Raw genomic sequence first — 55,672 nt, 5'->3', positions numbered from 1 at the left:
CAGTAGGATTAGCGCTAATTGTTCTACCGACAAGATCGGCAGTATTTGCGTCCCCGCTCCAAAAGAGGTCAATAAGGTCTTGAGTTGTAACTTTAGGCAATGTGACTGTTAAATTTGCGCCTGCAATCCCCGAAATTGTTCCCAAAATAAAAATAAAAACCATCAACCTCCAAAGAAATCTTTTAAAATCCATATAATCCATTCCTCCTTAAATATCTAAAACAATTCAAAATATTATTATTTTTTGGACAGCCCTTTTGCAAGATCTTTGATCCAAATTAATTTTCCAGTTTGTTTATACCAGAATCCGGCTGTATTCACTATACTAAAGTCGCCTAGCCATTTGCCGCCGGAATGCTTATATGCGCCAAGCCCCGTGCCGCTTTGAGGATATATATAATCGCTTTCAAGCCCTACCAAATTGGCGCCTAATATTGTATAAGGCAAAGGATTTCCAGTTAAGTCCAAGGCTTGAAGCTGTGTCTCTCCGTAAGTTTCAAGGGTTCCTACAAATGAGATCGTATGAGGATTTGCGGTAAGATTTTTGATCCAATACCCTATTCCGGGTGCGACCCCAAAAGGCTTTCCGGCAAGCGCATCATTTTCATATTTATATGCCCCAAGCCCCGTGCCGCTTTGCGGATAGAAATATATGCCATCGTTACCTAGCTGACCCTTTAGCGCCAAATCAACCGGGCCTCCATATATAGGGATAGATATGAGCATTAACCCGTTTCCTTTTAAAGGCAGGTCGATCTTTGCCACTGTTCGCGCATTATTTTCGAATTTAAAAATATCCGCGGATTGGGTATTGTTCGGAACAACGCGATAATAGGCATTGGTCCCGTCTCCAACTTTCGAAGCATCAGAGGAAATGTCTTTATATTCGTCTTGCCCTTTATTTGACGTTGTAAATATTTTCTTCCATTTTGCCGCATCGGCATTATAATCGCCGCCTATGGTCCCGGCAGTTCCTTTATATCTCCAAATATCAGCCAGTGATACACCGGATCCCACCTTAAACACCCACGTTAATTTCAAGTCACTGCCCGGATCATTTGTTTCCCTTAATATTTTTGTGCCTTGAATGATCCCATCGTCAGGCACGCTTGAAATAACGATAGGAATAACTTCCCCCGTCCCACCCGCATAATGTATCCATCCCCATTGGATCGTGTAATCGCCGGATTTTGATTCCCCTGCAACAGGCTGGCCTTTTACGTCCCAGAGGTTTAATGTTTTGCCTGCGTCTTGAAGGTCGAGAGCCCCGCCTCCGTGGGGAGCAGCAAGCTCAAGCGTATAATCTGCCGCGAAAGCGCTTGAGCTAATGACCAATGACCAATGACCAATGACCAATAATGTGGCTATTAAAATATATAATAATTTTTTCATGTTTTACGCCCGCGACAAATTATCGATCAAACGTTTTACGCCGTCAATAAAAGTTGCGCTCATTATCAAGATATCACTCGCTTCTTGTTTTGTAAATATCCTTTCGTCCATGTAATCCCCTTCTGAACGCGCGTCAAATAATTGATTAAGTATTTTCCCTAGATCCTTTGAGATTATCCCTTCTTTAACAAAATGCAAATTAAATAAAGAAATTACTCCCGAATGCTTGGGAGAATCTAATTGTTTTAATGCCAATAGGGCTCTGGCCGCATAAAAAGCCGCATAATAGCTCCTATTGATCGCGCCAAAATAAGACCCCGCGCTTAATAATATATCGGCATCTTTTGCCGCCTGATGCGCTTTCCCTAATCTAGCTTCGGATAATTTTTTTAACTCCCCGTTCAAACCGAAACTCCTTCATCCACCACATTCTTGATAAATGGCGTTATCTGCACCATAGGGTCGTTAAATCCTTTTTCATCGTACACGGCAACAGACAACAACACATCATATTTTAAATCAATTTCGTATGCATTGTTCAGGATAAAACCTTTCATTCCCGGATCTTTTTTATCCATCAGGACAAATATGTCAATATCTGAATACTTGTCTGAGTCTCCTCGAACTTTTGAGCCGTATAGTTTTAAAAACTTTACCCTGTTCCCATACTTATTCATTATGATCCCGCTAAATTCTTTTATGGCTTGTTCCTCATTTTGACGCAACCCTAGGTTCATGCGATCGCCCCGCCGCCGTGGGGAGCAGCAAGCTCAAGCGTATAATCTGCAGCATATGATGCGGCAGAAATGACCAATGACCCCTCCTTCGCTGAAGCTTCGGAGAGCAAGCAATTACCAATGACCAACAATGTGAATATTAAAATATATAATAATTTTTTCATATTTTATGCCGCGTGCGGGACCTTTTATTATTTTTTGTTTTTATAAAAATCTTCGGCCGAAAGCTTAGCTATTGTTTCAGCGTATTTTTTCACGACAAATAAAATTATCGATAAAATCGAAACAACCGCAAACGCTAATGAGCCAACCAAAATATCGGCGAATTGGGACACTTTATCTGCTCCTATGCGGACCTATCATCCAATAGATCAACCCGAGCCCCAGCATTATTCCTATTGACGCAACAATAATATATGCGAAAACCGTCGAAATATCCATTGTTATTTACCTCCTAATTCAAAAGCCGTGCGGGACTTTTATCAATAAGTATCCCAGTTCAACAGGTCTTTATTAAGCACGCCTTTAGCATACTCCGTCCTATACAATATTTCAACAGCTTCCGCCCGGGTAAGCGTCCTCTTGGGCTCAAACGCTTTGCCCTTAAGATATTCCAGAATGCCTGCTTTGAATGATCCCGCGATGATCGACGACGCCCAGTGCGTTGAAGCGATGTCCGGGAAATAAGAATATGAATACGGTTCAAGGCTTATATTTGCAAATCGCGCGATCATCGCAAGCCCTTCAGCCCTGGTTATATTCCCATTCGGCCTGAACGTCCTGTCGGTATATCCTTCAACAATTTTCACCGCGGCGGCATCAAGAATAAATTTTGAAGCCCAGTGGTTGCGCTTGACGTCTTTGAATTTAACAGGTGAACCGGTTAACTGGCTAACATCCGAACTCGATCGCATAAGCAGAGCCGCCATTTCAGCACGCGTAATATTCCCCTCGGGCTTGAAGCTCCCGTCTGGATAGCCTGTAACTATATTTAACATCGATATCAACGAAACTTGTTGTCTTGCCCAGTATCCTTCAGGGACATCAGGAAAAGCTGTAAGTTTCAGCACGCGAATAGATTCTTCAGTTGCTGGTTTTGATAACTTGCCCTTCTCGCCGAACAATTGGATGCCTATCTTATTTTTCCCGGGGCCCAAGGCGGCCTCCGCCTCGAAAGACCCGCTTTTTTTAAAATCAATTTTGTTGTTGTTTATTTGGAGAAGCGCCATGGAAAGGTCTTTTACCTGGCCTGATACTTTTACCGAGTCATCAAATACGACCGACTTATCCTTCGGGCCGCTAATAATGAGCTTGTCTTTTATTTCCGGTTTTTTGATTGCCGGCGAATATGCCAGTGAAAAATAAGAATTGTCTATCGGAAGTCCCGCGAATTGGTGGTATGCGTAATCAAATTTAAAGTTTGAATAATGGACCCCTACGCCAAACGTCATATTTGAAACTGCGACATATTTGGCATTGCCATCATCTGCAGGCGATTGGTCTATCCCTATCCTCACAGATAACAATGATAATGGCGACCATTCAACCCCAAGATGAAAAAGTCCCGGATACGAAGAAGTCGTTGGGTGCAGTTCGTAATCGGCGGCGGCCGATATTTCTTGCTTCTGCCAGCTTCGTAAAGCATTCTCCGCTCCGACTATCTTTAATGCGCCGCCAAGCTTTACCACAGCGGGATAATATTCGGTATGCCCTGAAACGTATGAAAGCTTGCCGCCCATTGAAGACGGGAGCAAATTAGAAAGCTCCGCTCCAAGCCTGGCGGCAGGATGAGGCCTGTACATTATACCCGCATCAAGCTCTTGTCCTGTCGCCGAGCCGTTTATGATATGGTCACCCGAAAGGCCGACAGAAAACAGCTTTAATGAAAGGCCAAAATCAATTTTGTCAACCCACGAAAAATATCTCCCGAGGAACTTATCAAGCTTCGAGCCGTAAGCGAGAGTAAAAACATTGTTGTAGTTGCTCATCTGCGGCTGGGTAGGGTCAGCGATATATGTCGGGTCTCTTGGATCCGAACCTGCCTCAATTGTGGTTGGGACTGCGCCTCCAATATTGTATCCGCCATAGCCTATGCCCACCACGCCAAAATTTGTAGGATAAGTCCCCATGAGAGACAAGTAATTATAATCATCAACGAATTTCCCGGACATCGAAGATAACTGCCAGAAGTTTTGGCCGGCAAGGCCCGCAGGATTAAAATAGATCGCCGCCGGATCATCGGCCAATGCAGTGAATGCGCGGCCGAGAGCCAAAACCCTAGCATTAGGAGAACGCCCTGACGGATCATTTGCGTCAAATGCGGCATTCGCTGCGCCAATGACAAATGATCCGCCTATGGCGGAACAAATGACAAATGCGATAACAAATATTTTATTTGTGTTTTTCATTTTGAATGCACGACCGCAAGCTTTAATTTGCCTGAAAGGAGTTTCCCTCCATTTATAATTCTCCATACATATATCCCGTTCGGAAATTGATATGCATCCTTGTCGATCGTGATGTAATTGACGCCGGCAACAAAAGTAAAAGACTTTTTGTATATATTGCTTGCAGGGCTTACGGCCGCGATCGTGTACGTTCCGGCTTCGGGAACGTATATTTTTATTTTAAGATTCCCGCCGACAGAAGGGTCCCATGGGCTCCTGCAAAAGAAAGCGGCAGTATTTGCGGCCGAGGCGACAACGGTGATCGCATTGGCAAGCGACCCCGTCCCCGTAGCCGTCCCCGAAGCGTCTTTTACTGTTAATACAAAATCATGGCTTCCTGTGACCGAACCTGCCGAACTGATCGTAATTGTCGCGACGATCTGGGCTGAGCTTAACACCGTATAACTTGCGACAGCGATCCCGCTTCCAAAATCAAAGCTCAATGTCTTGCCGCTCAAAGGGTACGGGAAATTACTGCCGTTGATCGTTACGTCAATGACACCGGGAGAGACATTTTTTTCAACCACGCTCGTAATTACCGGGTTGTCGGCAGTTGTTGCAGATACGACGGTCAGCGCAGAGGTTTTGACAGCCACTCCGCCATTAGTATTTGTTATAGTTAAATTTCTCAAGCCTATGCCGGAGGAGGGATCGCACGTCACCGGGACTTTTATTTCGGTTGTGCTCAATGAAGTTATTGTGCCGGCGACAACGCCGCTCCCGGAAAATGCAATGGACGCCCCGGCCAAAAACCCTGTCCCTATAATAGTAACGCTTTCACTTGATCCTCGGGTTATAGTTCCCGGGCTAATTGATGTTATGGTTGGAGCAATAACCCCCGCTGCCGTTAAAACAAAAGCGGCGTTTTTCGTATTACCCCCCCCGTCTGGATTTGTTACGGTTATCGCTACAGCTCCCGAAGTCGCAGTCGCCCCGACAGTTGTTAATAATGTTATCGTATTTGAACTGATCGATTTGACCGTCGATTGTATCCCAGTTGACGGGTTAAAAGCCACAGTTGCTCCAGACTGGAACCCTTCCCCGCTTATTGTCACATCATTTGTCGAAGTAATTGCCAAAACCTCCGGTGTTACTGTCAATATTGAAGGGTTGGTAATCCCAGAAATGGCTCCGGCGGCAGATATGATCGTAAAAATATCCGTACCCGTTCCCGTGGAACCATCAGGATTTGTTGCCGTGACCGATCTTGCTCCGGTTGTCGCAGAAGAAGAAATAGTTAAAGTTGCGGTAGCAGAAATTGAACTGACCACTGTTATAGACGATGCGGCCGCTCCTGTCCCGGAAATAGTAAAAGTTGTTTCCGGCTCAAAATTTGACCCTGTAAATGTAAATGTTCCGGATGTCCCGACCACAGCGCTCGTTGATACCTGTGTAACAACAGGAACGTTATTGTGGTAAATAACTTCTCCATCCCTCGATGTCCCGGCGATCCAGACATTGTTAGCGCTGGAACCGCTGACTCCCCCTAATATCGAAGATCCTCCCGGACCTATGGACGCCCAATTTGTCCCGCCGTCAACTGTTCGTAGAATTGTGCCATTATCGCCAGACGCCCAGCCAACGCTGGAATTTAAAAAGTAGACATCATTCAGAATTTGCGTACTCCCGCTTGTTTGCGCTGTCCAAGTAGCCCCGCCGTCCGTGGTTTTCAAAATAGCACCGCCATTACCCACAGCATAGCCTGTGGCCGTATCGATAAAATAGACCGAATTCAATCCTGTGCCCTCGCTGCTGCTGTCGTATACCTTAGACCAATTTGAGACGATGGTAATATCGACCGAAGCCCGGTATATCAAGCTGTTCCCGGAAGTATTGTCTTTCCCGACAATAACTCCGCTCGTACCGCTGAATATCCAAAGTCCGTTGAGCAGTTTGTCTGCCCCGCCGATCTGCCTATCAGACAAATATGTAAGCTCGCTCCCATCATTCAATGCTGCTGTCGAAAACAAAAAATTTGTACTAGACCCGTTGTTTGAAACAACAAAATATCCTTCCGAAGCGCTTAAAAGAAATGCCCTCGAAAAGCCCTCAATGCCTGAAAGAGAGGAGGCTTTTCTTGTATAGCTCGCTCCTCCATCCGTCGACATATATGCGGCATTGTTGGTAAGGACGCAAACGTTTGTCGCGTCGACCGCTTTTACATCTTTAACTGTTTCGCTTGTTGAAAGCGACCGGTTATGATATATTTGGCTTGGATAGTTGCCCCTTATGAATATCGCCTTTCCTGCGCCGCCCGCCATAAATGCGGCGGCCCCGCTTAAAACATGCGCCTTCGAAACGCCGACTCCTGTACTAATGCCGGAACTTACTGAGCTCCAGCCCCCGTGATAATTTGATGCGCCAAAACAAATCGAAGCAGAAAAAACAAGCAGGAAAACTGCAAAGAAGAAAACCCCAATTCTTTTGAGCTTCATAGAATAATTATACTGTTTTACAAAGCATTTGGCAAGCGGATTTTGGGGTGGTATAATTTTATTATGCTTAGATTTTTAACAGCGGGCGAGTCGCACGGAAAATCATTGGCCGCAATATTGGACGGGATGGTCGCGCATCTCCCCCTTTCTGAAAACGATATAATTCCCGAACTCCAAAGAAGGCAGGCAGGCTCCGGCCGCGGGGCGCGGATGAAGATCGAAACAGGCAAGATCGAAATATTATCCGGAATACGCGGCGGGCAAACTATCGGATCGCCGATCTCGATCATTATCCCAAACCTTGCGCGAGAAAAATGGGATGAGCCGTTCACGTGTTTGCGCCCCGGTCATGCAGACCTCGCCGGAGCCATGAAATTCAACCAAAAAGATCTAAGGGATGTGCTTGAACGATCATCTGCCCGTGAAACCGCCGCAAGAGTGGTTATCGGCGCAATATGCAAAAAGTTTTTGGCGGAATTTAATATTGTAATAACAAGCGCTATTGTGCAGATCGGCGGGAAATCCGAAAAATTCGAGATACAGAATCTCATTGAAAAGGCAAAAGAAGAAGGAGATTCCCTTGGAGGCGTGTTTGAGGTCAAGATAGAGAATGTGTCGTACGGCCTCGGGAGCTTTATGCAATGGGACAAACGATTGAGCGGAGTGCTCGCACAATCATTAATGAGCATCCCAGCTATCAAAGGCGTCGAGATCGGTCTTGGATTCGCGCAAACAAGGCTCCCGGGATCTAAAGTCCACGACGAAATATTTTATGAAAACAAAAAATTCGTAAGGCGCACAAATAATGCCGGCGGTTTAGAAGGTGGAATATCCAATAGTATGCCTATCGTGTTAAGGGCGGCCATGAAGCCCATATCCACAATGGTTAAACCTCTAAAATCTGTGGATCTTAAGACAAAAAAACAAACTTTGGCGCATGTTGAGAGGGCGGACGTTTGCGCCGTCGAAGCCGCAGCGGTTGTCGGCGAGGCCATGTCTGCATTTACGATAGCAAACGCTTTTTTGGAAAAATTCGGCGGCGATTCCCTCGAAGAAGTCAAAGATAATTTTGCTTCTTTCCAAAAAAGATCGTCTGTGTTATAATTGTTTTTTGACCCCCTCTCATTCTCCCCCTTGATAAGGGGGAGATGTCCCGAGTCCTGAGCGAAGTCGAAGGGTCGAGGGACAGAAGGGGTCGTTAAGGAGAGAGGTTAAATATAAATGGCGGTAAAGTTAAAACTACAAAGAGTAGGAACAAAAAGCAAACCAAAATATAGGCTGATAGCTCAAGAGACAAGGACAAAGCTCGGGGGGAATCTTGTTGAGATACTTGGCGAATACGATCCTAGACAAACGAACGCATTCATCAATTTCAAAAAAGAAAAAGTTGAAAAATGGCTCAAAGTTGGAGCACAAACAACCGATAAAGTAAGATATTTGCTTGGAAAAGCAGGCATCATGCCTCCAATGGATACGTCAAAACTCGTCCAGCGCAAACCAAAGAAAGAAGCCCCGGCGGTTGAAGCAAAGCCTGAAGCATCTGCAGCCCCCGCAGAAAAAGCTCCAGAGGCCGCGGCATGAAAGAGCTTGTCGAGTACATTGTAAGATCTCTGGTTGAATTTCCCGACCAAATTTCTATAACCGAAACCCCGGGAGATAAGCTGGCGATAATCGAGGTCAGAGTAGCGGAAGCCGATATGGGCAAAGTGATCGGAAAAGAAGGAAAGATAGCGAACGCGATAAGGACCGTGGCAAAAGCCGCCGCGGGAAAAGAACAAATTAGAGTAAATGTCGAATTTATCTCAAAATCCGCCTGAGGCGGACAGGGAGGAGAAAAAATAATGGCAGATAAAAATTCGGTTGAGTTGAAAAGAGTCGTTATGGTAAAGGCGATCGTAACAGAGGCATTTAAAGACAATTTGATCAAAGAACTTGACAGGGCCGTAAAAAACCTTGAAGCGCAAGAATCACAAATGAACAATCAAAGCAAAAATTATCTTGAAGACCTCAAGAAAAAAGGATTAATGCAGAAAGCTGTAGCTTTCAAAAACCAGCTTGAGGAAGAAAAAACAAGGCAAGCGGCCGCGAAATCTGATCTTTTGATGAAGATCGAAGAAGCAAAAAGGCTAACAGTAGGATCAGAGTTCGTCCAAGGCCCGCTTGAAGGCCCGGTCAATGTTTCTGTCGGCGACAATTTGTACAAAAAAGTCGGCGGGGCCGAAATATTGGTCAAAGACGGGATCATTCAAGAAATTCGCGGCGTAGAATAGAACAAAACCCTCACCCATGAAGATTAACGTCCTAACTCTCTTCCCAGAGATGTTCGAGGGCCCCTTTTCATCGAGTCTCATTAAAAAAGCGATCGAAAAAAAGATCCTCGCATTAAATATCATTAATATCAGGGATTTTACAGAGGATAAGCACAAAACAGCGGATGATTCGCCATACGGCGGCGGCGCCGGAATGGTAATGAAACCCGAGCCGATCTACAATGCAATAAAAACTCTTTACCCCCTCTCTTTCTCCCCCTTATCAAGGGGGAGATGTCCCGAGCTCTGTCGAGGGACAGAGGGGGTCAAAATCATCTATATGTCCCCTACCGGCAAACAATTAACTAATGATAAAGCAAAAGAACTTTCAAAAGAAGAAAACTTAATTATTATTTGCGGCCATTATGAAGGTATAGATGAAAGAATAAGAAAAAATCTGGTTACAGATGAAATAAGCATTGGAGATTATGTATTAACTGGCGGAGAATTGCCTGCGATGGTCTTAATCGATAGCGTTTCTCGACACATTCCGGATGTCGTGAAAGAAGAAGATTCCCTAATTAATGATTCTTTTTATAACGGGTTGCTTGATCACCCGAGCTATACAAAGCCTGAAGTGTTTAACGGCGAAAATATTCCCGCGGTTTTAATGTCCGGCCACCACGAAGAAATCGCGCGCTACCGCAGAAAAGAAGCGCTCCGATCAACATTTTTTAAGAGGCCGGAACTGCTAGCGACCGCAAAGCTCAAAAAAGAAGACACTAAGCTCCTGGAGGACATAATAAATGGCTCCTAAAATCTACATTGCATTGCTCCATCATCCGGTGTATAATAAGAGAAAAGAGGTCGTTACAACCTGCATCACGGGGTTCGATCTCCACGATATAGCTCGCACAGCGCTGACTTACGGTGTTGCCAAATATTTTGTCATAAATCCGCTGCCTGCGCAAATAAAATTCGCACAGCGGATTTTAAATTGCTGGAAGAGCGAAAAGAGTTTTGTCAATAATTGGACCCGGGCAGAAGCTTTTAGCCGGATGGAGATCAAGAAAAGCCTGGATGAAGCGATAAAGAAGATCGGAAACCCGATAATTGTGGCGACATCCGCAAGACGCCTGAATAAGTCCGTATCTTTTGATGCTCTTAAAGCAAAAATTAAAAAGAGGGGAAGGCCTTATCTTTTCTTGTTCGGGACTGGATGGGGAATGACCGAAGAGTTATTGGATCGGGCGGACATGGTCCTGGCTCCGGTCAAAGGCCGAGGCAGTTATAACCATTTATCAGTCAGGGCTGCAGTTGCGATCATATTGGATAGATTGTTTGGGAGGTAAACAAGATGAAAAGAATAGCAGAAATTGAAACAGGACAGTTAAAAGAAAAGGTCGCGGCATTCAATGTCGGCGACACTGTCAAGGTTTTCTCAAAGATAGTTGAAGGCGACAAAGAGCGTCTGCAGGCGTTTGAGGGGATAGTGATCAAAAAACAAAGCGGAAGCAGCAGGAAGATGTTCACCGTCCGAAAGCTTGTACAGGGCATAGGCGTTGAAAAGTCGTTCCCGCTCCATTCGCCAAAAGTCGATCGCATCCAAGTTATCAAATCAGGAAAGGTCAGGCGCGCCAAGCTTTATTATTTGAGGAATAAAATCGGAGGCGCGGCCACAAGGGTCGAAGAGGCCTCCAAATAGTGCCGACTTTCGACGCTTTCAAGAAATGGCTCCGCGAATGGGCCGAAACATTGATCGTCGCCTTCTTGATGGCGATAGTTATTCGCGCATTTTTTATACAGGTTTTCTGGATCCCGTCTGGGTCCATGGAACCGACGCTCAATATAAATGATAGAATAATCGTCAACAAGTTAGCTTACGGCGTACAAAACCCACTATTCGAATCGTTCAAAGAAAGATCATTTCTATATATTATCCCAAACCCTCTTTTTAGTCGTCCTATATTTTTATCGGACAAACAGTATTTTCTCGATTTTCACAGGGGACCGAAACGTTTTGATATTGTCGTGTTCAAACTTTACGACAGAGAGCTCAACAGAAAAGATCTAATTAAAAGAGTGATCGGAATGCCGGGAGAAAAATGGGAAATAAAACAAGGGATCGTTTATATCAATGACAAGCCGCTCAAAGAAACCCACCAAATGTTCAATGACTATTATGATCTCAAAACTATGCCTGCAACTTTCGGGCCAAAGATCATCCCTAACGATTCCTATTTTGTAATGGGAGATAATAGGCCTAACTCGGCCGACTCAAGATATTGGGGATTCCTTCCAAAGAGCCAGCTTGTAGGCCCGGCCTTCCTTAGGATATGGCCTCTTTGGCAATTTGGTCTGATATAATTTCCCCATGCCCTCTTCCAAATGGGAAAATTTTCTTATAAAACAAGGATTCCAATATATAGCAGGCGTTGATGAAGTTGGCCGCGGACCGCTTGCAGGCCCCGTCGTTGCCGCCGCAGTAATTCTTCCTACAAAACACAAGTTCAAAGGCATTAACGATTCCAAGAAATTAAAAGACTCGGCAAGGCAGAAATTATTTATAAAAATAAAAAAGCATGCGGTCGCGATCGGCGTCGGGATAGTTGACGAAAAAACGATCGATCGTATAAATATTGCGCAGGCATCACTTCTTGCGATGGAATACGCAGTCGACAGCTTGATCCCCAAAGGGGAAGTTTTATTGGTCGATGGGAAGTGCGATATAAAATCATCCATCCCTCAACAGCATATAGTGAAGGGTGATTCAAAATGCGTATCGATCGCCGCGGCGTCTATTATCGCAAAAGTCATAAGGGATAAAATAATGGGCGAGTACGATATTTTATATCCGAATTATGGATTTAATAAGCATAAAGGATATGGGACTGAATTGCATATAAAAAATATTTTGGAATTCGGGCCATGCGCAATCCACCGCCGATCCTTCAACCCAATGGCTAGCTCCACGGTTTCCCCGAATCCGCTTGACTTTGAGCAGACCTCGCTGATACACTAATCGAAATGAGGGGGTGAAATCAATGAACAAACAAGAACTTTGTAATTATGTATCAGGAAAAACAAAGCTTTCAAAAACACAATGCTTAAACATGTTGGACAATACGATCGAAGCTATCTCTGGCGCGCTAAAAAAGGGCCAAGAAGTAAGGTTGGTAGGTTTTGGCACATGGAAAAAAGCAAAAAGAAAAGCTCGCATGGGCCGCAATCCTCAAACAGGGAAAGCGATCAAGATCTCGGCGCGCAATGTCGTAAAATTCAGCACAGGACAGCAACTTTTCGACATGATCAACTAATTTAAACTCCCGTTTTCTAAAGGATCGACTATTTAGAAGGCGGGAGTTTTCTTTTTAGACGAAACCTCGGCGAAATCCTCAAATAAACCTGGTATGAAAATTGCTGTCTTCTTGTTCAAAGGAGACAAAACAATGCCAAACATTATTCCAATAGAAACAATAGAGAATAAAATTTATCTGATACGCGGGCTTAAGGTTATGCTTGCTTCCGATCTGGCAAAACTCTATGGGGTTAAAACAAAAGCCCTTAATCAAGCCGTTAAAAGAAACTCGAGGCGCTTTCCCTCGGATTTTATGTTTAAGCTGACGGCAGAAGAAGCAAAAAGAATCATCCAGGCAAAAGAACCCAATTCAAGGTCACAAATTGTGACCTTGAACAGAGGATCAAACATAAAATATCTCCCCTACGCTTTCACCGAACAAGGGGTTTCAATGCTATCTTCCGTTTTAAGCAGTAATAACGCAATTGATGTGAATATTGCAATTATGCGAACTTTTGTAAAATTACGGAGATTTCTTTCTAATAATAAAGATTTAGCCCAAAAGCTCAAAGAACTTGAAAGAAAATACGAAAAACACGATATTGAAATTCAAACGGTATTTGAAGCAATTAGAGAACTAATGATGCCAAAAGAAAAACCGACAAAGAAATTTGGTTTCCAAAATGGGTAAACTTAGTTATCAACTTGGAATCGAGGGCGAAAATACTGCAGCGGCTTATCTCAAGCAACAAGGCTTCTCGATCATCGAAAGAAATTTCAGGTCGCAGCAAGGCGAGATAGATATTATAGCAAGAGATAAGAATTATTTGGTCTTCGTCGAAGTAAAATCGTATTCGTTCAGAAGCAATTCTCTCCCCATTCATGCCGTGCAAAAAAACAAGCGCGGATCGATTATCCACGCGGCAAGATTTTATCTCTATAAAAACAAACTACAAAACGAATACTGCAGATTCGATGTTGTCGCCATTTATAAAGATTTTTCCGGCAAAACGAATGTCGACCATATTAAAAATGCATTTGGGATCAAATAAGGAGATTAAAAAATGCTTGTAAAACTTGATAGCGCGTCATTGCAGGGGCTCGATGGACAGAGGGTTGAAGTTGAGATCGATTCAAGCCGAGGGCTTCCCGGACAAAGCATCGTAGGGCTTCCGGACGCGGCAGTTAAAGAGAGCCGCGATCGCGTCAAATGCGCGATAGTAAATTCCGGGTTTGAATTCCCTGCCCAATATTTTACGATCAATCTTGCGCCAGGCGATGTAAGAAAAGAAGGCCCATTATACGATCTTCCGATCGCCATTGGGCTTCTCTCTTCTTCTGAACAAATGGGCGCCAACGAATTTAAAAACACTTTCATGCTGGGAGAATTATCTTTAAACGGCGAAGTGCGAGGAGTGTCCGGAATGCTTCCTATCTGCCACTCAATGCAAAAGCTTGGGTCGCAAAATGTCATCGTCTCAAAAGAGAACGCCGATGAAGCGGCGCTTATTAAAGAATTAAATGTAGTTCCCGTTTCAACCCTTAAAGAAGCTGTGCAATATCTGAACGGGGAATTACAAATAAATTATCACAAAGTTGATCTTGAACAATTGTTCAATAAAAACATCGAATTCGATTTTGATTTTTCGGAAATAAAAGGACAATCGCACGCGAAACGCGCGCTAGAGATCGCGACTGCAGGCGGACACAACATATTACTCGTAGGCCCTCCGGGATCGGGAAAAACGATGCTCGCAAAAAGACTACCAAGCATTATGCCGCCCCTATCTCTTGATGAAGCGCTGGAAGTTACAAAACTTTATTCAATTACCGAAATGATCGATCGAAAAAATGTGCTAATTACAAAAAGGCCGTTTCGCTCGCCCCATCACACTACATCTGATATCGGAATAATCGGCGGGGGAAGAATGCCTCGACCAGGCGAAGTCTCGCTCGCGCATCTTGGCGTGCTATTCATGGATGAATTCCCGGAATTTCAGCGCGAAGTTTTGGAAGTGCTGCGGCAACCGCTTGAAGATCATCAAGTTACAGTATCAAGAGCTCTCGCATCAGTGACCTACCCTGCCGATTTTATGCTGGTAGCCGCGATGAACCCCTGCCCTTGCGGCAATTACATGGATCCCATGAAAAACTGTTCATGCCCGCCAAATAAAATACAAAAATATTGGGGAAAAATATCGGGGCCTTTGCTTGATCGAATAGATATACACATAGAAGTTCCGCGTCTTAAAAAAGAAGAACTCGTTTCCCTTCCTCAAGGCGAAACATCGGCACAGATCCGAGAAAGAGTCGTCTCCGCAAGAAAGATCCAGGAAAAAAGATTCGAAGGCCGTCGCATATATTCAAATTCCAGCATGGCGCCAAAACATATAAGAATATTTTGCGAACTGGACAAGGAAGCTTCCGATCTTCTTAAATCCGCGATAATTCATTTGAAAGTCAGCGGGAGGGCGTATGATCGGATATTGAAAGTTTCGAGGACGATCGCGGATCTTGAATCATCGGAAAATATTAACGCAAAACATATCGCTGAAGCATTGCAGTATAGGGCGTTATCAACGCCGAATTGAGGCTATTCAACTTTTTCGCCGTGGACTATCTTATTGATAACCATGCCGGTCGTCAGTTTTGGATAAAAGAATGTCGATTTTTGGGGCATTCTTTCATATTTGCAGGCTATTGTTATGACATCAGACAATTTTGTCGGGTTTAAGATCGCGGCCATCCCGAATTCCCCGTTCTTTACTCGGTCAAGAGCTTCGTTCTCATCGCGAGTGTAAGTATAATGGTCTTCACCGTGGAGATTTAATATATCATCTAGAATAAGGCTGTGGAGTATCGTAACATCCAATTTTTTCCAAGCGAGCGGCTTTTCCTCTTCGATAAGGTCCTGCATGACAGCTTCATCTTTTAGCGTTAAAAGATAATATTTATTGGGCTCTTCTTTGAAGTATATCCCGAACGCGTGCTCTTCCATATTTTTTTGAAGCAATGACAAAAGCTTTTTGCGCGCGCGGGTTTCGGATCTTTTTCCGAACGGGATCTCGGTAATATTAAAATGCACCCCAAGCTCCACCAAAATATTTGAAATTTCGGCTTGGGGCAGTTCCCTTATGATCCTGTGGATTGGCAGGACAAGAAGGCTGGGGTTTTCGATCGGAGTAAAATATGCCATGACATGGTTATAGATCTCTTCTTCGGTAAAGCGCGTATTGCGCATTTTCATTTCATTGCGATACCTTAAAGCCGCTTCATAGCGGTGGTGGCCATCGGCAATAAAAACGGCCTTGTCCTTGAATTCCTTTTGGAGCCTGGCTACCACGCTTTTCTGGTTGACGCGCCATAACCGGTTGTTAATGCCGTCCTTGTCCTTTGCCTCGATATCAGGTTTTTTCCTTGTGAATTTTTTCAGGAATTTGATGAATTTGCCTTTTTCATCCTGGAAGACAGAAAAAACACAGTCAAAATTCGCCGATGCCGCCCGCATGAGCTCGATCCTGTCAAGCTTAGGCCTAGACAGCGTATGCTCGTGGGGAAAAACCTTTCCTTTGCCAAATTCTTCCAGCCGAAGCAGAGCGACAACGCCTAGCCTTGAATATGTTTTCCTGCAGTACTTGAACTGCTGTTCATAAACATATATCCCCGGTTTTTCATCCTGGACCAATATCCCGTGCCGGACCCAGCCGTCGAAAGAGGCCGCGGCCCTGACGTATTTATTGTTGTATTCATTGTCCCCAGGGAATTCTTTGCCAAGGATAAGCCTGACCATCTTAAAATCGGATTCGTTGTAAAGCTCGTCTTGGAGTTCTTCGGATATGACATCATAGGGAGGCGATATCACCTTGGACAGTTTTTTTAATCTCTTTTTATTGTATAAAACGCCGCGAAAAGGATAAATCTTTGCCACTGTGCCGCTATTATAACATATTTGATGACGATATGCTATAATTTACTTATGACAAACCTAAATTTGAGGCTTACTGATGAAATTAACCGGTTTTTTGAGGTGTATTCGATACTTTCACCCGAAGGCAAAGCGACCTTCGAAGCCCAAATGGGCCCAACTCTTGCAAATTCTGACCCAAATACAAGAAAGCTCTACCAAATATTGCTAAAAGCGGTAAAAGACGGCTTAACAATTGAAACAGCTATCGAACAGATGAAAAAATCTTCAATCTAGCTTCCCGCCGCCTCCGGTGGAATAGTTGCCGCCAATTCATATTTTTCTGCGGTCTTATGGGTATTTTCAAGCGCTTCGCCTGTAATAATTGTTAGAATTCGTTCAAGATCGTCTTGCGAAAAATATTCGACCTCAATTCGTCCGCGCGAAGCCGTACCATGCATTCTTACCTTTGTAGCAAGATGGGTTGTTAATTTATCTTCCCAAGGCTTCAATTCATCATTAGCCTTTTTATGGCTATTAGAAGCCTTGCGAGCTTTAATGCTTTTAGGCGCCCCATAGACCAATACTTCAATATCCCTTACGCTAAGTTTACTTTTTACGACTTCATGAAATATTGATAACTGTTTATCTTTGTTCTCAATCGATAGCAAAGCGCGGGCGTGTCCTGTTGAAAGATCCCCCTTTCTCAAAGCTTTTTGGACATCTTTTGGCAATTCAAGAAGTCTTAACATATTAGCGACCGTTGATCGATTTTTGCTGACTTTTTTTGCGACTACTTCTTGGCTCAAATTGAATTCAGAGACCAATCTCCCATACGCTTCGGCTTCGTCCATAGGATTTAGGTCTTCGCGCTGCAGGTTTTCGATCAATGCCAATTGAACCGATTCTTCATCGGAAAAATCTTTTATGATAGCGGGAATTGCGGCTAAACCGGCAAGCTTCGCGGCGCGTAATCGCCTTTCACCCGCGACTAATTCGTAATTCCCTTTGCGCATCCTGACCAATACAGGCTGGGCGACGCCGGAAGTTTTAATGCTGTCGGCGAGTTCTTTTAGGCTTGATTCATTGAATATGGTGCGAGGCTGTCTGGGGTTTGGAATTACCTGATCAATGCTGATATTAACGATGGTCCGGCCGCCCGTAAATACGGAACCTTTTGGGATGAGCGCCCCCAATCCTTTACCTAGTCCTTTTTTATTCATCGCCGATCACCTCCCTGCTTAATTTCTCGTAAGCTAGCGCGCCTGTCGACCCCGGATCATAAAAAATAATCGGCTGGCCAAAGCTTGGAGCTTCCGCCAATCGAATATTTCGCGGAATTATCGTTTGGAAAACTTTTGTCCCAAAATGTTTCCGGGCTTCTTCGGCGACTTGGTTTGACAATACCGTTCTTTGGTCATACATCGTTAAAATTATCCCGCCGATTTTTAGCATTGGGTTCAAGCTTTCGCGGACGAGGTCTAGTGTTTTCATAAGCTGGCTTATTCCTTCAAGCGCGTAATACTCGCACTGGATCGGGATCATAACTTCGTCGGACGCGGCAAGCGCATTTACGGTCAGCAAATTGAGCGATGGCGGGCAATCGATCATTATATAATCGTACTGGTCTTTTATTTCGGCAATTGCAGTTTTTAATTTTAGTTCGCGGTCGGGGACAGGGACCAATTCTACTTCGGCTCCGGCAAGGTGCGCGGATGCAGGGACTACATCGAGATTGTTCAGGTTTGTTTTTTTGATGGCATCTTTAATGGGAGTGCCTTCTATTAATACATCATATATGTCGAGCTCAAGGTTTTCGCGGTCGATGCCGCAGCCGACAGTCGCATTGCCTTGGGCATCGATATCGATTATGAGTATTCTTTTCCCAAAAGCAGCAAGGTAAGCCGCTAGATTAATTGTTGTTGTGGTCTTGCCCACTCCGCCTTTTTGGTTGACGAAGGATGTGGTTGTCGCCATGGGGAAATTATACTACAATCCGCTTAATAATAACAAGAGAACGGACGATCCCATGGACATCGACTTTCTTGATCTCGACGAGCTTGCCTTGAAGTTTATTTAATTCGCCGATCGCAGTTTTTACTTCCTCTTCGACTTCGTTCTGCTTTTGTGCGATAAAAATCCCGCCGTATTTTAAGAATGGAAGAGCATATGCTGCAAGGGCGGGGAGTTTTGCGACCGCGCGGGCCAATGCGACATCGAATTGGTTGGAATATATTTTATTTCGATTGATCTCTTCAGCGCGGCCCCAAACCACCTCGACATCTTTTAGCTCTAATGTTTTTACAATATGGGTTAAGAATTCGGATTTTTTTCTGGTCCCTTCAACAAGTGTTAATTTTATATTTGGTCGTACGATTTTTAATGGGATACCCGGGAACCCGGCGCCCGGCCCGATGTCTACGACTTTTTCGTCTTTTAAGTCGATCGCCTGGAGAATTGAAAGCGAATCGTCGAAATGGCGTTTTTTAATTTCTTCAATTTCTGCTATGGCCGTTAAATTGAACTTTTTGTTCCATTCTATTAGTTCGCGCGCGTAGATGTCGAATTGTTCTTTTTCGGAAAGCATGCGCCTATTTTACCATTTTCTAGATGAAGAAAACTCGTTCTTATTTTGTGTCTTCAAGCAATCTCGTTAAAGAAAGGTAGAATATTGTTTGAAAGCTTTCTTTTGAACATACCCGCACAATACTACACGCCTTTGGATGGCCTAAGGAGGTGAAGATAGTATCTTTGGAGCAATGCCGTGATATCTATAATAGTGAGCGGGGCTTTGAAGCCTTTTCAAATTTAGATTGCGAAAATCTTCTGTTTAGAAAAATTGGCTATTAATTCATTAATTTCTTTGATCGCTTCGCTCAATGGAATTCTTTGTTCGACGTTATTTTCTGTCATTCTTTCAACAAGTATCTGTAATTCATGGTGTTCCCCTAAAGTTTTCGAAATTACAGGGAACGGATACGCTGTCCTGTTGCCAAAAGCCGATATTGTGCGGAGAAGGATTTGCAGGGATTGCAACGATTGCTCGTCTGCTTGCTCCCAAGCGCCGGATGATTGGTCGATCTGGGTTCCCTGATAAGGGCGCTTTCCCGTAAGCATTTCAAATAAAATAATTCCGAGCGCAAAAACGTCCGTTTTTGGGCCGATTCTCCTACTGCCTCCAGGAAGAATTTGCTCGGGCGCCATGTATTGCGGCGTTCCTATAATATTCCCGGACGCCGTCAGCTGCGTTCCTCCGGCGTTTTCTCCGTGTTCTTTAGCCGCTTTGGCAATGCCAAAATCGATCAATTTTGCAAATTTCAAGCCGCTGACCCTCACATTGTCAGGCTTAAGGTCCCGGTGGATAATGTTTTTTGCGTGCGTCGCGGCAACACCCTTTGCGATCTGTAAAAATAGGCTAAGGATATCGATCACCGGCCGCGGCCGCCCCTCGAGCGCATCCAAATATTTTGTAAGATCCATGCCTTCAATGTATTCCTGGTAAATAGTGTAAACAATATATGTTTGCCCGCCGCTGTCGGTCTTTGTCTCTTCGGAATATCCATAAATTTTTGCGACATTTGGGTCAAATATCTGCGATTGGGACAGGGCTTCTCTCTTAAACCGTTCCTTTGCTTCCCTTAATGCCTCTTTGTCAAGCTTATCCGAAAGCATTGTTTTTAGCACCACTTTTTTGCCGAGTTTCGGACAATATCCAACCTGAACCTGACCCATCCCGCCTTTTCCCAATTCTTCGATGTCTGTAATGAGAGCGCTTGGAAATAGCGACCTTTCCGTCTGCGCTTCGCTGATCTCAAGCCCTCTTAATTCATTTTCTTGCCCTTCTATTCTGCCCGGCAAAGTTTTGACATCGTGCTCAATACCTTCTCTGGCTGCGGCTCCGATTATTGCATCCTGGGTTTCGCCCATCTTGCTTTGCCGCGATACCTCTTTACGCCTGATTATCAGCAGACTTTGATTTTTCTCTATGCCGCTTTTCAGGTCAGCTATTTCTCTTCTTATCGATTTCAAACGCGCATCTACCGAGAGCCCAAGAACGTTCATCTCTTGCGTTCCCAGTAATGCAAGCCGGCTTGCCTGAAGCGCGGCTTCTGCGGCATCCGCACGCGCCAAATTTTCTTCAGCCGCTGCAGCTGCTTGCCCTTTTTGTGAAACAAGAGAACCGATCGCCGCTAAAAAGACGCCAACTCCAAAGCCAGCTCCCGCTGTCATCAGTGCATCAGGAATAAGCGCTGCGAATGTTAATAAATAATAGCTGAATGCGGAAAATCCGGCAGAAGCAATAGGAGTTCCAAACTTTGCAATATTTGCGAGCCGCGGATGCTCTACTGCGATCCTTGAAAATCCTCTATATCTTATTCCTAAAGTTTGAGCTCTAACTGTTGCAGCTACTGCCATTGTGTGAACCTCTCGGGATATAAATTGTTTGCCGGGTTTTCAGACCCTGCCCCAACAGACAAGCCTCCGCCAAATCCATTTTTATCTGCCGACACAAAAGGGGAAACTCTTAATTTCCAAATATTAAATGAAGCGAAAACGGTCGCTTGCGCACCGCTTACAGAACTAAAAGACACAACCGCCCCATATTTGTCGTACGCATATCTCCCCGCGGCAAAAATACCTCTTGACGAAGGATTGATAAGTAATGAAGCGGAATGCGCCTTTTTTGTAAAACTTCCCGAAGCAAATCCTCCAAATTCGAATTCGCGCGCAATGGCGTGATAATTAGTCTGCGGCCCGCCGGCAACCGCAAGATCTCCGAGAAGATAAGATGCGGCGGCGTAATACTTGTCGAAGGCCTCCTGCAAAAAGCCGTTGGAAAATCTTTCCTTATTAAGGTATCCAAGAGAGATCGAAAGTTTTCCAATTTTAACGTCGGCCCTTAACGAAAGCCCCGCTGCGGTTCCGCTCAAATATCCGCCGCCTATGCTTCCATTTGCATTAAAAACCCAAGATGGGGGAGATTCGATTTTTTTAGGCGGATCGATCGGCAGGACGAGCTTCGGTACCGCGGCAGATGGGATGCATTGCCTCCTAATGTATGCTTCAAATACTGAATAATTTGGTGTTTTATTATCTGTTATCCCAAGCGCGGCTCTTTCTTTCTGTGAAAATTTCCCGGCTATCCCTGCTGCGATGCGTTCAAGGGCATTCATGATATCGTCAGTGGTAATATTGCTTATAAGCGAGCGCGTTTTTTCATCGTATATCTTTTTTGATTCAGGGGAAAGGCTGCTTTTTATTTGCAAAAGCGCGTCCAAAACTGGTTTCAAGATCGCAAGCATTTGTTCAAATTTGATCTTATCATTCGCAAATTTTCTACTTTTAAGCTTTTCGATTACTGCCTCGAGCTTCTTTTGGATATAATTCTCAAACCGTACATCATCTAACCATTTGTCGGGTTTTGTTCCCGCAAAGATCTTGACCGCCGCAGATGAGATGCCGGAAATACTGCCGACTAGTACCTTCGCTTTGGACAACGCGTCTATTTCCTTCAGGATGCTTATAATATCTTCCGCCCTTGCCGCCGCTTCTTTATCGGAGGCCGGCATTAGTCTTGAGGGCGCAATAGAATATTTTGCGCAGACCGGGCTTGCAGAAAGATCGCTCATATTGTGACTTTGCCTCCATTATCTTTAGGCTTAGGCTTAGGCTTTGGCTTAGCCTTGGGAACAGGCGTAGACTTAGGCGCAGGAACTGGCTCGGGTTTTGGCTCTGGCTTTGGGGCAGGGACAGGCATAGGATCAGGCGCTGGAATAGGTTTAGGAGCTTCTTTGCAAGGTATTTCAACTTCTTTTACGATAATCTTTGGTTCATCTTTCTGGCAAAATTCGGCTGGAACAACGTATATCTCGACGCCTGGCCTTAATTTTGAAAAAAACCTATGGTCCGCGCCGGATGGGAGAGAAAGATTTATCCTGTATGCGCCTTCTCCTTTTAGATGCGCCTCATTCTGCGCTTTCAAAGCTTTTTCGGCGCCAGCCATATTGGCTGACGACGGATCTCGCCCACAAATATTTTTTAGCGCATAGGATGCCGCATTTTCCCAAGAAGATGCGTCATTGCCGCCTATTCTAAAGTGTACGCCTTCTGCCATACTCTTTTATCGTACCGTACTTCCCAAAATTTCAGTTGATTAAGAATTATTTAAGAATTATTTTGGCGCGTGCCGGCCTTTGGCAGGATCGAGTTCCTGTTAATCCTCGGCAAGGATGAAGCCAACAGGGTTAGAGTTTCCATCTTTATTAGTAGTAGGAAAGATAATTTTATGCTTTATCGCGACCTCCCATTCAGCTTGAGTTAATAATCTAAATTTCCTTCTGGTTATATAGCTCAACCAATCGCAATAAGCTGTTTTGTCAGTTTCGTTATCAACAAGCGCCGGCTTGTAATCGTCAGCAAGATAAGAATATTCCGAAGCAACCTTTTTCGATAACAGGGGGGGAAGGCATTGAATATCCTGCGTCTAAAAATGCCTGGAATTCTTTAACGATTACGTCTGCTTGCCCTATCGCTATTGGAAATACATCCTTCATCGCAGGCTTGCGTTCATGCATTGCAGGAATAGGTATTCTTTTGGTCATAGCAAAAGCAAGGCCAATATTTGAAATATCTTTAGGCGTAGGCCCGCCTTTTTCCGCTGCCGCGCACATTGCATTATATAACAAAAAATTATCAACAAATTGCATTGCAGCATCTATATCAGAAAGTCTACTCTCATTAAGAGATGCAAATTTCTTTTTATTTGGCACATAGATTTCTATGTTTGACAGCAAAATTCCAACGGGAGTACGGACTTCAAGCGAGTCTTCTTTTTCAAGCCGCAACCTCGTTACCATCTCAACGCACCTATCCTCATGTGGATTATTCCCTAGCCGATATGTGACATCCTGATATGTGGCATCTCTCAATCTTATTCTTGTTCCATCCGGCCTCCCGACTGTAAGAGCCAATCCTCTTTCTCGATCCGCAAAAGAACCGCATACCTGTTCGAAAGCTGTCATTCTGGATCTTACTACACCCACTATATTTGTCTTTGTCATTTTAAGCCTCCTTATTTCTTTGAAATTCTTTCCGTTGACTTTTTCAACCCCTCCTGCGAGACCTTTGAAAAATCAATCTATTTTTTCTATTGATTGCCTATTCTCCTTTGGCCTCACATATATATCTACAGCCCCCCGAAATTTCACTTTGGAGTAAACTATTTTTAATTGCCCGTAATACCTTGGCGCGCAAGGAATACAGAAAAATGAAAGCCCTGCCAACCGCAATCACATTGATCCCAAAATCCTCTTAATGGAATCCCCGCCCTAAAGTGCGGAGGACTCTGCAAAGTCATTAGAACCAAGCGAATGGGAGAAGAAAAGTTTAATGGAAATCCTATCTTGCAACGATGGCTTCTAAGCTCAAAAAATGGTTCAAAAAAATTATGGACGCACTTTAAGATGGCACGCTAAAAACGCTTAGCCTGCTGGCGGCCTTGGCGCCGCTTTGCCTCTCTGGACCTTTTCTTTATAACTACTCACATGAGCAGCCGCTTCTTCTTCTGGCCAGCCCAGTTCTTTGGCCATGATCTCTGCTACACGTTCCGAAGCGACGAGACCGTTTCCAACTTCTCTTTCGAGCCGGATTCGACGCGATAATACATCTGTTACCTTTAGCGCCATTTCGTGCCTCACCGCATAAACCACCTGCGCGCCAATATCAAATGCCCAAGGTTCCAGGGGCTCCAGTAAAGTTTTGTCTCCTTCCGCCGCCTCTAAAACTTCTCTGGCAAACTTTCCGTATTTTAACAAGAGATGCCGACAAAGCCTTTTATCAGCCAAAAACTTTTCAGACAAGGCCGGAAGTTCTTCCCTCATAAAAACATCAAAACTATCGGTTGCTCCATAGAGGAGGCCATCAATAGGAATCTTTTCAAAAGGACGGTTGCTCTTTTTGGCGGCCAATTTTGCGACTTGTTCGCCGATCAGCGGAGAAGCGGTAATTTTCCCTCCAATAATCGTAATCAATCCCTGCGGGGAAACAAATACCGCATGTTCACGGGAAAGCCCATCAGCATTTTTCGCCTTGGGGTCTTTGTAAAGCGCCCGGTGCGCGGAATAAGCAAAAATAATATCCGCGGGGACAAGGTTGGCAAACGGAAAAAGCCCATTTACGCCGTCCAGCAAGTATTGGTTGTGCTCCGGTAAGGGAAAAACATTTGCTAAGGATTCTCTTTTCCCTTCAGAGGTAGTCCCGATAAGGAGATTCTCCCCGTGCGGGAGGATAAATACCAGTCGGCCATCCTTGAATTCGGCAAAAAATCCGCTCTTCAACTGCTGTTCAAAAAAGTTTCTAACTATTAAATGCGAGCCTGCATCCAGCGTTTGTAATTGGCGCGCATGAGGGTCCTGCAGCCCAACCACATTCTGCGCCCACGAGCCAGCGGCATTGACAACCGCATTGGCTCGGACTTCAAAAGTCTCCGTACCCAATTGATCCTTCATTTCCAGGCCGATAATTTGAGCTTTTCCCCCGTCAGAATAAATGAAACCGCAGCACTCCATGCGGCTGATTACATGCGCCCGGTATTGAGCCGCTGTCGTCAACATGGTCAAAGCCAAACGGTGATCATCGGTTTGCCCGTCCCAAAAAAAAGATCCTCCTTTGATGCTTCCATACGCAAAGGGAATATCTTCCAACCTGAGTTCTCTGGCATTCGCTGTTCTGCCCCGGGGAAACGAACTAAAACCCATCCATTCGGTTGCGTCATATAACCAACGGCCAACCTGCATTTTTCGATAACTATGCTTCCCTTCCGAGAAAGCAGGAACCAAGTACTGCACTTCCCTGACCAAATGGGGAGCCGCTCTTTTGAAAGCTTCCCTGCCGCGGATGGCAGAAAGCACCATGCCAAATTCTAATTTTTCTGCGTAACGCGCGCCTCCATGGAGAAGGCCGGTACTGTTGGCAGAGGTTTCTCCCGCCAAATCCCCTTTATCTACTACCAAAACCGACCATCCCTGGCGCGCGCAGGAAACCGCGATTGCCGCACCAATGATTCCCCCTCCAACTATCGCTACATCATAGCGTTTCCCTTGGTGTAGATTGGTTCGCAGTTTTAAAATGGAGCTAAGTCGGTTTAACATTTTTGCATATTCGGGGTTCTCGCCTCCGCATATACATCATATTCCTCCAAGAAAAATTTCACTTTATTTTAAATATTTTATATGCTACAATTTGGGCATCAAAAAGGGAGGATGAATTTATGTTAAGAAAACTATTCGCTATAATGTTGGTTTCATGTTTCATGGCATCGTTGTCGATTGCGCAAGCGGCGCAAACTTCAAATATAGGGCTTATTGATGTCCAAAAGGTGTTCAAAGAGTATAAAGAAACTTCTAAAGCCCAAAAACAGCTTAGCAAAGACGAGGAATCTTTCAAAAAAGACTTCGAAGAAAGCCAAAAAAAGCTCAAAGAAGCTGAAGAGAAAAGCAAAAGCAAAGAAGACCTTGAAAAACTTAGGAAAGAGCTCGAAGAAAAATTAAGTCCAAAAAGGAACCTTCTCCTCAAGCTCAATGAAGAGCTAACGATAAGGCTCCAAAAAGAGATCGTCAAATCGGTCCAAAAGGTTGCAGACAAAGTGGGCATTGACGTTGTCGTAGACAAACAGGTTGTGATTATCGGCGGAATGGACCTGACCGATCTTGTAATAACCGAACTAAATAAATAACGGCAAATGCCTAAATTAGGCGAACTTGCTAAGCTTATTTCCGGACAATTGTCGGGAAGCCCCACTATAAAGATTGCCGGGGTTTCCGATTTTTTGTCCGCAAAAACAAGCGACCTGGTCTTCGCTCTTGAAGAAAAATTTATAAATGACGCTGTTTCCTCTAATGCGGCGGCAGTTGTGGCGCCAGCCAATTCAATTATTAAAGAAAAGCCCGCGATCCTTGTAAAAAATACGCGATTGGCCCTGGCTAAAATCCTTGCACTTTTTGAAAATCCCCTCGAGCTCGAGGCCGGAATACACAAGACGGCAGTTGTTCACGCGACTGCAAAAATAGCCAAAGGAGCCGTTATCGGCGCCTTTTCGTACATTGGCCCTGGCGTTGAGATCGGGGAGAATACGATAATTTATCCGCAGGCAAGCGTTTACGCGAACACGAAAATAGGGAAAAGATGCGTAGTGCATTGCGGGGCACGGCTTGGGGTTGACGGGTACGGGTTTGTGCCCGAAGGCGGCAAATTTTTAAAAATCCCCCAGATAGGAAAACTAATAATCGGCAACGATGTGGAGATATTCGCTAATACATGCATTGCGCGAGGCACGATCGGCAACACTATTATCGGCAGCAGGAGCAAGATCGACAACTTGACCCATATCGCGCACAACTGCGAGATAGGCGAAGATTGCGCAATAACAGGATTGGTCGGCTTTGCCGGAAGCGTTAAGCTTGGGCGGCATGTAACGGTTGGCGGCCAGGCCGGCTTTTCAGGTCACCAGTCCGTCGGAGACAATACTATCATCATGGCGCGTGCGGGTGTCACAAAGGACATCCCGTCAAATTCAGTTGTTTCAGGGTTCCCTGCCGTCGACCATAAAAAAGAAATGGAAACATTGGCCGTCATGAGACGGCTTCCCCAAATATTAAAAAAGTTAAAATAGCAGATGCGCATCGCTTTTTTCACCGACTCTTATAAGCCCTATATTTCGGGAGTTACAATCTCCATTGTAACGCTTGCATCGGAGCTTAGGGCTCTTGGGCATAAGGTTTACATCGTTGCTCCAAGCTACCCCGGGGAGGTATGCGATGAGAAGGACGTTATCAGGCTTCCTTCTTCCCCAACTTGGTATCCCGGATTTCGCGTGGCGCTCCCGTTCGTAAAAGACTTGCCGCAAGTCGATTTGGTCCATGCCCATTCGCCTTTTTTCCAAGGCCTTTTGGCCAGGAGCATTGCGCGAAAAAGAAAAGTCCCGATCGCCTATACTTTCCATACGCTTTTCACGCGCTATTCCCATTATATACGGATACTGCCGGACCCAGTTGTAAAATTCATTGCGGCTAATTACTTGCGCTCATTCTGCAATTCGATCGATGCGACGATCGCGCCATCCGCAATGTCGAAAAGGGTTTTATTGAGCTGGGGTATAAAAAACCGCATCGAAGTCGTGCCGAGCGGGTTCGACCTACACCCTAACGCGGAAATTGACGCCATGCGGAGCCGCGGGAAAATAAGAGCCCTTCTTGGCATCCCAAAAGATGCAAAAGTGCTTGTGTGCCTGGGTAGGATCTCGCGCGAAAAAAATATCCCCTTCCTTGTTTCAGCTTTCCGGAAATTAAACCGTGAAAATTTATACCTGCTTTTGATAGGGGACGGACCGATGTTATGTGAGCTGAAAAGCAAGCCCGTAAAAAATGTTATCTTTTCCGGCGGCCTGAAGCATGAGGACGCGCTAGCCCATTGCGCGGCGGGCGATATTTTTGTCTTCGCTTCGCTTACCGAAACGCAGGGGCTTGTGCTTGCCGAAGCAAAAGCCTTATCTCTTCCTATAGTTGCGCTTTTTGCGGGCGGGCTTATCGATACCGTAAGGTCGGGCACCGACGGGTACCTGGTTGCGCGGAATATCGAAGCATTCACATCGCATATTGAAAGGCTATTAAACGACGACAAGCTTCGCAAAAAAATGGGAGAGCTAGCTCGCGTGGACGCCCATGAAAGATTTTCTTCAAAAGCGATTGCAAAACGCGTAGAAACTCTTTATAATTCACTCATCCGATAATCAAGGAGGATCTAAGGAGGATCTTATGAATTATTTTAGAAGCTTGTCTTTGACGATTGGGGTTTTATTTGTCATTTGTTATTTGTCATTTGTCATTTCTGCGCCAGCAGATGCGTATTTCCCGTTCCCATCGCTTACCGGTTCATCCGGGTTGACAAGGATCCCAGACGCAAATTCGCTTCCGTACAAAAACTGGAATATGTCCATTGACTACGGGGTTTCAAAAAGTCCGGATCAGCCTTCAATGTACTACAAAGCAAACATCGGCGCCTTCCACAATTTTGAGCTTGGAATGGTAGGCGGGTTGGACGCCGCAGGAAAGGAGATACGGGACGGAGTTTATGTAAATCTAAAATACAGCCCTGCTATTGGCGATGGCTCGGATCCCCTTTTGCTCGCGATCGGGATAGATAATCTCGCAAGCAAAACAATGACGGACGTATATATGGTAGCGACCAAGCCCTTTTCACAGGGTCCATCCCTATCGTTCGGCTTTATGGCGGATTTTCCACAGAATAAATTCAGGCCGATGGGCATGGCTGGAATAGATGTTCCTTTCGGCACAATGTCCGTTTTGGCTGATATGTTCGCGGGTGAAACTGTTTTCCAGCTTAACGGAGGCTTAAGAGTTCGGCTTCTACCGACTTTTGCCGTCGATGTACGCGCGATCAACATCGCGGGAAACCAGCAGAATGCGCTTGCGACCAAAGACGCCCAGCAATATCTGCTGGGAATGAGCTGGATCAATCCTTTCTAAATGAACGGGGATATCTTCCGCCCGTTCGTATCAGGGCTCACCGAATATAATGCGGGCAAGAATCCTGACAAGCCAGGCATTATTAAGCTCGCATCAAACGAAAACCCGTTCGGGCCTTCTCCCCTCGCGCTTGAAGCAATAAAGAAAGAGCTAAGCTCGCTCCAAATATATCCGGACCAGAAAGCAAGCCGCTTGCGCGAAGCATTATCCAAAAAATTCTTGGTCGAAGCTGATTCTATAATTTGCGGCAATGGCTCTGACGATATTATGCAAATAATCGGCGCAACTTTTTTATCGCCTGGAGAAGAAGCCGTGATCCCGAATAATTCCTTCAGTATATACAGCCTCGTAACATTGATTTATCAAGGAATCCCCGTAATGGCCCAGCTGAAAGACTGCGCGATTAACTTAAGCGCCATGGCGGCCGCAGTAACCGGCAAAACAAAATTGATCTTTCTTACGAACCCGCATAATCCTTGCGGTACGATTTTTACCAAAGCCGAGCTGGTTGAATTCATCAGAAAGATCCCTGAAAATATTTTGTTGATCATCGATGAGGCATATGCCGAATTTGCGGAATCAAAAGATTTCCCCAACTGCATGGATCATATCCGCGAAGGGCAAAAGAATATTATCGTTCTTCGCACATTCTCAAAGTTTTATGGTTTGGCTGGTCTCCGCATAGGATACGGCATCTCGGCTCCCGAGAATATTGCCGCGATGATGAAAGTCAAAATGCCGTTCAACGTGAGCCGCGCAGCAATCGCCGCGGCCTCTGCCGCATTAGAAGACAGAGCCTTTCTTGATAAAACTTACAAGAACAATTCCGAAGTAAAGAAAGCCTTGTACGCCGGCCTCGACAAGCTTGGCCTCAAATACAATAAGACCGAAGCTAATTTTGTTCTTGTAGAAGTAGGACAAGCTGACCCGATATTTTTAAAATTAATGTCTGAAGGAATAATTATAAGGCCTTTGACTTCTTTTGGGCTCCCGAATGCAATAAGAATATCCATTGGAACTGAAGAACAAAACACAAAACTCCTTTCAGCCCTTAAGAAAGCAATTTAGCGTGAGCGCGCTAAAAAAAACGCCATTATACAATGAACATATTAAACTAGGGGCAAAGATCGTCCCATTTGCGGGATGGGAAATGCCTGTTTCGTATCCGCCTGGAATAATTCAAGAACACCTTTCGGTCAGAAATTCTTGCGGGATGTTCGATGTTTCCCACATGGGCATTATAGACATAAATTCGAAATCCGAAATCCGAAATCCGAACAATGAAGCATTAGATTTTATATTGAGGATAGCTACCAATAACGCTTCGTTGTTGGCAATAAACGAAGGGCAATACTCGGTTGTTTGCAACGAGCATGGCGGGACAGTTGACGACATATTCGTTTTCCGATTAGAAGATAGATATAGATTGGTTGTAAACGCGTCTAATACAGAAAAAGTCCTTGAATGGTTCACGCGCTATTCAAAGGATTTTGAAAATTTAACGATCACAAACAGGACAGATATTGGGATATTGTCGGTCCAAGGGCCAAAAACAAAAGACATCCTTGGAGTTCCTGTAATGCCCCCAAGAAATCATTGCTCAACATGGGGCGACCTGTTTTATTCGCATACAGGATACACCGGTGAAGACGGATTTGAATTTTTCATCGATTCCGACGCGCTTCCCAATGTCTTCGAAACCCTTTTGGGGCTCGGCATTCCGCCTTGCGGCCTTGGTGCGAGAGACACTCTGCGCCTTGAGGCAGGGCTTCCGCTTTACGGGCATGAATATGACGACAATACTTCAATTTTAGAAGTTGGCTATCCTTGGGCTGTAAAATTCGACCATGATTTTATCGGGAGGACCGCGCTTGAAAAGCAAAAAGAGGCGGGCGTCGGACAAAAGCTCGTCGGCCTAAAATTTTCGGACAAAGCGATACCAAGGCAAGGAACCGAGGTTTTTGCAGATGAAAAAAAGATAGGGGTTGTGACGTCGGGAACGTTTTCGCCGACGCTTAAAATACCGATCGCGCTGGCGCTTATTGCCCCCGATTTTTCAAGACAGGGATTAAATGTTTCAGCCAAGATCAGGGACAAGCTTTATCCCGCAGTTGTAAACGCGCGCAAAATGGTATAGAATATTCTGACGAAAAAGCCTCATAGAAAGGAATTTGTATGGAAAATCCAAACGATAGATTGTATTCTAAAGAACATGAATGGGCAAAAATCGACGGGAACAAAGTGGTGATCGGGATATCAGACCACGCCCAAGACGCCCTCGGCGATATTGTATATGTTGAAATGCCTAAGATCGGCGCGGAATTATCTCAAATGAAAGAATTTGGCGTGGTCGAATCGGTAAAGACGGTCTCAACCCTCTACTCCCCGCTTTCGGGCAAGGTCATCGAATTAAATGACGGCCTTTCATCCTCTCCCCAATCAATAAATGAAGATCCTTATGGAAAAGGATGGATCATAACGATCGAATTATCAAATCCGTCCGAGAAAGGCTCCCTTTTATCGTCTGACGCGTACGAGGCCTTTCTAAAAGAATCGAAATAAATGATCGGACTTTCACAGATCGAGCTTCTTGCCGAATTAAGAACTCTAAGCGAAAAGAACAATATTTCCAAAGATTTTCTTGGCGGCGGGATATACGATCATTTTATCCCGTCGGCATTAAAACAGCTAATCAGCCGGGGAGAATTTTACACGGCTTACACTCCATACCAGCCCGAAGCAAGCCAAGGCACGCTCCAAACAATTTATGAATATCAAAGTTTGGTGTGCGCGTTAACGGGCATGGATGCTGCAAATGCATCTATGTATGATGGCGCGACCGCTATGGCGGAAGCCGCCTTCCTTGCATGCCGCGCAACAGGCAGGAAAGAAATTGTCGTATCACAAACAGTGAATCCGATGTATAGACAAGTTTTGAAAACTTATGCAAATGGCGCCGATCTGATTGTCAGAGAAATACCATATGACCAAAAGTCCGGGCTTACGGCAAACAGCTTCCAGCTAACGGAAAAATCCGCATGCCTCATCATTCAGCAGCCGAATTTTTTTGGCTGTATCGAAGAAGTAGGCGGTCTCGCCCAAAAAATACATGATGCAGGAGCATTATTTATTGCAAGCGTCGATCCAATATCTCTCGGATTGCTTGCGCCTCCATCCGAATACGGGACCGATGTCGTTGTCGCCGAAGGGCAATCGCTTGGCATCCCGCAAAATTTCGGAGGGCCCCTTCTCGGCATTTTTGCCGCAAAAGAAAAATATTTAAGGCAAGTCCCGGGAAGGCTGGTCAGCCGAACGGTCGATAAGAATGGAAAACAATGCTTTGTATTAACTCTCCAAGCAAGAGAACAACATATACGCCGCGAGAGGGCGACTTCAAATATTTGCAGCAATGAAGCCCTCTGCGCGCTGTCCGCATGTATATATTTATCGCTGCTTGGAAAGAAAGGGTTGAAGGCGATAGCCGAAATTTGCCTGCAAAAAAGCAACTATTTAAAAAATAAATGCGGATCTTCTTTTTCAGGAAAGTCTTTTAAGGAATTTGCGGTCAAAACCAACGAAAAAATAGGCCTCGATCTCGCGCAATATTATCCGGAACTTTCAGGGTACAGGCTTATTTGTGTGACGGAGCTTTACTCGAAAGCGGACTTGGACAGATTCCCGCAACTACGCAAACAATAAGCCCGATGCCTGCTATATTATTTCTTCTTTTCTTCGGAAGCCGCGGCTTCTACGACCGCTTCTTCTTGTTCTTTTGTCAATACCCTTTGCAAATCAACAATATTATCGCCGTCGTCGAGCCTCTGGATGCGCACTCCCTTCGCGTACCTGCCCTGCATTGAAATCCCCGAAGCCGACTGCCTGCTCATCGTCCCTTGGGCCGTCACAAAAAGGAGCTCGTCATTTTTTTCAATTATCTTCATGGCGGCGACTTTGTCCTTGTCCCTCAATTTGATCGCGATATGCCCTTTGCCTCCGCGGTTTTGGACGCCGAACTCGTCGATCTTCATCTTCTTGCCGAACCCTCCGCGCGAAATTGCAAGAAGGTCTCCCTTTTCTGTTACGATATCCATTGAAACAATTACGTCGCCTTTGGAAAGCCTTAATCCGCGGACGCCGGATGCCGACCTTCCCATCGGGCGGACATTTTTTTCATTGAAGCGGATCATAAGGCCGTTTGCCGTTCCAAGAAGGACTTCCTGCTTTCCATCGGTTTCCGATACCCAATCAAGTTCATCGTCGCCTTTGAGCTTGATGCCGATTATTCCGCTCCTTCTGATATTTGCAAAATCCTCGACCGGCACTTTTTTGACTATGCCGCCCGTAGTTGCCATCATTAAGAAGCCTTTCTTGTCGAAAGAATCCACTTTGACTGCGGCGGTTACTTTTTCGCCCTCGCCTACTTGAAGGAAATTCGCAATGCTCTGCCCCTTGCCTGCCCTGCTCGCCTCGGGCAATTCAAAAACTTTGACCTTGTACACTTTCCCTTTATTTGTAAAAAATAAAAGATAGCTATGGGTTGAGGCTACAAATAGCTTATCGATCTGGTCTTCTTCGCGGGTCGCCATTCCGGTTATGCCGCGCCCGCCGCGGAGCTGCGCCCGGAAAGCGCTTACCGGCAAGCGTTTGACATAGCCGTCCCTAGTTATGAATACGGCTACTTCCATTTCCGGGATCAATTCTTCGATATTTATCTCTTCCGCCGCAGCGACAATCGATGTCCGCCTCTTGTCGCCGTATTTTTCTTTTATTTCCAAAAGCTCTTTTTTGATGATCTTTAATATTTCTTTCCTGTCAGCCAGTATCCGTTTTAATTCCGCTATCAATTTTTTTAGCCCCTTCAATTCTTCTTCGATCTTTTCCACTTCAAGCTGGGTCAGTTTTTGCAGGCGCATGTCGAGGATCGCCTGCGACTGGATCTGTGATAGGTCGAACTTTTTCATGAGCTCGGTGCGAGCCTCGTCGACGTTCTCGCTTTTTCTTATAAGCTTGATCACAGCATCGATATTATTCAGCGCGATGACTAAGCCTTCCAATATATGGGCTTGATCCTCGGCTTTTTTTAGGTCGAATTTTGTCCGGCGGACAACTACATTTTCGCGATGTTTGATATATTCATCGATAAAATCTTTTATTTGCAAAAGTTTCGGCTGGCCATTAACAAGGGCAACCATGTTCACGCCGAATGTCGTCGACATATTCGTGTGCTTATATAATTGGTTTAAAACAACCTCGGGGCTTACGCCTCGTTTTAATTCGATATAAATGCGCATCCCGTCCCTGTCGGATTCGTCCCTCAAGTCTGAAATGCCGACCATTTTTTTGTCTTTTACAAGGTCCGCAATGTGCTCGATAAGCTCGGCTTTGTTCACTTGATACGGAAGCTCTGTAACGATTATGGCTTCTTTGTCCCCGCGGACATCTTCGGTTGTTGTGCGCGCGCGAACAGTTATTAATCCGCGGCCTGTTTGATATCCATCTTTGATCCCTTGTTTCCCGCAAATGAGCCCGCCTGTCGGGAAGTCAGGGCCTTTAATATGCTGCATTATATGTTCGTTGTCGGTATCCGGCTCATCTATGACATGTACGACCCCGTCAACAACCTCCGATAAATTATGCGGAGGGATATTTGTCGCCATACCGACCGCTATGCCAGACGACCCGTTGACCAAAAGATTCGGGAATTTCGACGGAAGGACCAGCGGCTCTTTTAAGGATTCGTCAAAGTTCGGGCCAAAATCCACTGTTTCTTTTTCAAGGTCGGACAAAAGCTCCGTCGCAATTGACGCGAGGCGGACTTCGGTATATCGCATGGCCGCAGGAGAGTCGCCGTCAACAGACCCAAAGTTTCCTTGTCCGTCGACAAGCAAATATCTAAGAGAAAAATCCTGGGCCATCCTGACCATTGTGTCATAGACCGCGACGTCGCCGTGGGGATGGTATTTTCCCAAAACTTCACCGACGATCCTCGCCGATTTTTTATACGGCTTATTTGGCTGGACGCCGATCTCGTCCATCGCGTACAGCACCCTGCGGTGGACGGGCTTTAAGCCGTCCCTTACGTCCGGGAGAGCGCGGCCGACGATAACGCTCATCGCGTAATCTATATAGGAGCCTTTCATTTCGGCTTCTATCGTTGTTGGTATTATCTTTGCAAATAAATTATTTGATGGGGCAACTTCTTCGTATTTTTTCTTTTTTACCATGTTATACGTCCAACCTCTTTACATCTTTCGCGTGTTTTTCGATAAATGCCCTGCGCGGTTCGACCTCCGACCCCATAAGGACCGTGAATATTTCATCGGCAACCTCGGCGTCCTCAAGGGTTACTTGAAGCAAAGTGCGTGTATCAGGATTTAATGTTGTTTCCCAAAGCTGTTCCGGATTCATTTCTCCTAAACCTTTATATCTCTGGATAACGACGCCGTCGCTCCCCATTTCTTTCACGATCTTGGACATTTCGGCGTCAGAGTAGCAATACTTTTCGTTCTTTCCTTTTCTGACCAAATAAAGCGGCGGCTGTGCGATAAAAATATTTCCGTTCTCGACAATTTCTCTTGCGTACCTGTAATAGAAGGTCAAAAGAAGTGTGCGGATATGGCTTCCGTCGACGTCCGCGTCGGTCATGAGTATTATTTTATGGTAACGCAATTCCTTCAAGAGAGCCTCAATGGAACGGTCTGTTTCTTTTTCTTCGTCACCGTTCCCGGAAGCCTTAAGCCCCGTCACAACTCCAGGGCCTATAGCCGTTATCATCGTCCTTATTTCGTTGTTGGCTAAAATTTTATCAAGTCTGGCTTTTTCAACGTTCAGAATTTTTCCTTTTAAAGGGAGAATCGCCTGGAATTTCCTGTTGCGGCCTTGTTTTGCGCTATTGTGGACAAAAATTCCAGCCGACAATGCAAAATTGTGGGTGCACGGGACTTCAATGTCATATACATCGACTTTTTCTTTCAAGCGCTCTATTCTTTTTATTTTATGGTTATAATTTTGTGCTGCTTCCAATAACATGTTTTCGTCTCCGGCAAAAAATCTGTTTTTTAATTTTTGAAAACTTAAGAGGTTTGTGTTTTTTGGTTTTAGGGCGCTTCTGTCCCAATCATAATAAAATGCTTCTCCGCGCTTTTCCAATACTTGTTTGAAGAAATGCAGGCTATGGTCTAAGCCTGTATCAATTGAATAAGCCGCATTGTCAAGATTATATCTATCTGACAACAAATGGGTAAAAATCCATTTATGCGTCTTCGGATTTAATGCCATTTCATATCCTTCAATTGTTATCCTGCCCTCTTTCTTTGAATTTTTTATATAAAGCGGCATTAGGCTCATATCCGGAGCTAGGTTTTTTGCTTCAACATAAGTAAAATCTCTCAACATAAATTTATGGTCCGGGGTACAAACAATCTCTTCATTATTATCAAGTATCACCTTGATAACTTCCGCATTCTTCTTTGTTATTCTCGGATTTAAAATTCTTTCAATCCCAATATTTCCATCGTCTTTTATCGTATAACAATAATTTTGTTTCCCTTTTTCGTACTCTTTAACAAGATCAATAAAAGAAACACTGCTTCCATCTGTCAACGCAACTTTTGTTTCAGAAGAAAAACATCCCCCGGCACTGTCGCCTTCCACGATGAACAATTCGCATTTTGCCGCGTTCGATTCGGAACAATCGGCAAGTTTTCCGGGAAGCATGGCGGTGTCGAGCGCCGATTTTTTTCGTTCGAGCTCCTGCGCCTTCCTTGCGGCCATCCTTACCCTGAATGCGAGGATTGATTTTTCGATCATGGCCCTCGCCGCGGCCGGATTTTTATCCAAGTATGTTGATAGCCCGTCGACAACTATCGAATCGACTATCCCCTTGACTTCGCCGTTCCCCAATTTTGTTTTTGTCTGGCCTTCAAATTGCGGATCAGGAACGCGCGTATTGATGACGACCGTCAACCCTTCCCTGATATCTTCGCCTTGGACGGTTTCGGCCTCTTTTAATAACCCATTCTTATGCCCGAAGGTATTGACGACCCTTGTGAGCGCGGATTTGAAGCCGACAACATGTGTCCCGCCCTCTTTTGTCCTTATGCAATTGACATAAGAATAGAGGTTTTCGTCGTAATAATCTTTGCAGTGCTGGAGGCCGACCTCTACGAATACATTTTCTTTTTCGGCCGAAAACCCGGCGGCCGGCCGATAAAGGGCCTCTTTTCCTTTGTTTAAATGCTCTATAAACTCAATGACCCCGCCTTCGAATTCAAAAGTTTCCGCGACTTTTTCTTTTTCGCGCTCATCTATCAATCCGATCTTTAGCCCTTTGTTTAAAAAGGCCAATTCCTGCAATCTGTGTTTTACGGTGTCGTAATCGTAAACCAATTCAGAAAATATTTTTGGATCCGCCAAAAAGGTCACAACTGTCCCGGTTTCATCGCCCTTATATTTTTCTATTTTATGTTTTTCGGCATCCCCTCTTTCAAACCTTTGCCTGTAGATCTGCGAATCGCGCTTGATCTCAACTTCCATCCATTCGGAAAGCGCATTTACAACAGATACGCCGACGCCATGCAGGCCGCCAGATACCTTGTATCCGCCGCCGCCGAATTTTCCTCCGGCATGAAGGGTCGTCAATACGACCTCTGCCGCGGGTTTTTTTGCTTCTTTGTGCATATCTATCGGTATGCCGCGCCCGTTGTCTTCAACTGTCACGCTGTTGTCCTTATGGATTGTAACTCCGATCGTATCGCAATATCCCGCCAGCGCTTCGTCAATGCTGTTATCGACGACTTCATAAATCAAATGATGGAGCCCTGATTTTCCGGTCGAGCCGATATACATGGCAGGCCTTTTGCGTACAGCTTCTATCCCTCCTAATATCTTGATCTTAGACGCGTCATACTGCGAGGTGTCTTTTTGTTTCGCCATCATTCTTTTATTCCTCCAACTTTAAACATGATATTTCGCACGACCTTAGATCCCGCTTTGATATTTATCCGATCCATAATCTCTTTTTTGAAAAAATTAAGCTCCTGCGCCCAAACCGAATTTTCCGTCACTACAGAAAGCGTCCCCCTGTTCAGCTTTAGCGCTCTTGTATGCTTTTTGATCTTTGATTCGACGACATCGTCCCAAAGCAGTACCGCGTTTAGTCCTCGAAGGTCTTTATGCCCCTGTAGAATATTTTTCAGAAGCTCTGTCAAGCCGCAACCTCTTGCGTGCGTATCGGCATTACTATATATACAAATTCCGTCCCATCTTTTGGCCTGATAAGCCCCGGGCTTAATGCTTCGCCAAGCTCTAAAACCACTTTATCAGTATCCATTACCTTTAGCGCGTCGGCCAAAAGCCTCACATTGAACGCGACCAGCCCTTTTTCCTTGCCTTTTATCTCAACCTCGATTACTTCGTCAACGCTTCCAACGTCAGGCGCCTGCGCCATAATATGTAGCTGCCCTGCCTTGACCTCTATCTTTACGATGTTGGCGCTTTGCGAGGCTATTACTGCCGCTCTTTCAACCGATGACAGGAACGACTGCAGGTCTATTGTAATTTTTGTCTCGGTCGATTTTGGTATTACCTGTCTGTAATCCGGAAATTGCCCTTGGATGAGCCTTGAAACCAAAAATGTGTCTTTATATTTAAACGACATTTGGTCTGGGCCTATCGTTATCTTTGCCGTTCCGTCCGGGTCCTGTGACAATATCCTCAATATCTCGCCCATGGATTTTGAAGGAACTATTACGGATACAATATCAGCCAAGCCTTCTACTTTAACCCCGCTCTTGGACAGCCTGTATCCGTCTGTTGCTACCATCCTCAAATTCGTACTGTCATGCGCGCTTTTGCCGGTTTCAATAAGTATGCCGTTTAAGACATACTTATCCTCGGACGTTGACGCTGAAAATACGGTTTGGCCGATCATATCGATCAATACTTTTCCCTCAACGCTTATGGACTTTGTTTCCTTTACTTTCGGAAGCTGAGGGAATTCATCCGGCGGAAGCCCGTGGATATTAAAATTTGATTTCTTATAATTAATGCCTATTAAGCCTTTATCCTTCAACTTAAATGAAATATCATCATCTGGAAGTTTTGATACTATCCCGCTCAAAGTTTTTGCCGGTATCAATATAGAGCCCTCTTTTAAGACTTTTGCTTTAAGCGTTACTTCGATCCCCATTTCCAAATTATTAGCCGAAAGCTTCAATCCGCTTTTTGTAACTTCAAATAGAATATTTCCGATGATCGGGAGAGTGCTTCTTGTTGCAACAACTCTTTCGACAAGAGAAACCCCATAACTTAATTCTGATTTATTTATTATGAATTCCATGATTTTCTCCTTTTTATATGAAACATGTATATACTATATAATTATAATATATTTTAGTAGTAATAGGAAGCTGTTTATATGTGGAAAAGACATCTTTTGCATATTGGATATGTAAAATTTATTCTTTTATTGTCAACACCTAAAATCCCACATTGTATAACTTTGAAATTATCAACAGAAATCAACAGGTTATCAAGGGCTTGTTAACAGCCTTGTGTGGATAAACATTTTAAATTGGGGCGTATTTTTTTAGATTGGTTTGGATGTTCTTTACGGCTTCTATGATTTCTTTATCAGTCTTCATCGCGCCCTTGATCTTTTCAAACGCGTGAAGGACCGTTGTGTGATCGCGCCCCCCGAATTCCTCCCCTATTTTTGGGAGCGATGCTGACGTAAGCTCCCGCGCAATGAACATTGCAACCTGCCTGGCCGTTGCGATCTCTTTTGTACGGATCTTTGCCGACATGTCGTCTATTTTGACGCTGTAAAATTCCGCCGTAGCTTTTTTAATAAGGTCGATTGATACCATTGATTTGTCTTTTAGCGGGGCCGCAAGATCTTTTAATACTTTTTCAACCAAGGGAACGGTAACTTCAGCCCCGGACAGCGACGCAAAGGCTACAACTCGTATAAGGGCTCCTTCAAGTTCTCTGATATTGCTTGCAACGCGCGATGCTATCAGGTGAACGACTTCATTTGGCACTTCAAGGTCCACTAGTTCAGCCTTTTTATTTAAGATCGCAATTCTTGTTTCAAAATCAGGCGGCTGGATATCGGCGATCAGGCCCCACTCAAACCTTGATCTTAGCCTTTCCTCAAGTGTTGGGATCTCTTTTGGCGGCCGGTCGGAGCTTACAATAATTTGTTTGTTCGCTTCATGGAGCGTGTTGAATGTATGGAAGAATTCTTCTTGCGTCCTTTCTTTCCCCGCCAGGAACTGGATGTCATCAACCATTAATAGGTCTATATTCCTGTACCTATTCCTGAATTCCTGCATTTTTCCTTCTTGTATGGAAGTAATAAGATCATTTGTGAACATTTCGCAAGTTATATAATATACTTTTGCTTTTGGGTTGGTTCTCAATACTATATAACCCACAGCTTGCATTAAATGTGTTTTGCCAAGCCCCACCCCGCCGTATAAAAATAACGGATTATATGCCGTTGCCGGCGCTTCTGACACAGCAAGCGCTGCCGCATGGGCAAAGCGATTTCCGTTGCCAACGACGAAGGTATCAAATGTGTATCTTGGATTGAGATATGCAACTTGAATGCTTCTTGAAATATTTTCATGGAAATTTGAAACCCCTGGCTCATCAAGGCTTGGGGTTTGGAACAGGTCTTGCGACCCAACAACAAAAAATATCTTTTTCACATAAGGAGAAACAGATAATACTTCTTCTTCAAGAAGCGTCAGACAGTGTTTTGATAGCCACTCTTTTATTGTTTCATGTGGAACCGCAACCTCAAGGATGCCGTCCTTTAATTCAATTGGTTTCGTAGATGATAATAACGTTTCGTAGATAGGCTTGTTTAAGCTTCTCTCTACTGTTGGCAATAATGTTGCCCAAATATGGTTGATATCTGATAGGTCGTTCATTTTTTACCAAGTTATCCACAGACAAGATCATTATATCCACAGGTTTATCCACAGACCTAGCATTGAGTTTTGTGAATATCAGCGTATTAATATTTTATCACAAAAAAAATTAATATCAAGAAAAATTTGTTGACATCTATGTTTGCAATTTGTATAATTGTTCCATGACAAAGCAAACTTATCAACCACATAAGATCAGAAGAAAACGGACCCATGGTTTTTTGGTTCGCAAAACAACTCGCGGCGGGAAAGCCGTGTTGGCGGCTAGGCGCAGGAAGGGCCGCAAAAGACTCGCTGTTTGAAATCCTTGAAAAACGATCAGATCCAGGCCGTTCTTAAGAAGGGCAAAAGGGTATCAAGCAGGTTTTTTGATGTTATATATATTTTTGATGACGAGCTTGGGTTCGGGATCATTGTCAGTAAGAAGCATGGAAATGCGGTAGTTAGGAATAGGATAAGGCGACGAATCAAGGAAATTATTAAAAGCTATCAACCAATGTTATCCACAGGGCTTCACGCATCCATCATACCGAGACCTGGGATCAGTAAGCAAACATACTGGGAAATGCTTGATGATTTTGCTGTATGCTTAAAGAAGGCTAGACTTGTTAAATAGGTTGTTGATATTATTTATTGATCTATACAGAAAAATAACTATATTTAAACCCAAGGCTTGTAGATTCTATCCTACCTGTTCAGACTATGCCAGGCAATCTATTGATAAACACGGAATCCGTGGAATATATTACGCTCTTATGCGAATATTACGATGTAATCAGTTTTTTAAAGGAGGCTATGATCCTATAATATGAACTGGATAGTAGATATAATATTACAAGGCTTAAATTTCTTTTACACCTATACCGGAAATTATGGTTTATCTATAATATTTCTTACTATTATAATAAATATTGCGCTCTACCCTCTTACTCTTTCATCTATTGTTCAAATGGCCGCCATGCAGAAGATCCAGCCAAAGCTTCAGGCCATTCAAAAAAAACATAAGGATAACCCGCAGGAACTCCAAAAGGAATTGTCGGAACTATATAAATCTGAAAAGGTTAATCCTTTCGGCGGGTGTTTGCCTATGCTGCTTAAGATCCCGTTTTTCATAGGATTTTTCATGGCTCTACAGGATCCTAAATTTACTGCTCTCATCGCAAATCAAAAGATCAATTCGGCTTTTCTTTGGATGTCAAATTTGTCTAAACCCGATCACTTATATATCATGATTGCTTTGATCGCATTAACAACATATTTTGCCCAAAAGACAATGCCGGGTAGCGCCAATAATACCCAAATGGCTTCAATGAACTATATTATGCCGTTCTTTATCGCCTTTATTAGCGTTGGTTTCCCTGCCGGCGTACAGCTTTATTGGGTCGTTTCAAACTCGCTAAGCATCGCGCAACAGTGGTATATAGGCAAATACTTATTGAACAAGGAAGGCAATCTATAGGATTTGTGTTTCGCGCTTGCCCGCCGAAGTAATTGTTTCACGTGAAACAATTACGGAGGAGGGTGAAACAATTTTATAGTTTATAGGAGGGCATATTGTGAAAAAGATCAGAATTAAGGGGAAATCTATAGAAGAGGCCGCGGCAAATGGTTTAAAAATATTGGGGCTGGAAGAGGGGAATGCGCGGGTGGTTACAATTTCAGAAGGTAAAGCGGGGGTTTTGGGCATGTTTGGAGGAGAGGAGGCAGAGGTGGAGATCAGGCAGGTTATTTCGAAGGCTGAAGACGCCAAGGAGGTCTTGCAGGAGATCATTAATAAGCTTGGTCTTATGGCGGTTGCTGATATTGAATCAGAATCAAATGATGCAATAATGCTTGAGGTTAAAGGCGAGGATCTTGGAATGATAATAGGCAAGGAGGGGGCCATGCTAAGAGCTTTACAAATAATAGTTTCATCCATAGTTGGGCGAGATTTTTCAGAGAGGGTTAGGGTTTATGTAGATGCTGGGGGATATCGAAATAAGCAAGAGATGGCTATTGGACGGATCGCAGAAGATGCGGCAAAGGATGTTATTGAATCGGGTGTTGCAAAAGTGCTTCCTCCGATGTCGGCCGCCGATAGGAGGATCATACACATGGCGCTTAAAGACAACAAGAAGGTTGTAACGGTCAGTCGGGGAGAGGGCCCAAATCGTAGGCTTGTAATTTGTCCTAATACCGATAATGTTTCTGGATGATATAATTGCTGCAATTGCTACGCCAATAGGGCATAGCGGAATCGGTGTCGTTAGGGTTAGCGGTTCAGGGTCGTACGAGATCACTAAAAAACTGCTCGCGACAGATAAAATAACCCCAAATATGGCTTACCACGCTCGATTGAACGGCATTCGCGATGATGTTATTGTCATTTTCTTCAAATCCCCTACAAGCTACACTGGCGAGGACTCTCTGGAGATATCCTGCCATGGAAATCCGATCATTCTCAATAATGTTCTGTCGTTATTATTTGAAATGGGCGCTAGGCAGGCGCATGGCGGCGAATTCACTAAGAGATCATTCATGAATGGCAAGATCGACCTAGTGCAGGCGGAGGCGGTCCAGGGCTTAATTGAGGCGCAGTCGGCCGAAATGGTTAAAATAGCGTCATCCCATCTTTTTGGCGCATTGTCATTGGAGATCAATGGTATTAAGGCGGAGTGCCTTGGGCTAATTGCCCATATGCAGGCAGCTATTGACTTTCCAGATGATGTTTCAATGGTTGCGGGTCTTATTGAAGGAGCCGCGGAGATACTTCTGAAAATTGATTTCTTGTTATCCACAGCTCAATACGGGCGCCTTATGAGATCGGGAATTAAGGTTGCAATTCTTGGCAAGCCAAATGTTGGAAAATCTAGCTTGCTAAATGCCTTGATTGGGTCACAAAGGGCGATTGTAACTGATATTCCCGGTACTACTAGAGACAGTATTATTGAAGCTGTCAATGTCAACGGGCTTATCATTAATTTTATTGATACTGCTGGAATAAGGGACGCTGAAAATATGGCAGAGGAGCTAAGTATTGGCGAAACGAGGCGAGTTGCCGAATCTTCAGATATTATCCTTGCTGTTTTAGATGGATCATCTGAATTAAACAACCTGGATTTGGAAATCATGGCCTATATACAAGGCAAAAATAGCTTATTGGTGATCAATAAGTGCGATCTTCGCGTGTTGCTAGATGGTAAGGGATTACAAGTGTCGGCAAAAACCGGCTATGGCATTCAAGGGCTAAAAAATGCAATATATGATCGATTCATTGGAAAAAATAATGCGCCAGATTTTGCCTTGACATCAGAAAGGCAGATCAATTGTCTCCGCATGGCAAAATCGTCGTTGCAAAGAATTGTGCGTAGGGATAAAATAGATCATGATCTCGAAATGGTTTCAGCTGACATGCAGGAGGCATTGGCGGCCTTGGATGAAATGCTGGGCACAGGCCTTGGAGATGACTTGATCGATCGAATATTCGTTGATTTCTGTGTTGGAAAATAGAGAGTGAATTTTCTATTGAATGTTTCACGTGAAACAATTACTTCGGCGGGCAGGCGTGAAAAAAAATAAGCTGTGGATAAGGGGTGTGTATAACTTATGGTAAGAATTATTGATGGAAAGAGTGTTGCAGATGGCATTAAGGATGATTTGAGGGGTAGGGTGAGGCAACTAAAAGAATCTGGAGTCGTTCCTAACCTCTCGGTGATATTGGTCGGGGGCGATCCGGCTTCACAGGTTTATGTAAGGAATAAGGAAAAGGGATGCGAATCCATTGGAATGTTATCAAATATTGTTTGCCTTCCCGAATCCGCATCTGTGGATCAAATTATCGCTGAAATTAATCGCATCAACAGCGACATGTCTGTTCATGGGCTTCTAGTTCAACTGCCGCTCCCCAAAGGCTTGAATGAAAGAGCTATTTTGGACGTGATATCCCCCGAAAAGGATGTCGATGGACTGCATATTTCAAATATGGGGAGGCTTTTAAAGGGAGAAGCGGCATTATTTATGCCATGCACGCCCCAAGGCATAATGGAGCTGATAATGTCTACGGGTATAAGCATCTCCGGCAAGCATGCTGTTGTGGTTGGGCGTAGCAATATCGTCGGGAAGCCTATTTCGCTAATGTTATTGGCGGCAAATGCAACTGTTACGATATGCCATTCTAAAACGGAAGCAATAGATAATGTTATTCGATCTGGGGATATCGTTGTTGTGGCTGTTGGGCGGCCAAAGCTTATAAAGGGCAATTCTATTAAGGATGGCGCAGTTGTTATTGACGTTGGGATCAACCGCCAAGGCGGCAAGCTTGTTGGGGATGTTGATTTTGATTCCGCGAAAGATAAGGCCTCATATATTACACCTGTCCCTGGAGGGGTGGGGCCAATGACTATTGCAATGCTTTTAAAGAATACAATTATCTCGGCCGAAAGATCCTTAAAAAATCGTTCAGCGTAACTAGCGCCATTAGGGCGAGAAGGAATATTAGGCCCCATTGGTGAATCTTTTTTTGAAGATCCTCGCTTACCCTTTTTCTTGTGACCATTTCGATCAATGCGAATACAATGTGCCCCCCGTCTAATGCAGGCAATGGCAGCAGATTTAGTACCCCGATGTTTACGTTGAGGAAGGCGGTAAATTGAAGTAAGGCTAGAAGGCCAGAACTTGCGTACTTCCCTGTGATCTGGGCAATGCCCACGGGTCCCGCAAGATCGGACAAGGCTACGGAGCCAGTTACTAATTTGAACAGAATTATGAACATTAGGGCGATCATTGATAGTGTTTGTTGGAATCCAAAGAATATGGCCTCAAGCGGGTTTACCTTTGAATATATGGGCAGTGGAGTGAAGCCTAAAAGGTCAACTTTAAGTTTTGTGTTGTATATCGGGGTTGCGGTGATCCCAAATGTATGATTTCCACGTTTAATTGTAAATTTGACCTGCTTGCCATCACTTTTGTGTATAGATTCGATCACTTCTTCCATTTTTATGTCTTTTTTCCCGTTAAAAACAATTATCTGGTCACCGGATTTTAGCCCTGCTTTTTCTGCCGCCGATTTTGGCTGGACTTGATCTATCACATTTGATAGTGTTTTTGGTACGCCATAAATTCCAAAGACAAAAGCAAGTATTACGACAGAAAGAAAGATGTTCATCATTGGCCCAAACAATGCCATTAATAATCTTGATAGGGGAGGCTTTGAAAAATATTTTTGGTTCTCCAGGATCGGCGCGCTGTCTTTTCCCGCTTCATCCATTCCGGCAATGCTTACGTAGGCAAGTATTGGGATAAGATTTATCGAATAGGTTGTTTCGCTTTTTTTGAACGAGAAGATCCTTGGGCCGAACCCGATGCCGCATTCGGGAATATACATGCCGGCTTTTTTGGCCATTAGAAAATGTCCGCCTTCATGCACCAATGCGATCAGAGTAAAAATTATGATGAACGAGATCAATGAGATAAGCATTTTTGTTCAACCTCCTCGGCTAATTTTGCGACATAAATAGCTTGGTTTCCCGTGCATTTTGGCGGTCTATTTTTCCTGATTGCCGAATAGAAGTCTTTATGTTCGAGCCACAATTGGTCGGCGATAATTGTTACAATTTCTTCCTTATTCGACAGCGAGCCGTAATTCCTTTTGTACAGTTTCTTTTCCAGCAGGTCAACATCATAGATGGCATGGTCTGTTGTAATCACCATCTTGCGAACCTTTTCATTTATGCCTCTATTACACGAAATTCTAGCTATCAGCCCATCCTTGAAATAGAAGGTCGAGTCGACTTCATCGAGCAGTTCCGACTTGGTTTTTTTGCCCGATGCTTTAATGGAATCGAGCGGCGACTTGGCCATGGTCGATAGCAGGTCGATGTCGTGGATCATCATATCCCAAACGACGCTTGCGTCTGATATTCTCGCGGGGTAGGGGCTGAATCTTTTGATCTCAATGCCGAGGATCTTCTCGTTCTTTACGATCGAAAATGCTTTCGTGAATGCCGGATTGAATCGCTCTATCATCCCGACCGCGAGAATACAATTATTTCTTTCGGCTTCGTTTGTGATCGTTTCAGATGTTGTGCTGTCCAAGCTTAATGGTTTCTCTACTAATAAGTGTTTCTTTTTTGAAATAATAATAGACGCGATTTCTGGGTGGGTGGAGGTTGGGGTCGCGACAACAATGGCTTCAACTTTTTCTAATAATTGTTCGATCGAACTAAAGGATGTTGTGGAATATTTTGCGGCGATTTCCGAAGCCTTGCTTTGGTCGGCGTCAAAGGCTCCTATCAGTTTTGCATCGGGGTGAGATCCGGCGGTTTTTACATGAAAGGAACCCATGGCGCCGCAGCCAATAACCCCGACCTTAACTTTGGCCATAAAACTCCGCTATGGCCTTTGCTGTTTCTTCTATCTCGCCGTCAGTAAGCTCGGGAAAGATGGGCAGGGACAATACTTCGTCTTGAGCCTTTTCAGATTCAGGCAGATCTCCCGGATTGTAATTTAAATTTGAAAACGCTTTCTGTAAATGAAGAGATAGTGGGTAGTACACCATTGCCCCTATGCTCTTTGATCTTAAAAAACTGATCAAGGCATCTCTTTTTGGTGCTCTTATAGTAAATTGGTTGTATGCATGGTAGGAATTGGCCTGTTCGACAGGAAGATTGATAGCTGTAACTTTTGACAGAAGCTTTCTATATTTCTCGGATGTTTCTCTTCTTTTATTAATCCAATCATCTAAATATCTGAATCTTATAAGCAAAATTGCGGCTTGAATAGAATCCAGTCTGCTATTGTACCCGATGTAATCGTAATAATATGTAACTTTGCTGCCATGTCCGCGTAGAACTCCAATCATTTCCGCCAATTCGTCAGAATTTGTAGTTACAAGCCCTCCGTCGCCAAAGCAGCCTAGATTTTTTGTTGGGAAGAACGAGAAGCATCCAATATTGCCAATTGTCCCAACATATTTATTTTCATATTTTGACCCGATCGCCTGTGCGCAATCTTCGATCACTTTCAAATTATGTTTTTTTGCTATCTTCAATATTTCATGCATGTTAGACGGCTGGCCGTATAAGTGAACGGGCAGGATGGCTTTTGTTTTATTTGTTAATTTTTCCTCGATCAATTTTGGATCGATATTAAATGTACCAGGATCAATATCTACAAAGACCGGCTTTGCCCCGCAATAGCTTATGGCTTCTGCAGTTGCGACGAACGTGAACGGGGTAGTTATAATTTCATCATGAGGCTTTAGGTCCAAGGCTTTTAGGGAAAGCATGAGCGCATCAGTCCCGGATGCAACGCCTATGGCGTGTTTGGCATTTAAATATTTTGCAGAATAAGATTCAAGCTCGCTTACTTTTGGGCCCAGAATAAAGGCGCAGCTATCTAGTGTTTCCGCGACAGCCTTGTCGATCTCGGGTCTTATTGATGATAATTGTCTTTTAAGATCAAAAAATGGAACTGCCATGAAGTAAAATTATATCATTTTATATGGGAGCCGTAAAGTTTAGTATGGCTTGAGCCGCTTTAGATATGACAGGCCTTTGGCCAAGCAGCCGCAGCAGCTTATTGTTGTATAATTTTGATTTTTTTTTTAATATATTTAATGAAGCTGCGGCGATTGCTTCTGGTTTCGCTTTGTCCTGTACGAACTCTTCAATAAATTTTTCATCCAATAAAATATTCGGCATGCTGAAATACTTCATCTTCTTATCTATCTTCAAAATATTCTTTCCGATCCAATAAGTCAGGGGATTTAGCTTATATATCATTATATTTTGGGTTCCAAGTATAGACGCCTCAAGGTTTATTGTGCCCGACGCCGCCAAGGCTAGATCGGAAATATTTAATACGTCGTATTTGTATCCCTCAACGAGATCCGCCTTTATTTTATACTTTGCCAGTATTTTTTCTATTTGCGGCTTTAGCCAGCCGGAAGAGACCAATATTATAAGTTTTATTTCCGGAATATTTTCTTTTATTATTTCGGCGGCCTTTATAAGGATCGGGAAAAGATTTTTGATCTCCTGCACGCGGCTTCCCGGGCAAAGGCAAATTAGCGGACTTTTACCGGGATTGAAAAGATTTTGGGCTTCTTCTCTTGAATAGGTCGGCTTAACTATATCCAATAGCGGGTGGCCAAAATATAATACGTTCGCTTTTGCCGCGTCGTATATTTTATATTCTTTTTCAAATATTGCTATTATCAAGTCTAATGATTTTGCGATCTTCAATAAATTCTTATCGCTTCCCCAAAGCCATTCCTGCGGCGCGATGTAATATATCGTTTTGATCCCAATCTTTTTTGCATATTGCGCCAATGGTACATTAAATCCCTGCGAATCGATCAAGATCAATGCGTCGGGCCTTTCCGCGAGCAATAATTCTTTTGCTGTTGAAAAGAACGAATAAATTGAACGAAGATTAGGAAGTGTTTCTAATATTCCGATAGTCCCCCTGGGGCTCATATCGAACAAGACATTGACTCCGGAGGCTCTCATATGCTCGCTGCCAATGCCTAGGAAGGTTGATAGCGGTGCGATCTTTTTTATTTCTTCTACAAGATGCGCGGCATGCATGTCTCCGCTTGTTTCACAAGCCGAGATGAAAAACTTCATATCCCAAGTTCTGGCAATTCCGGAAGGAGCAATTCTTCTTCGATCTCTTCCAGCGCGACTTTTTTGCTTATACCTCTTTTGCTTTCTTCAGATAAGAATGATATTAAATGTTTTATTTCATCAAGGGGCCTTAATCTGTTTTTAAGTGCTTCAATTATTTTGTCGGTCGATTGTTTCGCTTCGTATATCAGCTTGAAAGCCTTTTTGATCTCGGACTGCGCCTCGAACGAGATCCCGCGCCTTTGCAAGCCGATAGAATTTATTCCGCGGACTTCGGATGGGTTGCCTTCCACAAGCATGAATGGCGGAATATCCTGCACAACTTTTGTTAGGGCGCCGACCATGGAGAGCCTGCCTACCCGCACGAACTGGTGAATGGCGGACATCCCGCCAATAGTTACCTGGTCTTCAATTATTGTGTGCCCGCCGAGGCCGACATATCCGCCTATTACGACCTGGTTCCCTATTATACAATTATGCGGGACATGCGCATGGATCATGATAAAATTTTCGTCGCCAATTACTGTTTTCCCGCCATCAATACCGGCCGGCAGGTGGATGGTCACAAATTCCCTAATTGTATTTTTGCTGCCTATTATTACTTGCCCTTTTTCGCCTTTATATTTGAAGTCTTGCGGAGCCGCGCCAATTGAAACGCTTTGATGTATCTTATTATCCTGGCCGATCTTTGTCCATCTGTTGATGACGCTGTGCGCGCCGACAATAGTTCTATCCCCGATCTCGACTTCCGGGCCTATTACCGCGTATGGACCGATCTGCACGCCATTTCCAAGTATTGCCGTCGGGTGGACGGTCGAGGTCGGATGGATAGAACTTCCTTTTGCCCCTCCCTGGTCGACAAGAGAGAAGGTAAATTCGCCTTCACATGCGATGTCGCCTTCAACCGTGGCTGTTCCTTTTATTTTCCCAAGCCCGCGCTTGAGCCAAAGCACTTCAACCACTATCTTCATCTGGTCCCCGGGAAGAACAGGCCTTCTAAATCGGACATTGTCTATCCCGGCAAAAAAAACGATCTTGCCAAGCGAAGACGGAGCGCGCAGGGCCATAATAGCTCCAACTTGCGCCAATGACTCAATGATGAGGACGCCGGGCATGACTGGCTGACCTGGAAAATGCCCCTGGAAAAATGGTTCATTTATTGTAACATTTTTTATTGCTACAATTTTTTTGCCTTCCTCCATATCGAGGATCTTATCTACAAGAAGGAAAGGATACCTGTGGGGCAGGGTCTTTAGGATGTCGTTTACGTCTTGCATTATTTTGCTCCTTTTCCTATCTCTCTTATTTTTTTTGCAAGAGCGATATTCAATTTGTGGCCGGACTTTACAGCGTTGATTTTTGCTTTTATGTCTGACCCGACCAGCTCAAGATCGCCGATAAGGTCGAGTATCTTATGGCGCACCGGTTCGTTTTCGAACCTGGGGGAATTTACATATCCTGACCGGCTTAATACCAGCGCATTTTCAGTCGATGCGCCAAACGCCATGCCGCATTTTTTTAAATTTTCAAGTTCTTCAAGGTACCCGAATGTCCTTGCTTGCGATATCTCATCGAGATAATTCGAAGAAAAAGTGAATTCTTGATACCCGATTATTGGGAAGTCTACCATAAATTTTATTTCAAATCCATCATAAGGCAAAGCTTCAATTGATGCCCCGCCGTCTTTAAGATAAATAGGAGAATCGATTTCTACAACTTGCCTTTTCCCTTCAAATTCCCTAATTCCGGCAGACATTAACGCTTTGGCGAAAGGATATGCGCTCCCGTCCATCGCGGGAGGCTCGTTTGTCGATAATTCGATATCAAGCGCGCCAATGCCAAGCCCGCTTACCGCCGAAAGAACATGTTCGACAACTTGGATATCTCCAAGCGCCGTACCGCGGTTTGTCCCGGTGACATAGTCAGCTATTGCGGGGAGCTTTTTGCCTCGATAGATAAAAAAGATCCCGACCTCGTTGCCGGGCAAGAAGGTCAATTTTGAGCTTTGCCCGGAATGCAGAGCAATCCCTGACAGCGAAACGGGATCGGCTATTGTTTTAACGGGGCTCGGGCCTTTTGATTGGAACATTTGATTTTTCTCCATAGAGCTTATAGTAGCTTCGGATGGTTTCTTTTTTTATTGCTTCTCCAGAAGCGTTATAAACAGTCCTTACAACGACAGTCCTAAACGGCGCGTCGGAAGCGATCGCGCTTCGCAGGTTTGACGGGTGGAATGAGCCGTCTTCGCCTAAAAGATAAATGCTTGGATTGCTAAACTCAACTTTTTTCCCGGTTGAAGTCCCAAATATCCTGAATGAAAGCTTTCTGTTATTTGCAACAGCTTTAATAAGGACAGGGCGGCCGGTGTTGTTCTTAAATTTAAAATCAGCCGACCCTGGGTATACCGTCGCATCCCGCCCGAGAGGATATATATTAAAATAGAAAGAATGGTTCCTTCTAGAAATAATTTCTAGGTCAGCCAATTGGACCGCGTTGTAAAGCGTTGTGCCGATCTGGCAGGTGCCGCCCCCGAGCTGCGGAACCAATTCGCCGTTCATTATAACAAAGGCTTCTTTAAAACCCCTTTCCGCCGTAAAGTCCCCGATATTTTCTGAAAGGGACATGACTTCATCGGGAAGAATGATCGTATTATTCAACCATGAGGCGATAAGCTTGATATTGTGTATCCTGTTTTTCGAATCATGCGTGCCATAATAGGTTGTGAACGCCGAAAGCCTAAAAACAGGGGGATGTTCCCGGAGCATGGTTTCAGTGATCTTAGGCTTTGTTGTAATTTCAATATCAAGGGCTATAATCGGCTTCCCCGAGTCCAGGGCTTGTTTTAGGTTCTCCAGCGTGTTGCTGATGCGGAGTTTGCGGCCAAATTTTTCGGGATAAATATGGTATCCCCCGGTAGATTCATCTATTGTTATTTTTGCATCGACAGGAGGGGCATCAAGTTGCTGGGCTATCTCCAAAATGATCTCTTGCGCAGTTTCAGGGACAAATGAGAATTTTGCTGGATACACCCTGTATTTTCCCGAAAGCTTTTGTGAAAGAGTTTTAAGATAATTGCCGCCGTGGGACAGGGAAAAGGCCTGCGATACGGTTTCTGTTGCTTTTACGAATATCCCCAAATCCCTTGGAGAGAACGAAAAACTTTCGCCCGAGTTTACGAATGCAACTGTCCCTGGCAGCAAATCTGAAACCGGGCTTTGGTTTAGTTTTATCACGGCTTCTTCGGCGGTCAACCCTGAAACATCGACTTTTTCAATTAATGTTCTTGGGCTGAATTTATTTTGGGTTGTAAAGAAGTCAAAAAGAATCATCCCCCCTAGTAATAGGAGGGATAATATTGCGGATATAACAAGGAGCCTTAATATACTTTTGTTATTCAATAATCTTTGTTACCGATCCGGCCCCGACCGTATGGCCTCCTTCACGGATCGCAAAACGCATTTCTTCTTCAACAGCAACTTCGTTAATTAGCTCTACTGTCATAACTGTGTTATCTCCAGGCATGACCATTTCAACTTTTTCAGGAAGCTTGATCTCTCCTGTCACATCGGTTGTCCTGATAAAGAATTGCGGCTTATAGCCTGGGAAGAACGGGGTATGCCGCCCGCCTTCTTCTTTTGCCAAAACGTAAACTTGCGCCTCAAACTTTCTGTGGGGTTTGACCGATCCTGTTTTTGCAAGCACCATGCCCCGCTTTAGCTCTTCTTTTTCGACGCCTCTCAAAAGCAACCCAACGTTGTCTCCGGCTAATCCTTCGTCCAAGAATTTCCTGAACATTTCAACGCCGGTAACCGTTGTTTTTTTGTGCGCGCCAAGGCCTATTAATTCCACTTCTTCATTGACCTTGACTTTTCCGCGTTCGATCCTTCCAGTTGCGACCGTTCCGCGTCCGGTGATCGAAAATATGTCTTCGATAGGCATAAGAAAAGGCTTGTCTACCGGTCTTACGGGATCAGGAATATATGTATCAAGCGCATTCATAAGATCAAGAATTGGTTTGGCGGCTGCCGCGTCCGTTGGATTTTCCATGGCTTTTAATGCGGAGCCTCTGATTATCGGTATGTCGTCGCCTGGGAATTGGTATTTCTTAAGAAGATCACGGGTTTCAACTTCAACTAAGTCGATAAGTTCTGGATCGTCAACCATGTCGCATTTATTTAAAAATACAACCATGAATGGCACGTTAACTTGGCGCGCTAATAGGATATGTTCACGAGTTTGAGGCATCGGTCCGTCGGCCGCTGAAACTACAAGTATTGCGCCGTCCATTTGGGCAGCGCCTATGACCATGTTCTTTACATAGTCCGCGTGTCCGGGGCAGTCGATGTGGGCATAATGCCTTTTGTCTGTTTCGTATTCAACGTGCGCGATAGCAATTGTGATACCGCGGGCTTTCTCTTCCGGCGCCGCGTCGATCTCGTCGAATTTCTTTGCTTTTGCCAATCCTTTTGCCGCCAATACGCTTGTGATCGCCGATGTTAGTGTTGTCTTTCCGTGATCTACGTGTCCGATCGTCCCGACGTTTACGTGCGTCTTGTTCCTCTGAAACTTCTCTCTTGCCATTTTTTATTTTCCTCCTTAAATTAACTTACCTGCCCGTCCGGCAGGCGGGCAACAAACAACTTACAACTGACAATAATACCAGCTGGGGAAGGATTTTGTCAAGGGTATGAATTGCCTCATATTAAATCTTACCCAAAAAGCATTCGTTGACTCATAATTGACCTTACCGAAAATTTCTAAGAAGGAGGCAATATGAGTCCAAACAGCAAGCGGGAGTACCTTAAGAAGATCAGAGCACGATATTTAATCGCGACGAGAAAAGAGAAAAGGGCGATTCTGGATGAATTCTGTCAAGTATGCGGTTATCACCGCAAGTATGCCATCGCATTATTGCTGCGAGGGGTAAAAGCTAACAAAAAGCGATCCGGTCCGGTGCCAATCTACGCCCACAATTCCGTTACCGGCACTTTAAAATATTTATGGGTTAAGTCCGGCTATCTTTGCTCAAAGAGATTAAAGGCGGCTATGCCTTTATGGCTGCCATGGTATCAGCAAACTTCCGGCTTGGCGCAGGAATATGTTGACAAACTGCTGGGAATGTCGCCATCAACGATGGACCGCTATCTGAAACAGATAAAAGCCAAAGTAAAAATTAAGGGGAAAAGCTTAACCAAGCCGGGAAAATTACTCAAACAACATATCCCCATCGAAACAGCAAAATGGGATACAACCCAGCCGGGATTTTTAGAAGCGGACACAGTCGCTCATTACAGAAAGCGCAAAATTGTCTTCACTCGCTCCCGACCCTATAAGAAAGAAGATAACGCCCACGTGGAACAGAAAAACTGGACGAAGGTTAGGCATTTATTTGGTTATCAGCGTCTGGATAAGCCAGAATTTGTCGTCTTGATGAATGATATTTACAAGAACGAATGGCGGCTATTGCAGAATTTCTTTTCCCCATCAGTAAAGTTAATGACTAAGACTCGTTTCGGTGCCAAAATCAAAAAAGAACACGATAAACCCAAGACTCCTTATCAACGGATTTTAGAAAGCGAAGCTATCTCTCAAGCTATGAAGGCTGAACTTACCCGGCTCTTTAAAACCCTTAATCCGTTTATGTTAAAAGCTTCTCTTGAGGAAAAACTTAATGCAATACTCAAGCGATCATAGTAAGATTATCCGTGAGGCAACAATTCACCCTTCGGTAAGGTTTTCCCATGAGTCAACGCAGGGTAAAAGCCCGCGATCGGGATTGAACCGATGACCTCCTACTTACCAAGCAGGTGCTCTACCAACTGAGCTACACGGGCATCAACACAGTTAACTAACCGCTTCAAATTGCTCTACTCCCGCCTCTACATATAAAAATGAGACTAGTTAGGAACAGTGCCCTCGGACCTAAATTTGAGAAATTCCCAACTTCCTTCGCTAATGCCATTATAACTTGTCAAGCCCCCTGACCTCAAGCTCGATTTTTATCGCCTCTTACAGCATGCCAGCCTGTCTTACAATACAATAAAAATATCTTTTTGAGTTTTTTGTCCAAAAAATCAATGCGTACGCACCTTCTTCTTCGTGCTCAATTCTGGGTTTTTAGCT

At 44.4% G+C, this 55,672-nt stretch carries 61 protein-coding genes and 1 tRNA gene; 30 read left to right on the top strand and 32 right to left on the bottom strand.

Features of this window, described 5'->3' with window-relative positions; translation table 11 throughout:
* From HZC34_06940 to HZC34_06905, 8 genes are all read right to left on the bottom strand, one after another.
* Positions 1-193: hypothetical protein (locus tag HZC34_06940; protein MBI5701554.1), on the bottom strand; the 193-nt coding region annotated here is incomplete at its 3' end.
* Between the two features lie 44 nt (positions 194-237).
* Positions 238-1,392: a hypothetical protein gene (locus HZC34_06935; protein ID MBI5701553.1), complete on the bottom strand. Its 1,155-nt coding sequence runs from the start codon at positions 1,390-1,392 to the stop codon at positions 238-240.
* Between the two features lie 3 nt (positions 1,393-1,395).
* Complete coding sequence (locus HZC34_06930; protein MBI5701552.1) at positions 1,396-1,797, bottom strand: HEPN domain-containing protein; 402 nt, start codon at positions 1,795-1,797, stop codon at positions 1,396-1,398.
* Positions 1,794-2,129 (bottom strand): nucleotidyltransferase domain-containing protein, encoded by a 336-nt coding sequence (locus tag HZC34_06925; protein MBI5701551.1) that lies wholly within the window; start codon positions 2,127-2,129, stop codon positions 1,794-1,796. The genes HZC34_06930 and HZC34_06925 overlap by 4 nt, the downstream gene beginning before the upstream one ends.
* Positions 2,126-2,293 carry a hypothetical protein gene (locus tag HZC34_06920; protein ID MBI5701550.1) on the bottom strand — a complete coding sequence of 56 codons (168 nt, stop codon included), beginning with the start codon at positions 2,291-2,293 and terminating at the stop codon, positions 2,126-2,128. The genes HZC34_06925 and HZC34_06920 overlap by 4 nt, the downstream gene beginning before the upstream one ends.
* 27 nt (positions 2,294-2,320) lie before the next feature.
* Entirely contained in the window at positions 2,321-2,464 is a 144-nt protein-coding gene (locus HZC34_06915) for a hypothetical protein (protein ID MBI5701549.1), read from the bottom strand.
* 147 nt (positions 2,465-2,611) lie between these two features.
* Positions 2,612-4,537 carry an S-layer homology domain-containing protein gene (locus HZC34_06910; protein ID MBI5701548.1) on the bottom strand — a complete coding sequence of 642 codons (1,926 nt, stop codon included), beginning with the start codon at positions 4,535-4,537 and terminating at the stop codon, positions 2,612-2,614.
* Positions 4,534-7,011, bottom strand: a complete 2,478-nt coding sequence (locus tag HZC34_06905; protein ID MBI5701547.1) for a hypothetical protein — start codon at positions 7,009-7,011, stop codon at positions 4,534-4,536. The genes HZC34_06910 and HZC34_06905 overlap by 4 nt, the downstream gene beginning before the upstream one ends.
* Before the next feature lie 63 nt (positions 7,012-7,074).
* On the opposite strand from HZC34_06905, the gene HZC34_06900 reads away from it, so the two are divergent.
* The 13 genes from HZC34_06900 (at position 7,075) to HZC34_06840 (ending at position 15,149) form a co-directional block, all read left to right on the top strand.
* Entirely contained in the window at positions 7,075-8,115 is a 1,041-nt protein-coding gene (locus HZC34_06900) for a chorismate synthase (GenBank protein ID MBI5701546.1), read from the top strand.
* A gap of 117 nt (positions 8,116-8,232) precedes the next feature.
* Positions 8,233-8,592 (top strand): 30S ribosomal protein S16, encoded by a 360-nt coding sequence (gene rpsP / locus HZC34_06895; GenBank protein ID MBI5701545.1) that lies wholly within the window; start codon positions 8,233-8,235, stop codon positions 8,590-8,592.
* A complete protein-coding gene (locus HZC34_06890) occupies positions 8,589-8,828 on the top strand; it encodes a KH domain-containing protein (GenBank protein MBI5701544.1) in 240 nt (79 codons plus the stop codon). Before rpsP ends, HZC34_06890 begins: the two co-directional genes overlap by 4 nt.
* Positions 8,829-8,852: 24 nt before the next feature.
* On the top strand, positions 8,853-9,281 hold the full coding sequence (locus HZC34_06885) for a YlqD family protein (protein MBI5701543.1): 429 nt from the start codon (positions 8,853-8,855) through the stop codon (positions 9,279-9,281).
* Positions 9,282-9,297: 16 nt separating this feature from the next.
* Positions 9,298-10,077: a tRNA (guanosine(37)-N1)-methyltransferase TrmD gene (gene trmD, locus HZC34_06880; protein ID MBI5701542.1), complete on the top strand. Its 780-nt coding sequence runs from the start codon at positions 9,298-9,300 to the stop codon at positions 10,075-10,077.
* Entirely contained in the window at positions 10,067-10,612 is a 546-nt protein-coding gene (locus HZC34_06875; GenBank protein ID MBI5701541.1) for an RNA methyltransferase, read from the top strand. Before trmD ends, HZC34_06875 begins: the two co-directional genes overlap by 11 nt.
* Before the next feature lie 5 nt (positions 10,613-10,617).
* Positions 10,618-10,965, top strand: coding sequence for a 50S ribosomal protein L19 (gene rplS / locus HZC34_06870; GenBank protein MBI5701540.1), 348 nt, complete (start codon positions 10,618-10,620; stop codon positions 10,963-10,965).
* Complete coding sequence (gene lepB, locus HZC34_06865; GenBank protein ID MBI5701539.1) at positions 10,965-11,627, top strand: signal peptidase I; 663 nt, start codon at positions 10,965-10,967, stop codon at positions 11,625-11,627. The genes rplS and lepB overlap by 1 nt, the downstream gene beginning before the upstream one ends.
* A gap of 7 nt (positions 11,628-11,634) precedes the next feature.
* Entirely contained in the window at positions 11,635-12,282 is a 648-nt protein-coding gene (locus HZC34_06860; protein MBI5701538.1) for a ribonuclease HII, read from the top strand.
* Between the two features lie 22 nt (positions 12,283-12,304).
* Entirely contained in the window at positions 12,305-12,577 is a 273-nt protein-coding gene (locus HZC34_06855) for an HU family DNA-binding protein (protein ID MBI5701537.1), read from the top strand.
* 132 nt (positions 12,578-12,709) lie between these two features.
* Positions 12,710-13,249 carry an ORF6N domain-containing protein gene (locus HZC34_06850; protein MBI5701536.1) on the top strand — a complete coding sequence of 180 codons (540 nt, stop codon included), beginning with the start codon at positions 12,710-12,712 and terminating at the stop codon, positions 13,247-13,249.
* A complete protein-coding gene (locus HZC34_06845) occupies positions 13,242-13,610 on the top strand; it encodes a YraN family protein (protein MBI5701535.1) in 369 nt (122 codons plus the stop codon). The genes HZC34_06850 and HZC34_06845 overlap by 8 nt, the downstream gene beginning before the upstream one ends.
* A 12-nt stretch (positions 13,611-13,622) precedes the next feature.
* On the top strand, positions 13,623-15,149 hold the full coding sequence (locus HZC34_06840) for a YifB family Mg chelatase-like AAA ATPase (protein ID MBI5701534.1): 1,527 nt from the start codon (positions 13,623-13,625) through the stop codon (positions 15,147-15,149).
* A gap of 2 nt (positions 15,150-15,151) precedes the next feature.
* On the opposite strand, the gene HZC34_06835 is transcribed toward HZC34_06840, so the two are convergent.
* Positions 15,152-16,486: a DUF1015 domain-containing protein gene (locus tag HZC34_06835; protein MBI5701533.1), complete on the bottom strand. Its 1,335-nt coding sequence runs from the start codon at positions 16,484-16,486 to the stop codon at positions 15,152-15,154.
* A 48-nt stretch (positions 16,487-16,534) separates the two neighbouring features.
* On the opposite strand from HZC34_06835, the gene HZC34_06830 reads away from it, so the two are divergent.
* Positions 16,535-16,759, top strand: a complete 225-nt coding sequence (locus HZC34_06830) for a hypothetical protein (GenBank protein ID MBI5701532.1) — start codon at positions 16,535-16,537, stop codon at positions 16,757-16,759.
* Here the strand turns inward: HZC34_06830 and HZC34_06825 are convergent.
* From HZC34_06825 to HZC34_06785, 9 genes are all read right to left on the bottom strand, one after another.
* The gene (locus HZC34_06825) at positions 16,756-17,685 is read right to left on the bottom strand and encodes a ParB/RepB/Spo0J family partition protein (protein ID MBI5701531.1); all 930 of its coding nucleotides are present in this window, start codon (positions 17,683-17,685) and stop codon (positions 16,756-16,758) included. The genes HZC34_06830 and HZC34_06825 overlap by 4 nt on opposite strands.
* Positions 17,678-18,439, bottom strand: coding sequence for a ParA family protein (locus tag HZC34_06820; protein ID MBI5701530.1), 762 nt, complete (start codon positions 18,437-18,439; stop codon positions 17,678-17,680). The genes HZC34_06825 and HZC34_06820 overlap by 8 nt, the downstream gene beginning before the upstream one ends.
* A gap of 7 nt (positions 18,440-18,446) precedes the next feature.
* Positions 18,447-19,049, bottom strand: coding sequence for a 16S rRNA (guanine(527)-N(7))-methyltransferase RsmG (rsmG, locus tag HZC34_06815; GenBank protein MBI5701529.1), 603 nt, complete (start codon positions 19,047-19,049; stop codon positions 18,447-18,449).
* Positions 19,050-19,270: 221 nt separating this feature from the next.
* On the bottom strand, positions 19,271-20,878 hold the full coding sequence (locus HZC34_06810; protein MBI5701528.1) for a serine/threonine protein kinase: 1,608 nt from the start codon (positions 20,876-20,878) through the stop codon (positions 19,271-19,273).
* The gene (locus HZC34_06805; protein MBI5701527.1) at positions 20,869-22,092 is read right to left on the bottom strand and encodes a hypothetical protein; all 1,224 of its coding nucleotides are present in this window, start codon (positions 22,090-22,092) and stop codon (positions 20,869-20,871) included. The genes HZC34_06810 and HZC34_06805 overlap by 10 nt, the downstream gene beginning before the upstream one ends.
* A complete protein-coding gene (locus HZC34_06800; protein MBI5701526.1) occupies positions 22,089-22,577 on the bottom strand; it encodes a hypothetical protein in 489 nt (162 codons plus the stop codon). Before HZC34_06800 ends, HZC34_06805 begins: the two co-directional genes overlap by 4 nt.
* Before the next feature lie 99 nt (positions 22,578-22,676).
* Positions 22,677-22,817, bottom strand: coding sequence for a hypothetical protein (locus HZC34_06795; protein ID MBI5701525.1), 141 nt, complete (start codon positions 22,815-22,817; stop codon positions 22,677-22,679).
* 58 nt (positions 22,818-22,875) lie between these two features.
* Entirely contained in the window at positions 22,876-23,523 is a 648-nt protein-coding gene (locus HZC34_06790; protein ID MBI5701524.1) for a hypothetical protein, read from the bottom strand.
* 420 nt (positions 23,524-23,943) lie between these two features.
* Positions 23,944-25,611 carry a glycerol-3-phosphate dehydrogenase/oxidase gene (locus HZC34_06785; GenBank protein ID MBI5701523.1) on the bottom strand — a complete coding sequence of 556 codons (1,668 nt, stop codon included), beginning with the start codon at positions 25,609-25,611 and terminating at the stop codon, positions 23,944-23,946.
* Between the two features lie 119 nt (positions 25,612-25,730).
* Here HZC34_06785 and HZC34_06780 point away from each other — a divergent pair, with 119 nt between their 5' ends.
* The 8 genes from HZC34_06780 to gcvPA are packed head-to-tail and all read left to right on the top strand — an operon-like array spanning position 25,731 to position 32,703.
* Positions 25,731-26,195 carry an OmpH family outer membrane protein gene (locus tag HZC34_06780; GenBank protein ID MBI5701522.1) on the top strand — a complete coding sequence of 155 codons (465 nt, stop codon included), beginning with the start codon at positions 25,731-25,733 and terminating at the stop codon, positions 26,193-26,195.
* A 6-nt stretch (positions 26,196-26,201) separates the two neighbouring features.
* Entirely contained in the window at positions 26,202-27,131 is a 930-nt protein-coding gene (gene lpxD / locus HZC34_06775; GenBank protein MBI5701521.1) for a UDP-3-O-(3-hydroxymyristoyl)glucosamine N-acyltransferase, read from the top strand.
* A gap of 3 nt (positions 27,132-27,134) precedes the next feature.
* The gene (locus HZC34_06770; GenBank protein MBI5701520.1) at positions 27,135-28,247 is read left to right on the top strand and encodes a glycosyltransferase; all 1,113 of its coding nucleotides are present in this window, start codon (positions 27,135-27,137) and stop codon (positions 28,245-28,247) included.
* 25 nt (positions 28,248-28,272) lie between these two features.
* Positions 28,273-29,004 (top strand): hypothetical protein, encoded by a 732-nt coding sequence (locus tag HZC34_06765; GenBank protein ID MBI5701519.1) that lies wholly within the window; start codon positions 28,273-28,275, stop codon positions 29,002-29,004.
* Positions 29,005-30,072, top strand: coding sequence for a histidinol-phosphate transaminase (locus HZC34_06760; protein ID MBI5701518.1), 1,068 nt, complete (start codon positions 29,005-29,007; stop codon positions 30,070-30,072).
* Position 30,073: 1 nt separating this feature from the next.
* The gene (gcvT, locus tag HZC34_06755; protein ID MBI5701517.1) at positions 30,074-31,141 is read left to right on the top strand and encodes a glycine cleavage system aminomethyltransferase GcvT; all 1,068 of its coding nucleotides are present in this window, start codon (positions 30,074-30,076) and stop codon (positions 31,139-31,141) included.
* Between the two features lie 38 nt (positions 31,142-31,179).
* Entirely contained in the window at positions 31,180-31,566 is a 387-nt protein-coding gene (gene gcvH, locus HZC34_06750) for a glycine cleavage system protein GcvH (GenBank protein MBI5701516.1), read from the top strand.
* Positions 31,567-32,703, top strand: coding sequence for an aminomethyl-transferring glycine dehydrogenase subunit GcvPA (gene gcvPA, locus HZC34_06745; protein MBI5701515.1), 1,137 nt, complete (start codon positions 31,567-31,569; stop codon positions 32,701-32,703).
* A gap of 17 nt (positions 32,704-32,720) precedes the next feature.
* Here gcvPA and gyrA read toward each other — a convergent pair whose 3' ends face one another.
* The 5 genes from gyrA to dnaA all read right to left on the bottom strand — a co-directional run bounded on the left by gyrA (position 32,721) and on the right by dnaA (position 40,943).
* Positions 32,721-35,228 carry a DNA gyrase subunit A gene (gene gyrA / locus HZC34_06740; protein MBI5701514.1) on the bottom strand — a complete coding sequence of 836 codons (2,508 nt, stop codon included), beginning with the start codon at positions 35,226-35,228 and terminating at the stop codon, positions 32,721-32,723.
* A 1-nt stretch (position 35,229) separates the two neighbouring features.
* Positions 35,230-37,938: a DNA topoisomerase (ATP-hydrolyzing) subunit B gene (gene gyrB / locus HZC34_06735; protein MBI5701513.1), complete on the bottom strand. Its 2,709-nt coding sequence runs from the start codon at positions 37,936-37,938 to the stop codon at positions 35,230-35,232.
* Complete coding sequence (locus HZC34_06730; protein MBI5701512.1) at positions 37,938-38,213, bottom strand: DUF721 domain-containing protein; 276 nt, start codon at positions 38,211-38,213, stop codon at positions 37,938-37,940. The genes gyrB and HZC34_06730 overlap by 1 nt, the downstream gene beginning before the upstream one ends.
* Positions 38,210-39,343, bottom strand: coding sequence for a DNA polymerase III subunit beta (gene dnaN / locus HZC34_06725; protein ID MBI5701511.1), 1,134 nt, complete (start codon positions 39,341-39,343; stop codon positions 38,210-38,212). Before dnaN ends, HZC34_06730 begins: the two co-directional genes overlap by 4 nt.
* A gap of 229 nt (positions 39,344-39,572) precedes the next feature.
* Positions 39,573-40,943, bottom strand: a complete 1,371-nt coding sequence (dnaA, locus tag HZC34_06720; protein MBI5701510.1) for a chromosomal replication initiator protein DnaA — start codon at positions 40,941-40,943, stop codon at positions 39,573-39,575.
* Positions 40,944-41,107: 164 nt separating this feature from the next.
* Here dnaA and rpmH point away from each other — a divergent pair, with 164 nt between their 5' ends.
* From rpmH to folD, 7 genes are all read left to right on the top strand, one after another.
* Positions 41,108-41,245 carry a 50S ribosomal protein L34 gene (gene rpmH / locus HZC34_06715; protein ID MBI5701509.1) on the top strand — a complete coding sequence of 46 codons (138 nt, stop codon included), beginning with the start codon at positions 41,108-41,110 and terminating at the stop codon, positions 41,243-41,245.
* Positions 41,242-41,559, top strand: coding sequence for a ribonuclease P protein component (rnpA, locus tag HZC34_06710; protein ID MBI5701508.1), 318 nt, complete (start codon positions 41,242-41,244; stop codon positions 41,557-41,559). Before rpmH ends, rnpA begins: the two co-directional genes overlap by 4 nt.
* The gene (gene yidD, locus HZC34_06705) at positions 41,549-41,755 is read left to right on the top strand and encodes a membrane protein insertion efficiency factor YidD (protein MBI5701507.1); all 207 of its coding nucleotides are present in this window, start codon (positions 41,549-41,551) and stop codon (positions 41,753-41,755) included. The genes rnpA and yidD overlap by 11 nt, the downstream gene beginning before the upstream one ends.
* On the top strand, positions 41,752-42,402 hold the full coding sequence (locus tag HZC34_06700; GenBank protein ID MBI5701506.1) for a membrane protein insertase YidC: 651 nt from the start codon (positions 41,752-41,754) through the stop codon (positions 42,400-42,402). The genes yidD and HZC34_06700 overlap by 4 nt, the downstream gene beginning before the upstream one ends.
* Before the next feature lie 97 nt (positions 42,403-42,499).
* Complete coding sequence (locus tag HZC34_06695; GenBank protein ID MBI5701505.1) at positions 42,500-43,138, top strand: KH domain-containing protein; 639 nt, start codon at positions 42,500-42,502, stop codon at positions 43,136-43,138.
* Positions 43,125-44,432, top strand: a complete 1,308-nt coding sequence (mnmE, locus tag HZC34_06690) for a tRNA uridine-5-carboxymethylaminomethyl(34) synthesis GTPase MnmE (GenBank protein MBI5701504.1) — start codon at positions 43,125-43,127, stop codon at positions 44,430-44,432. Before HZC34_06695 ends, mnmE begins: the two co-directional genes overlap by 14 nt.
* A 96-nt stretch (positions 44,433-44,528) precedes the next feature.
* A complete protein-coding gene (gene folD, locus HZC34_06685; protein ID MBI5701503.1) occupies positions 44,529-45,389 on the top strand; it encodes a bifunctional methylenetetrahydrofolate dehydrogenase/methenyltetrahydrofolate cyclohydrolase FolD in 861 nt (286 codons plus the stop codon).
* On the opposite strand, the gene rseP is transcribed toward folD, so the two are convergent.
* From rseP to tuf, 8 genes are all read right to left on the bottom strand, one after another.
* Positions 45,349-46,398, bottom strand: a complete 1,050-nt coding sequence (gene rseP / locus HZC34_06680) for an RIP metalloprotease RseP (protein ID MBI5701502.1) — start codon at positions 46,396-46,398, stop codon at positions 45,349-45,351. The two genes, folD and rseP, sit on opposite strands and share 41 nt — an antisense overlap.
* A complete protein-coding gene (locus tag HZC34_06675; GenBank protein ID MBI5701501.1) occupies positions 46,383-47,303 on the bottom strand; it encodes a Gfo/Idh/MocA family oxidoreductase in 921 nt (306 codons plus the stop codon). Before HZC34_06675 ends, rseP begins: the two co-directional genes overlap by 16 nt.
* Positions 47,290-48,399: a DegT/DnrJ/EryC1/StrS family aminotransferase gene (locus tag HZC34_06670; GenBank protein MBI5701500.1), complete on the bottom strand. Its 1,110-nt coding sequence runs from the start codon at positions 48,397-48,399 to the stop codon at positions 47,290-47,292. Before HZC34_06670 ends, HZC34_06675 begins: the two co-directional genes overlap by 14 nt.
* 19 nt (positions 48,400-48,418) lie before the next feature.
* The gene (lpxB, locus tag HZC34_06665; protein ID MBI5701499.1) at positions 48,419-49,549 is read right to left on the bottom strand and encodes a lipid-A-disaccharide synthase; all 1,131 of its coding nucleotides are present in this window, start codon (positions 49,547-49,549) and stop codon (positions 48,419-48,421) included.
* Entirely contained in the window at positions 49,546-50,826 is a 1,281-nt protein-coding gene (gene lpxA / locus HZC34_06660; protein MBI5701498.1) for an acyl-ACP--UDP-N-acetylglucosamine O-acyltransferase, read from the bottom strand. The genes lpxB and lpxA overlap by 4 nt, the downstream gene beginning before the upstream one ends.
* The gene (gene lpxC / locus HZC34_06655; GenBank protein MBI5701497.1) at positions 50,826-51,638 is read right to left on the bottom strand and encodes a UDP-3-O-[3-hydroxymyristoyl] N-acetylglucosamine deacetylase; all 813 of its coding nucleotides are present in this window, start codon (positions 51,636-51,638) and stop codon (positions 50,826-50,828) included. The genes lpxA and lpxC overlap by 1 nt, the downstream gene beginning before the upstream one ends.
* Positions 51,607-52,878, bottom strand: a complete 1,272-nt coding sequence (locus HZC34_06650; GenBank protein ID MBI5701496.1) for a VanW family protein — start codon at positions 52,876-52,878, stop codon at positions 51,607-51,609. Before HZC34_06650 ends, lpxC begins: the two co-directional genes overlap by 32 nt.
* 61 nt (positions 52,879-52,939) lie before the next feature.
* Positions 52,940-54,130 (bottom strand): elongation factor Tu, encoded by a 1,191-nt coding sequence (gene tuf, locus HZC34_06645; GenBank protein MBI5701495.1) that lies wholly within the window; start codon positions 54,128-54,130, stop codon positions 52,940-52,942.
* A 192-nt stretch (positions 54,131-54,322) separates the two neighbouring features.
* On the opposite strand from tuf, the gene HZC34_06640 reads away from it, so the two are divergent.
* The gene (locus HZC34_06640; GenBank protein ID MBI5701494.1) at positions 54,323-55,243 is read left to right on the top strand and encodes an integrase; all 921 of its coding nucleotides are present in this window, start codon (positions 54,323-54,325) and stop codon (positions 55,241-55,243) included.
* Between the two features lie 67 nt (positions 55,244-55,310).
* Here the strand turns inward: HZC34_06640 and HZC34_06635 are convergent.
* Positions 55,311-55,383, bottom strand: a tRNA-Thr gene (locus HZC34_06635).
* Positions 55,384-55,672: the final 289 nt, after the last annotated feature.

This window comes from Candidatus Saganbacteria bacterium (genome assembly GCA_016223245.1).
Classification (GTDB): Bacteria; Margulisbacteria; WOR-1; order XYC2-FULL-46-14; family XYC2-FULL-37-10; genus JACRPL01.
This window is presented reverse-complemented; position numbering and strand designations above follow the sequence as displayed.

Bases quoted from the DNA above. Each gene is read 5' to 3' on its own strand.
- HZC34_06805 (MBI5701527.1), bottom strand. From the start codon at position 22,092: ATGAGCGATCTTTCTGCAAGCCCGGTCTGCGCAAAATATTCTATTGCG.
- HZC34_06765 (MBI5701519.1), top strand. From the start codon at position 28,273: ATGAATTATTTTAGAAGCTTGTCTTTGACGATTGGGGTTTTATTTGTC.
- HZC34_06875 (MBI5701541.1), top strand. From the start codon at position 10,067: ATGGCTCCTAAAATCTACATTGCATTGCTCCATCATCCGGTGTATAAT.
- HZC34_06830 (MBI5701532.1), top strand. From the start codon at position 16,535: ATGACAAACCTAAATTTGAGGCTTACTGATGAAATTAACCGGTTTTTT.
- HZC34_06760 (MBI5701518.1), top strand. From the start codon at position 29,005: ATGAACGGGGATATCTTCCGCCCGTTCGTATCAGGGCTCACCGAATAT.
- lpxD (MBI5701521.1), top strand. From the start codon at position 26,202: ATGCCTAAATTAGGCGAACTTGCTAAGCTTATTTCCGGACAATTGTCG.
- HZC34_06910 (MBI5701548.1), bottom strand. From the start codon at position 4,537: ATGAAAAACACAAATAAAATATTTGTTATCGCATTTGTCATTTGTTCC.
- HZC34_06810 (MBI5701528.1), bottom strand. From the start codon at position 20,878: ATGGCAGTAGCTGCAACAGTTAGAGCTCAAACTTTAGGAATAAGATAT.
- HZC34_06850 (MBI5701536.1), top strand. From the start codon at position 12,710: ATGCCAAACATTATTCCAATAGAAACAATAGAGAATAAAATTTATCTG.
- lpxC (MBI5701497.1), bottom strand. From the start codon at position 51,638: ATGTTCCAATCAAAAGGCCCGAGCCCCGTTAAAACAATAGCCGATCCC.
- HZC34_06780 (MBI5701522.1), top strand. From the start codon at position 25,731: ATGTTAAGAAAACTATTCGCTATAATGTTGGTTTCATGTTTCATGGCA.
- HZC34_06640 (MBI5701494.1), top strand. From the start codon at position 54,323: ATGAGTCCAAACAGCAAGCGGGAGTACCTTAAGAAGATCAGAGCACGA.
- rseP (MBI5701502.1), bottom strand. From the start codon at position 46,398: ATGCTTATCTCATTGATCTCGTTCATCATAATTTTTACTCTGATCGCA.
- rplS (MBI5701540.1), top strand. From the start codon at position 10,618: ATGAAAAGAATAGCAGAAATTGAAACAGGACAGTTAAAAGAAAAGGTC.
- lpxB (MBI5701499.1), bottom strand. From the start codon at position 49,549: ATGAAGTTTTTCATCTCGGCTTGTGAAACAAGCGGAGACATGCATGCC.
- rpmH (MBI5701509.1), top strand. From the start codon at position 41,108: ATGACAAAGCAAACTTATCAACCACATAAGATCAGAAGAAAACGGACC.
- HZC34_06845 (MBI5701535.1), top strand. From the start codon at position 13,242: ATGGGTAAACTTAGTTATCAACTTGGAATCGAGGGCGAAAATACTGCA.
- folD (MBI5701503.1), top strand. From the start codon at position 44,529: ATGGTAAGAATTATTGATGGAAAGAGTGTTGCAGATGGCATTAAGGAT.
- HZC34_06920 (MBI5701550.1), bottom strand. From the start codon at position 2,293: ATGAAAAAATTATTATATATTTTAATATTCACATTGTTGGTCATTGGT.
- HZC34_06935 (MBI5701553.1), bottom strand. From the start codon at position 1,392: ATGAAAAAATTATTATATATTTTAATAGCCACATTATTGGTCATTGGT.
- HZC34_06840 (MBI5701534.1), top strand. From the start codon at position 13,623: ATGCTTGTAAAACTTGATAGCGCGTCATTGCAGGGGCTCGATGGACAG.
- HZC34_06790 (MBI5701524.1), bottom strand. From the start codon at position 23,523: ATGACAAAGACAAATATAGTGGGTGTAGTAAGATCCAGAATGACAGCT.
- mnmE (MBI5701504.1), top strand. From the start codon at position 43,125: ATGTTTCTGGATGATATAATTGCTGCAATTGCTACGCCAATAGGGCAT.
- dnaA (MBI5701510.1), bottom strand. From the start codon at position 40,943: ATGAACGACCTATCAGATATCAACCATATTTGGGCAACATTATTGCCA.
- gyrA (MBI5701514.1), bottom strand. From the start codon at position 35,228: ATGGTAAAAAAGAAAAAATACGAAGAAGTTGCCCCATCAAATAATTTA.
- HZC34_06825 (MBI5701531.1), bottom strand. From the start codon at position 17,685: ATGAATAAAAAAGGACTAGGTAAAGGATTGGGGGCGCTCATCCCAAAA.
- HZC34_06860 (MBI5701538.1), top strand. From the start codon at position 11,635: ATGCCCTCTTCCAAATGGGAAAATTTTCTTATAAAACAAGGATTCCAA.
- HZC34_06800 (MBI5701526.1), bottom strand. From the start codon at position 22,577: ATGGCAGAAGGCGTACACTTTAGAATAGGCGGCAATGACGCATCTTCT.
- rpsP (MBI5701545.1), top strand. From the start codon at position 8,233: ATGGCGGTAAAGTTAAAACTACAAAGAGTAGGAACAAAAAGCAAACCA.
- HZC34_06885 (MBI5701543.1), top strand. From the start codon at position 8,853: ATGGCAGATAAAAATTCGGTTGAGTTGAAAAGAGTCGTTATGGTAAAG.
- gyrB (MBI5701513.1), bottom strand. From the start codon at position 37,938: ATGGCGAAACAAAAAGACACCTCGCAGTATGACGCGTCTAAGATCAAG.
- gcvH (MBI5701516.1), top strand. From the start codon at position 31,180: ATGGAAAATCCAAACGATAGATTGTATTCTAAAGAACATGAATGGGCA.
- HZC34_06670 (MBI5701500.1), bottom strand. From the start codon at position 48,399: ATGGCAGTTCCATTTTTTGATCTTAAAAGACAATTATCATCAATAAGA.
- HZC34_06900 (MBI5701546.1), top strand. From the start codon at position 7,075: ATGCTTAGATTTTTAACAGCGGGCGAGTCGCACGGAAAATCATTGGCC.
- HZC34_06675 (MBI5701501.1), bottom strand. From the start codon at position 47,303: ATGGCCAAAGTTAAGGTCGGGGTTATTGGCTGCGGCGCCATGGGTTCC.
- HZC34_06925 (MBI5701551.1), bottom strand. From the start codon at position 2,129: ATGAACCTAGGGTTGCGTCAAAATGAGGAACAAGCCATAAAAGAATTT.
- dnaN (MBI5701511.1), bottom strand. From the start codon at position 39,343: ATGGAATTCATAATAAATAAATCAGAATTAAGTTATGGGGTTTCTCTT.
- gcvPA (MBI5701515.1), top strand. From the start codon at position 31,567: ATGATCGGACTTTCACAGATCGAGCTTCTTGCCGAATTAAGAACTCTA.
- HZC34_06905 (MBI5701547.1), bottom strand. From the start codon at position 7,011: ATGAAGCTCAAAAGAATTGGGGTTTTCTTCTTTGCAGTTTTCCTGCTT.
- HZC34_06820 (MBI5701530.1), bottom strand. From the start codon at position 18,439: ATGGCGACAACCACATCCTTCGTCAACCAAAAAGGCGGAGTGGGCAAG.
- HZC34_06785 (MBI5701523.1), bottom strand. From the start codon at position 25,611: ATGTTAAACCGACTTAGCTCCATTTTAAAACTGCGAACCAATCTACAC.
- rsmG (MBI5701529.1), bottom strand. From the start codon at position 19,049: ATGCTTTCCGAAAAAGAACAATTCGACATCTACGCGCGCGAACTAATA.
- HZC34_06700 (MBI5701506.1), top strand. From the start codon at position 41,752: ATGAACTGGATAGTAGATATAATATTACAAGGCTTAAATTTCTTTTAC.
- trmD (MBI5701542.1), top strand. From the start codon at position 9,298: ATGAAGATTAACGTCCTAACTCTCTTCCCAGAGATGTTCGAGGGCCCC.
- tuf (MBI5701495.1), bottom strand. From the start codon at position 54,130: ATGGCAAGAGAGAAGTTTCAGAGGAACAAGACGCACGTAAACGTCGGG.
- HZC34_06890 (MBI5701544.1), top strand. From the start codon at position 8,589: ATGAAAGAGCTTGTCGAGTACATTGTAAGATCTCTGGTTGAATTTCCC.
- lpxA (MBI5701498.1), bottom strand. From the start codon at position 50,826: ATGCAAGACGTAAACGACATCCTAAAGACCCTGCCCCACAGGTATCCT.
- HZC34_06650 (MBI5701496.1), bottom strand. From the start codon at position 52,878: ATGATTCTTTTTGACTTCTTTACAACCCAAAATAAATTCAGCCCAAGA.
- HZC34_06770 (MBI5701520.1), top strand. From the start codon at position 27,135: ATGCGCATCGCTTTTTTCACCGACTCTTATAAGCCCTATATTTCGGGA.
- HZC34_06855 (MBI5701537.1), top strand. From the start codon at position 12,305: ATGAACAAACAAGAACTTTGTAATTATGTATCAGGAAAAACAAAGCTT.